General features: G+C 62.6%; 54 protein-coding genes, 1 tRNA gene and 4 pseudogenes (2 of these 59 running past the window's edge). 46 read left to right on the forward strand and 13 right to left on the reverse strand.

The window, feature by feature from the left end; all coding sequences use genetic code 11:
* Nucleotides 1-114, reverse strand: the 5' portion of a protein-coding gene (locus tag C1T17_RS04670; RefSeq protein WP_104952445.1) for a molybdopterin-dependent oxidoreductase. The gene continues 1,929 nt to the left of window position 1, outside the view; only the first 114 of its 2,043 coding nucleotides appear in the window; the start codon lies at nt 112-114; the stop codon falls past the left edge of the window.
* Nucleotides 115-664: 550 nt separating this feature from the next.
* Here C1T17_RS04670 and C1T17_RS04675 point away from each other — a divergent pair.
* The 3 genes from C1T17_RS04675 (at nt 665) to C1T17_RS04685 (ending at nt 3,720) form a co-directional block, all read left to right on the forward strand.
* Nucleotides 665-2,671, forward strand: coding sequence for a helix-turn-helix transcriptional regulator (locus C1T17_RS04675; protein WP_189338493.1), 2,007 nt, complete (start codon nt 665-667; stop codon nt 2,669-2,671).
* 75 nt (nt 2,672-2,746) lie between these two features.
* Nucleotides 2,747-3,124: a 2Fe-2S iron-sulfur cluster-binding protein gene (locus C1T17_RS04680; protein ID WP_104952447.1), complete on the forward strand. Its 378-nt coding sequence runs from the start codon at nt 2,747-2,749 to the stop codon at nt 3,122-3,124.
* A 29-nt stretch (nt 3,125-3,153) separates the two neighbouring features.
* Nucleotides 3,154-3,720: a cyclase family protein gene (locus C1T17_RS04685; protein ID WP_104952448.1), complete on the forward strand. Its 567-nt coding sequence runs from the start codon at nt 3,154-3,156 to the stop codon at nt 3,718-3,720.
* On the opposite strand, the gene C1T17_RS22085 is transcribed toward C1T17_RS04685, so the two are convergent.
* Nucleotides 3,694-4,566, reverse strand: coding sequence for an AraC family transcriptional regulator (locus C1T17_RS22085; RefSeq protein ID WP_411269229.1), 873 nt, complete (start codon nt 4,564-4,566; stop codon nt 3,694-3,696). The genes C1T17_RS04685 and C1T17_RS22085 overlap by 27 nt on opposite strands.
* 178 nt (nt 4,567-4,744) lie before the next feature.
* On the opposite strand from C1T17_RS22085, the gene C1T17_RS04695 reads away from it, so the two are divergent.
* The 3 genes from C1T17_RS04695 (at nt 4,745) to C1T17_RS04705 (ending at nt 9,652) form a co-directional block, all read left to right on the forward strand.
* On the forward strand, nt 4,745-5,947 hold the full coding sequence (locus tag C1T17_RS04695) for a metal-dependent hydrolase family protein (protein WP_223262903.1): 1,203 nt from the start codon (nt 4,745-4,747) through the stop codon (nt 5,945-5,947).
* A gap of 235 nt (nt 5,948-6,182) precedes the next feature.
* Entirely contained in the window at nt 6,183-7,166 is a 984-nt protein-coding gene (locus C1T17_RS04700) for an MBL fold metallo-hydrolase (RefSeq protein ID WP_189338495.1), read from the forward strand.
* 125 nt (nt 7,167-7,291) lie between these two features.
* On the forward strand, nt 7,292-9,652 hold the full coding sequence (locus tag C1T17_RS04705; RefSeq protein ID WP_104952452.1) for a TonB-dependent receptor: 2,361 nt from the start codon (nt 7,292-7,294) through the stop codon (nt 9,650-9,652).
* A gap of 188 nt (nt 9,653-9,840) precedes the next feature.
* Here C1T17_RS04705 and C1T17_RS04710 read toward each other — a convergent pair whose 3' ends face one another.
* Nucleotides 9,841-12,435 (reverse strand): LuxR C-terminal-related transcriptional regulator, encoded by a 2,595-nt coding sequence (locus tag C1T17_RS04710; protein ID WP_104952453.1) that lies wholly within the window; start codon nt 12,433-12,435, stop codon nt 9,841-9,843.
* Between the two features lie 25 nt (nt 12,436-12,460).
* Complete coding sequence (locus tag C1T17_RS04715; protein ID WP_223262800.1) at nt 12,461-12,940, reverse strand: Lrp/AsnC family transcriptional regulator; 480 nt, start codon at nt 12,938-12,940, stop codon at nt 12,461-12,463.
* Between the two features lie 161 nt (nt 12,941-13,101).
* Here C1T17_RS04715 and C1T17_RS04720 point away from each other — a divergent pair, with 161 nt between their 5' ends.
* The 11 genes from C1T17_RS04720 to C1T17_RS04765 all read left to right on the forward strand — a co-directional run bounded on the left by C1T17_RS04720 (nt 13,102) and on the right by C1T17_RS04765 (nt 25,005).
* Entirely contained in the window at nt 13,102-16,575 is a 3,474-nt protein-coding gene (locus C1T17_RS04720; protein WP_104952454.1) for an indolepyruvate ferredoxin oxidoreductase family protein, read from the forward strand.
* A 21-nt stretch (nt 16,576-16,596) separates the two neighbouring features.
* Nucleotides 16,597-17,724, forward strand: a complete 1,128-nt coding sequence (locus C1T17_RS04725) for an acyl-CoA dehydrogenase family protein (RefSeq protein WP_104952455.1) — start codon at nt 16,597-16,599, stop codon at nt 17,722-17,724.
* 41 nt (nt 17,725-17,765) lie between these two features.
* Nucleotides 17,766-18,836, forward strand: coding sequence for a Glu/Leu/Phe/Val family dehydrogenase (locus tag C1T17_RS04730; RefSeq protein ID WP_104952456.1), 1,071 nt, complete (start codon nt 17,766-17,768; stop codon nt 18,834-18,836).
* Nucleotides 18,833-19,717 (forward strand): branched-chain amino acid aminotransferase, encoded by an 885-nt coding sequence (locus tag C1T17_RS04735; protein WP_104952457.1) that lies wholly within the window; start codon nt 18,833-18,835, stop codon nt 19,715-19,717. The genes C1T17_RS04730 and C1T17_RS04735 overlap by 4 nt, the downstream gene beginning before the upstream one ends.
* Before the next feature lie 6 nt (nt 19,718-19,723).
* Nucleotides 19,724-20,911, forward strand: a complete 1,188-nt coding sequence (locus C1T17_RS04740; protein WP_104952458.1) for an acetyl-CoA C-acyltransferase — start codon at nt 19,724-19,726, stop codon at nt 20,909-20,911.
* Nucleotides 20,908-21,690, forward strand: coding sequence for an SDR family NAD(P)-dependent oxidoreductase (locus tag C1T17_RS04745; RefSeq protein ID WP_104952459.1), 783 nt, complete (start codon nt 20,908-20,910; stop codon nt 21,688-21,690). The genes C1T17_RS04740 and C1T17_RS04745 overlap by 4 nt, the downstream gene beginning before the upstream one ends.
* A gap of 201 nt (nt 21,691-21,891) precedes the next feature.
* Nucleotides 21,892-22,674, forward strand: coding sequence for a helix-turn-helix transcriptional regulator (locus tag C1T17_RS04750; protein ID WP_104952460.1), 783 nt, complete (start codon nt 21,892-21,894; stop codon nt 22,672-22,674).
* A 71-nt stretch (nt 22,675-22,745) separates the two neighbouring features.
* Nucleotides 22,746-23,351, forward strand: coding sequence for an acyl-homoserine-lactone synthase (locus tag C1T17_RS04755; RefSeq protein ID WP_104952461.1), 606 nt, complete (start codon nt 22,746-22,748; stop codon nt 23,349-23,351).
* The gene (locus tag C1T17_RS04760; protein WP_223262801.1) at nt 23,348-24,214 is read left to right on the forward strand and encodes a phytanoyl-CoA dioxygenase family protein; all 867 of its coding nucleotides are present in this window, start codon (nt 23,348-23,350) and stop codon (nt 24,212-24,214) included. Before C1T17_RS04755 ends, C1T17_RS04760 begins: the two co-directional genes overlap by 4 nt.
* 10 nt (nt 24,215-24,224) lie before the next feature.
* Nucleotides 24,225-24,410: a transcriptional regulator domain-containing protein gene (locus tag C1T17_RS21180; protein WP_189338496.1), complete on the forward strand. Its 186-nt coding sequence runs from the start codon at nt 24,225-24,227 to the stop codon at nt 24,408-24,410.
* 34 nt (nt 24,411-24,444) lie between these two features.
* The gene (locus tag C1T17_RS04765; RefSeq protein WP_189338497.1) at nt 24,445-25,005 is read left to right on the forward strand and encodes a DNA -binding domain-containing protein; all 561 of its coding nucleotides are present in this window, start codon (nt 24,445-24,447) and stop codon (nt 25,003-25,005) included.
* Here C1T17_RS04765 and C1T17_RS04770 read toward each other — a convergent pair.
* A complete protein-coding gene (locus C1T17_RS04770) occupies nt 24,947-25,195 on the reverse strand; it encodes a helix-turn-helix transcriptional regulator (protein ID WP_317617068.1) in 249 nt (82 codons plus the stop codon). The two genes, C1T17_RS04765 and C1T17_RS04770, sit on opposite strands and share 59 nt — an antisense overlap.
* Nucleotides 25,196-25,263: 68 nt before the next feature.
* Here C1T17_RS04770 and C1T17_RS04775 point away from each other — a divergent pair, with 68 nt between their 5' ends.
* Nucleotides 25,264-25,533 (forward strand): hypothetical protein, encoded by a 270-nt coding sequence (locus C1T17_RS04775; RefSeq protein ID WP_104952463.1) that lies wholly within the window; start codon nt 25,264-25,266, stop codon nt 25,531-25,533.
* A gap of 158 nt (nt 25,534-25,691) precedes the next feature.
* On the opposite strand, the gene ltrA is transcribed toward C1T17_RS04775, so the two are convergent.
* Nucleotides 25,692-27,557 carry a group II intron reverse transcriptase/maturase gene (gene ltrA / locus C1T17_RS04780; RefSeq protein WP_104952464.1) on the reverse strand — a complete coding sequence of 622 codons (1,866 nt, stop codon included), beginning with the start codon at nt 27,555-27,557 and terminating at the stop codon, nt 25,692-25,694.
* A 133-nt stretch (nt 27,558-27,690) separates the two neighbouring features.
* Complete coding sequence (locus C1T17_RS20950; protein ID WP_145958955.1) at nt 27,691-27,903, reverse strand: hypothetical protein; 213 nt, start codon at nt 27,901-27,903, stop codon at nt 27,691-27,693.
* A gap of 529 nt (nt 27,904-28,432) precedes the next feature.
* On the opposite strand from C1T17_RS20950, the gene C1T17_RS04785 reads away from it, so the two are divergent.
* From C1T17_RS04785 to C1T17_RS21555, 4 genes are all read left to right on the forward strand, one after another.
* Nucleotides 28,433-29,404 carry an ArdC family protein gene (locus C1T17_RS04785; protein WP_104952465.1) on the forward strand — a complete coding sequence of 324 codons (972 nt, stop codon included), beginning with the start codon at nt 28,433-28,435 and terminating at the stop codon, nt 29,402-29,404.
* Nucleotides 29,401-29,811: a DUF2958 domain-containing protein gene (locus C1T17_RS04790; RefSeq protein ID WP_104952466.1), complete on the forward strand. Its 411-nt coding sequence runs from the start codon at nt 29,401-29,403 to the stop codon at nt 29,809-29,811. The genes C1T17_RS04785 and C1T17_RS04790 overlap by 4 nt, the downstream gene beginning before the upstream one ends.
* Nucleotides 29,812-29,896: 85 nt before the next feature.
* Entirely contained in the window at nt 29,897-31,669 is a 1,773-nt protein-coding gene (locus C1T17_RS04795; RefSeq protein WP_104952467.1) for a ParB/RepB/Spo0J family partition protein, read from the forward strand.
* A gap of 214 nt (nt 31,670-31,883) precedes the next feature.
* Nucleotides 31,884-32,711 (forward strand): hypothetical protein, encoded by an 828-nt coding sequence (locus C1T17_RS21555; protein WP_223262965.1) that lies wholly within the window; start codon nt 31,884-31,886, stop codon nt 32,709-32,711.
* A 120-nt stretch (nt 32,712-32,831) separates the two neighbouring features.
* Here the strand turns inward: C1T17_RS21555 and C1T17_RS21560 are convergent.
* Nucleotides 32,832-33,137, reverse strand: a pseudogene (locus C1T17_RS21560) (thermonuclease family protein); the annotation flags it as partial.
* A 312-nt stretch (nt 33,138-33,449) separates the two neighbouring features.
* Between C1T17_RS21560 and C1T17_RS04805 the strand changes: the two are divergent.
* The 11 genes and pseudogenes from C1T17_RS04805 to C1T17_RS04855 all read left to right on the forward strand — a co-directional run bounded on the left by C1T17_RS04805 (nt 33,450) and on the right by C1T17_RS04855 (nt 41,870).
* Nucleotides 33,450-33,749, forward strand: a complete 300-nt coding sequence (locus C1T17_RS04805) for a DUF736 domain-containing protein (protein WP_104955000.1) — start codon at nt 33,450-33,452, stop codon at nt 33,747-33,749.
* 156 nt (nt 33,750-33,905) lie between these two features.
* The gene (locus C1T17_RS04810) at nt 33,906-34,139 is read left to right on the forward strand and encodes a helix-turn-helix domain-containing protein (protein ID WP_104952469.1); all 234 of its coding nucleotides are present in this window, start codon (nt 33,906-33,908) and stop codon (nt 34,137-34,139) included.
* Nucleotides 34,132-34,716, forward strand: coding sequence for a S26 family signal peptidase (locus tag C1T17_RS04815; protein ID WP_104952470.1), 585 nt, complete (start codon nt 34,132-34,134; stop codon nt 34,714-34,716). The genes C1T17_RS04810 and C1T17_RS04815 overlap by 8 nt, the downstream gene beginning before the upstream one ends.
* Nucleotides 34,704-35,312 (forward strand): lytic transglycosylase domain-containing protein, encoded by a 609-nt coding sequence (locus tag C1T17_RS04820; RefSeq protein WP_104952471.1) that lies wholly within the window; start codon nt 34,704-34,706, stop codon nt 35,310-35,312. Before C1T17_RS04815 ends, C1T17_RS04820 begins: the two co-directional genes overlap by 13 nt.
* Before the next feature lie 218 nt (nt 35,313-35,530).
* The gene (locus C1T17_RS04825; protein WP_223262802.1) at nt 35,531-35,887 is read left to right on the forward strand and encodes a hypothetical protein; all 357 of its coding nucleotides are present in this window, start codon (nt 35,531-35,533) and stop codon (nt 35,885-35,887) included.
* A gap of 273 nt (nt 35,888-36,160) precedes the next feature.
* Nucleotides 36,161-38,032 (forward strand): relaxase/mobilization nuclease RlxS, encoded by a 1,872-nt coding sequence (rlxS, locus tag C1T17_RS04830; RefSeq protein ID WP_223262803.1) that lies wholly within the window; start codon nt 36,161-36,163, stop codon nt 38,030-38,032.
* Nucleotides 37,984-38,712 (forward strand): annotated as a pseudogene (locus C1T17_RS04835) (type IV secretion system protein); the annotation flags it as partial. The gene rlxS and the pseudogene C1T17_RS04835, both read left to right, overlap by 49 nt.
* Before the next feature lie 27 nt (nt 38,713-38,739).
* Nucleotides 38,740-39,525 (forward strand): annotated as a pseudogene (gene trbF / locus C1T17_RS04840) (conjugal transfer protein TrbF); the annotation flags it as partial.
* The gene (gene trbG / locus C1T17_RS04845) at nt 39,522-40,448 is read left to right on the forward strand and encodes a P-type conjugative transfer protein TrbG (protein ID WP_189338498.1); all 927 of its coding nucleotides are present in this window, start codon (nt 39,522-39,524) and stop codon (nt 40,446-40,448) included. The pseudogene trbF and the gene trbG, both read left to right, overlap by 4 nt.
* Entirely contained in the window at nt 40,445-41,638 is a 1,194-nt protein-coding gene (locus C1T17_RS04850) for a TrbI/VirB10 family protein (protein WP_104952473.1), read from the forward strand. The genes trbG and C1T17_RS04850 overlap by 4 nt, the downstream gene beginning before the upstream one ends.
* A gap of 10 nt (nt 41,639-41,648) precedes the next feature.
* Nucleotides 41,649-41,870 (forward strand): DUF2274 domain-containing protein, encoded by a 222-nt coding sequence (locus tag C1T17_RS04855; RefSeq protein ID WP_104952474.1) that lies wholly within the window; start codon nt 41,649-41,651, stop codon nt 41,868-41,870.
* Nucleotides 41,871-42,227: 357 nt separating this feature from the next.
* On the opposite strand, the gene C1T17_RS04865 is transcribed toward C1T17_RS04855, so the two are convergent.
* Both C1T17_RS04865 and C1T17_RS04870 read right to left on the reverse strand, forming a co-directional pair.
* Nucleotides 42,228-42,314: transfer RNA gene (locus tag C1T17_RS04865), tRNA-Leu, on the reverse strand.
* A gap of 125 nt (nt 42,315-42,439) precedes the next feature.
* On the reverse strand, nt 42,440-43,276 hold the full coding sequence (locus C1T17_RS04870; RefSeq protein ID WP_104952476.1) for an MJ0042-type zinc finger domain-containing protein: 837 nt from the start codon (nt 43,274-43,276) through the stop codon (nt 42,440-42,442).
* 177 nt (nt 43,277-43,453) lie between these two features.
* Here C1T17_RS04870 and ftsE point away from each other — a divergent pair, with 177 nt between their 5' ends.
* The 4 genes from ftsE to C1T17_RS04890 are packed head-to-tail and all read left to right on the forward strand — an operon-like array spanning nt 43,454 to nt 46,313.
* Nucleotides 43,454-44,164, forward strand: coding sequence for a cell division ATP-binding protein FtsE (gene ftsE, locus C1T17_RS04875; RefSeq protein ID WP_104955003.1), 711 nt, complete (start codon nt 43,454-43,456; stop codon nt 44,162-44,164).
* Between the two features lie 2 nt (nt 44,165-44,166).
* Nucleotides 44,167-45,093, forward strand: coding sequence for a cell division protein FtsX (locus C1T17_RS04880; RefSeq protein ID WP_104955004.1), 927 nt, complete (start codon nt 44,167-44,169; stop codon nt 45,091-45,093).
* Complete coding sequence (locus C1T17_RS04885) at nt 45,090-45,620, forward strand: YdcF family protein (RefSeq protein ID WP_104952477.1); 531 nt, start codon at nt 45,090-45,092, stop codon at nt 45,618-45,620. Before C1T17_RS04880 ends, C1T17_RS04885 begins: the two co-directional genes overlap by 4 nt.
* Before the next feature lie 9 nt (nt 45,621-45,629).
* Nucleotides 45,630-46,313, forward strand: coding sequence for a lysophospholipid acyltransferase family protein (locus C1T17_RS04890; protein WP_104952478.1), 684 nt, complete (start codon nt 45,630-45,632; stop codon nt 46,311-46,313).
* A 7-nt stretch (nt 46,314-46,320) separates the two neighbouring features.
* On the opposite strand, the gene C1T17_RS04895 is transcribed toward C1T17_RS04890, so the two are convergent.
* Nucleotides 46,321-46,929, reverse strand: coding sequence for an ankyrin repeat domain-containing protein (locus tag C1T17_RS04895; protein ID WP_189338576.1), 609 nt, complete (start codon nt 46,927-46,929; stop codon nt 46,321-46,323).
* Between the two features lie 74 nt (nt 46,930-47,003).
* Between C1T17_RS04895 and C1T17_RS04900 the strand changes: the two genes are divergently transcribed.
* From C1T17_RS04900 to C1T17_RS04940, 9 genes and pseudogenes are all read left to right on the forward strand, one after another.
* Complete coding sequence (locus C1T17_RS04900) at nt 47,004-47,627, forward strand: SCO family protein (protein WP_104952480.1); 624 nt, start codon at nt 47,004-47,006, stop codon at nt 47,625-47,627.
* Entirely contained in the window at nt 47,615-48,049 is a 435-nt protein-coding gene (locus C1T17_RS04905) for a YcgN family cysteine cluster protein (RefSeq protein WP_104952481.1), read from the forward strand. Before C1T17_RS04900 ends, C1T17_RS04905 begins: the two co-directional genes overlap by 13 nt.
* A gap of 22 nt (nt 48,050-48,071) precedes the next feature.
* A complete protein-coding gene (locus tag C1T17_RS04910; protein WP_104955005.1) occupies nt 48,072-48,752 on the forward strand; it encodes a M48 family metallopeptidase in 681 nt (226 codons plus the stop codon).
* A 57-nt stretch (nt 48,753-48,809) separates the two neighbouring features.
* A pseudogene (locus C1T17_RS04915) lies at nt 48,810-49,268 on the forward strand (MaoC family dehydratase); the annotation flags it as partial.
* Nucleotides 49,265-50,101 (forward strand): HpcH/HpaI aldolase/citrate lyase family protein, encoded by an 837-nt coding sequence (locus C1T17_RS04920; RefSeq protein ID WP_104952483.1) that lies wholly within the window; start codon nt 49,265-49,267, stop codon nt 50,099-50,101. The pseudogene C1T17_RS04915 and the gene C1T17_RS04920, both read left to right, overlap by 4 nt.
* Before the next feature lie 311 nt (nt 50,102-50,412).
* On the forward strand, nt 50,413-51,585 hold the full coding sequence (locus C1T17_RS04925) for a hypothetical protein (RefSeq protein WP_104952484.1): 1,173 nt from the start codon (nt 50,413-50,415) through the stop codon (nt 51,583-51,585).
* Between the two features lie 46 nt (nt 51,586-51,631).
* Nucleotides 51,632-53,074 (forward strand): metalloprotease TldD, encoded by a 1,443-nt coding sequence (gene tldD, locus C1T17_RS04930; RefSeq protein WP_104952485.1) that lies wholly within the window; start codon nt 51,632-51,634, stop codon nt 53,072-53,074.
* Between the two features lie 215 nt (nt 53,075-53,289).
* Complete coding sequence (locus C1T17_RS04935; protein WP_104952486.1) at nt 53,290-53,628, forward strand: P-II family nitrogen regulator; 339 nt, start codon at nt 53,290-53,292, stop codon at nt 53,626-53,628.
* A 13-nt stretch (nt 53,629-53,641) separates the two neighbouring features.
* The gene (locus C1T17_RS04940) at nt 53,642-55,078 is read left to right on the forward strand and encodes an ammonium transporter (protein ID WP_104952487.1); all 1,437 of its coding nucleotides are present in this window, start codon (nt 53,642-53,644) and stop codon (nt 55,076-55,078) included.
* A 723-nt stretch (nt 55,079-55,801) separates the two neighbouring features.
* On the opposite strand, the gene C1T17_RS04945 is transcribed toward C1T17_RS04940, so the two are convergent.
* On the reverse strand, nt 55,802-56,092 hold the full coding sequence (locus C1T17_RS04945) for a hypothetical protein (RefSeq protein ID WP_104952488.1): 291 nt from the start codon (nt 56,090-56,092) through the stop codon (nt 55,802-55,804).
* Nucleotides 56,093-56,171: 79 nt separating this feature from the next.
* Nucleotides 56,172-56,198: the 3' portion of a heme exporter protein CcmB gene (locus C1T17_RS04950; protein ID WP_104952489.1), read on the reverse strand. The gene runs 621 nt beyond the window's last position; the window shows 27 of its 648 coding nt (coding positions 622-648); the start codon falls outside the window, past its right edge; the stop codon is at nt 56,172-56,174.

Raw genomic sequence — 56,198 nt, forward strand, 5'->3', positions numbered from 1 at the left:
TTTCACGATGCGGTTGTCCTCAATAGACAGGATCAAGCCGCAAAGGCCGGCGCAGAGCCGGCATATGGTGCGACGGGTCGTCGCGTCGGCTGAACTGAAGGCGGTATGTCCCATGAACAGATGCTACGCCACCAGCCATGTTGTCGTGAGGGCTTCGAACGGGTAGGATAATCTGCAGATGGGTAGTTCTCTCGCTCCTAGTCGCCCAAGCCAGATCGACCGGCCGCGACTGACAATGCGCGTTGTCGGTCATCAGGAACACCGCGACACCTTCATTCGAGCGCCGATTGGTTTCGGCAAAACCGTTCTGCTCAACCAGTGCCGCGCGCAACTCCTGCAATCCGGAAAGCCGGTACAGCAATGGTCATTAGAGCCACGGCATCGATCACCCGATGTCATGCGCGACCAACTGCGCAGGCTCCTTCCCGACGAGGCTTCCACGCGCAATGCAACCCTGCTCCTTGACGACTGGGACAATGTCGAGGGCTCAGGTGGAGCAGAGGCGCTCCAAACATATCTGGCCGGTTCCTCCGTGGACGTCCGTCTGATCATAGCGGCGCGCGGCGATTGCTCGCTTCGGCGCGCGCGTCTTGGCGAACCTGAAGGTCGCACCACAATAGACAGCCGCGAGCTTGCGTTCCTGCCCATCGAGCAGCGCAGGGTAATGGGCACCCCGCAGTTTTTCCAGCTGGCGGCACCAATCCTGCATCTCGCCCAGGGTTGGCCTGTGGCGATCCACCTTGCGCGGGCATACTTGCAGGAGGTGCGGTCTGGCGCGGACACGGAGATGTTTTGTCGGCTATCCGATTTTTTGCCTTATCTAGAGAGTCGGCTGCCGGTTCGCCGTGGCGATTTGGATGAGGTGCTCTCGGCCCTTGCCCTGCTGAAGCGATGGGACGCGCGCATCCTCCAGGCTTTGTTGCCTGACGGTAAGGTCGCGGCCCTCGCAGCGGTACTGTCCATGCTGCCGATCGACCAACTGCGAGGAAGCTTCACGACCCTCCTCACCCCAAATCCGCTTCTTCACAGGGCTTTACAGCAACGCTTTGAGCGCACCCCATGGCACAACCAGCGCACGCTACTGCGCCGTGCGGCAGCACTGTGTATCGAGCGCGGCCGCTCTTTAGAGGCAATCGAGCTCCTCCTGCGCGCGGACGACCGGGAAGCGGCGGCAGATCAACTGATGCACGCTGGCCCCATGCGCCTGCTCATGGTCTTTGGCGTTGCGCCGTTATTGGAAGTCCTGCGCGAAGTGCCTGCAAACCTGGTGGGCGAGGCTCCCCGACTGCAGCTTCTTTCGTCGATGATATCCACCAAGCAAGGCCGACAAAGGGAGGCACGGCTTGTAGTGAACGCAGTTGCACATCATCAAGATGGTCCTTCCGATTCAGCGCTGGCGCCTGAACTTGCGTTTATGCGGGCACAGATTGCCATAGCATCCCACCCATCCAGCCGGTTGAGTTCCGCTGACTTTGTCTCGCCTGCCGATGGGCTCGATCAGTCGCTGAGTGCCTGGAGCCACACTTGCCTTGCGGTGCTGCATCACCAGCGAGGGGACCTCTCCCAAGCCTCGGTCGAGCTCGATAAGACTTTTCAAGCCTACTCCGACCTCAATGCAGATTATGCACTCACCTATGCCCGCCTCCACGGCGCACATATAAATCTCGCGCGTGGGCGGATCAGGGAGGCAAGCGCCGGCTTTCGACTGGTCCGCATCGATGCCGAGGAGCGCTATGATTTCGACAGGCTCCTCTCGATTGCCGCCAAGATCGGCCGGATGGAAGCCGAAGCGCTCTACCGACCGAATGTGGTCCTGCTGTCCGATATACGCACCCTCCTCACCGGCTTGCATGACACAGATTCCTGGTTCGAACCTTACGCATCAGGATATGCGCTTGCCTGTGCAGCCGCCTTCGCCGAGAACGGGCTGGCGGGCGTGAATGAAATCATTGCCGAAGGCACCGCGAACTTCTCAGTAAGCGATGTTGCTCTCCTGGAACATTTCCTGCCGCTTCAAAAAGCTTACTATGCGCTGAGGTCTGGCCGTACCCTGGAAGCGCATCAGGCGTGGGAGAGAAGCGGCCTGCCGATGACGCCCGAGGAGAGCCTATTTTGGCGCGAGCGATCGCTCGGCGCCATCGTCGCGCACGGCCTGAATTTGGAATGGCCCATAGGCAGCACCAATCCGGTCATGTCAGAAGCCGTGGCAAGCGCCACGCGACATCAGCGGGGAATCGATGCCATTCGCTTGCATCTGGAGCGAGCCAGAATTTTCAGTTGCCAGGCTACAAGCGCACGGCAACTGGATGATGTTCGTAGCGGCGTCAGGGGCATAAGCCAATTCGGTGCATGGCAACTGGTGACAGACTATCGGGACATAATCGGGCCGTTTGTCGATGCGGGCTCGCCCGGCCTTTCCCGACCTGTACACCGAAAGCTGGTCGCGAAACTCGGACGAAGTCCGAGCCCAACGGATCTAAAAAAACTCAACGTTCAGCAGCTTCAGATACTCAGAGGACTCGCTGCGGGAGGTACCAACAAGGAACTCGCCCGCGCGAGCGATCTCAGCGCGGACGGCGTCAAATACCACCTCAAAGTCTTGTTCCGGCGATTCGGCGTGGCCGACCGGGCTGCCCTCTTGGAAGCAGCACGACAGCAGAAATGTTTTTAGGGTTGCCTCAAGCATAGAGCTCGTTGGCCGTCTTACCCGATGATATGGCAGGTTCGCCGGATCGGTCAGAGATAAATGCGCATAGAAGTACCTTCCAAACCCGAGGAAGGCGCGCAGTTCATGGGCAGCACGGCATCTAAAATCGCGATCACGGTCGATGACGCAGGCCAGGAGGCCCGTGTCGTCGCCGTTGCCGAAGATAGCTTGCTCAAGACCATGCAGGGCGGCGGTGTGGCGGTGGCGGCGGTCTGCGGCGGCTGCATGAATTGCGGCACATGCCATGTTCTTCTGCCGGTGTCCGTCCACGCGCTGTTCGAGGCGCCATGCGAAACCGAGACGGCACTCCTTGAAACCAGCGATCTCTATGATCCCGGCCGCTCGCGCCTTTCCTGTCAGATACCGTTCGACCACCGTCTCGATGGAGCGCGGATCATTCTGGCCGACGACAATTGATCCCAAGAGCCAAGCCATAGGAGTTTGACATGCTGCTCGACCTTTCCTTGCCAATAGACATTTCCGAAATCCCGAATGATGATCCGGGTCATGCCCTCGGTCATGTCGGCACGCATTTTGACGTCATGGAAGGACGCTTCCCCATCGACAGCTTCCGGACAAGCGGCATCCTCGTCGACATTTCGCGTATCCGTGACCGGGAGGTCGAGATCGCCGACCTGGATGGCTACGCCGTGCCGGAGGGCGCGATGGTCATTTTCCACACCGGCTTCATGGCTGAACTCGGCTATGGCTTGGGCGAGTACAATCGTCAAAGCGCTAACTTGTCGGACGCTCTCGTCAACTTTCTCCTTTTGGATCGGAAGGTGAAGCTTATCGGCGTTGATGCCGCCGGCATTCAGAAGCCAAAAAAACATCTCGCTGTCGACATGCTCTGCGCTTCCCACAATGTCTTCGTCGTCGAGAATCTCGCAAATATTCCCGAACTTCTGCGGGCCAATCCGAGTGCCCTGACCGTCTACACCATGCCGCTGAGCTATCGGGGGCTGACGGGCCTTCCGTGCCGAGTACTAGCTGAGTACGCTGACGCCGGGTGATGCGTTCAGACGAGACGGCAAGTCTTTTGCCGTCTCGTCCCGCACTCTCGTCGCGCCATTCGCCGTGTTTTGGAAATACCGGGCAGGCGTGGTCCCCGTACGCCGCTTGAACATGGATATGAATGCGCTGACGTTTTCATAGCCGAGGTCGATGGCAATGTTCGTCACCTGCTCGCCCGCAGCAAGCCTCTGTAATGCAAGCCCGACATGAAGCTGTTGCCTCCATTTGACGAACGTCATGCCGGTCTCCCGGAGGAAAGCACGGCTCAGCGTCCTTTTGCTTGCGCCGGTACGCTTGCCCCACTCTTCAACCGTCAGCCGTTGCGAAGGTTCGTCCAATAGCGATTCCGCGATGCGACGAACGCGGCGATCCATCGGCATCGGTAAGCGGAATGGTTCCTTCGGCGCCGCTTGCAGCTCATCGAGCAACACATTGGCGAGATGTATCAGGCGGGCGTCGTTCATGCTTGGCGCCGAGCCCTCCAGAAAGCGCAAAACCACCTCCCGTAGTAACGGCTGGAAAAACAAAATTCCGCACTGTGTCCCGATCTGCAAAGCAAGTTCTGGGGCGAGATAGAGACAGCCAACTTCAGCCGAACCTGCTGTGCGTGCCGAATGCGGGTATCCACCGGGGATCCAAATCGCACCGCCCGGTGGTACCGTCCATATGCCAGTTGCTGCCTCGACGGTTATGACACCCTTGAGCGCGCAGAGGAGTTGCGCCTTTGAATGTGAGTGCCTCTCCCCATGGCCCTCCAAGCTCGCAAGGTGGCCGAAAACATTCCTTTGATCGTCGTCAGGATAGCAGATTGCCTCTTCTCCGTGGCGGCATACGGGTCGTGGAATATAGCTGGCCGTCCGTGTTCATCGAACGCCTCCTCCCGGGTAGCTCGATTTTCCGGAGGGTAGTTGCCTTGCTTTCTTGGAGACTGCGGCGCGATCACACATCAATAAATTCGCTGCCGCGTGTCTATCGACAACCTTGGAAACATCCATGAATCCCAATCGCCTCCGTTTGAATGATGTGCTCGTATTCGATGGCCATGATTATCAAAAAGGCAAACGCTGGTCTGTCTCCATCGAGCGGGATCGAATCGTCGCAGTCGAGGAGGCGCACCCCGCTGAAGAGGGTGAGCAGGTTTTAGAACTCGGCGGGAAGTTTCTCATGCCAGGTCTGATCGACGCGCATTTTCACGCTAATAGTCCATCTCTGAATGTTGGCGTCGCCGATCGCCTGGCCGAGTCTCACCTTGCTCAACATGCGCGGAAATATCTCGAAGAAGAGCTTTTGCGAGGCTTCACGACGGTGCGGGATGCGGGTGGCGCCGACCCTGGTCTTGCACAGGCGGTACGGGAAGGCCTGATCGTGGGACCCGACCTCTACGTTTCCGGAAAGGCTCTCTCTCAAACGGGCGGTCATGGGGACATGCGCGAGGGCGTGCAGCTTTGCGGCTGCGCGGGTTACACGGGATCGCTCTCGTGCGTAGTTGACGGAGCCGACGAGGTGCGCCGTCACGTCCGCGAACTGCTTCGATCGGGCGTCGACCAGATCAAGATATTTGTCAGCGGAGGGGTTCTGTCACCAACCGACCCGATCTGGATGGAGCAGTTCATAGACGCCGAGATTCTCGCAGCCGTGGAAGAGGCGGAAAGACGTCGGACCTATGTGATGGCCCACGCGCACACCTCGTCGGCCATCCAGCGGTGCGTTCGGCTCGGCGTTCGGTCGATCGAGCATGGCTTGCTGATGGACGAGAAAACAGCGGACATCGTTGCCGGGAGCGAAAGTTATATCGTCGCAACTTTGCTCATCGTGTCGAGCCTGATCTCCGGGCGGCTGCCTCTTCCGCCTGGTGCACTCGAAAAGGCGAAGTCGGTCGCCGATGCGGCAGTCAAGGCGATCGAGTTCGGCGACCGTGCCGGCGTCCGCTTCGGATTTGGAACGGACCTTCTTGGGGAACTGCACGGCATGGAGTTGGAGGAACTCGTGCTGCGGTCATCGATCTCGGGAACTTTGGCCACCTTGCGTTCGGCAACGACAGTCAATGCCGAGATAATGGGGCTGAAGGGCGAGATCGGATGCATCATGCCAGGAGCCCGGGCGGACATTCTGATTTTGGACGCAAACCCGATCGACGACATCGGCGCGCTTGTGCACAACCCGGGAGCATACGCTCTCTTGATGAAGAACGGGGTGGCCGTCGTCGATCGGCTAACCGCCCAGTGACTGGGTGAACGGTCTCCCTCGATCCGTCGTGGCCCGATTTAAGCACCGCATCAGGCGGGTAGCTCAGGATTCTGACGGGTAGTCCGGGCCTTCCATGGCGACATTAAACTGCCTGAGTATCAATAGTGGGTGCCTTCCGATTCCACCGGAACCCGCCTTTGCCAATCGTAAGCCACTGGGACGTGAATGAGCGCGAGAGCATAACATGAGATTATCAAAGCTATTATGGGCATCCTTGGCGATCTTCTCGCTACAGTCCTCAACCTCCATGGCTGAGATCGGCCAACACTCCATACCCCCTAGGGTGAAGTTGACATTGCTTGGAACGGGTGGTGGCGCTGCCTTCATAAATCCCGAAAGGGCGCAGCCAGCCAATCTACTCACTGTCGATGGTCGACATTATCTCGTGGATGCCGGCGAGGGGGTGTCGCAACAGCTTGCGACGGCCGGGGTCCAACCATCTTCTGTCTCAGCCGTATTTCTCACTCATCTGCATTTCGATCATATTGCGGGGCTGGCGCCATTCCTTGGCTTCTTGTGGACTAGCGGGCATTCGGCAGGCGTGGATATCCTTGGCCCACACGGCACCAACGAATTCGTCAGCGCGGCGATTCAATATTTGCGCGAGCCATTAGATCTCTACGCCCGCCAATTGCCCCCAGCGCCGCCCATCGCGGCATTGGTCAAGGTGCAGGAATTCGGTGAACAAGGCCCTCAGCGCATATTTGCAGATGACAGGGTTTCGGTGTCGGCGGTCGAGAATACGCACTTTACGACAATCCCATGGAAGCGTCGGGACATGAGGGCGCGTTCATACGCTCTTCGCTTCGACGTAGGATCCAGATCAATCGTCTTTACGGGCGACACCGGTCCCAGCGACGCCGTTGCTCGATTAGCGAAAGGCGCGGACGTTTTGGTGGCTGAAGTGCTGGACATCGAAGGCGGGGCGGCCCTTCTTCGCCAACATTTCCAAGGCCGGCCCGACCAACTCGCAAAGACCATCGATCATGTCAGGAAAGAGCATCTTTCGCCTGAAGCCGTCGGCCAAATGGCGGCGCAGGCAGGCGTAAAAACGGTAGTTCTCACACACATCGGCTCCACTAAACCGGGTCAAACTGACTACAGTCGGTATACTGAAGGCGTGCGGAAATTCTTCCATGGAGAAGTGGTCGTGGGAAAGGATTTGGCTTCGCTAGACCTGACGGAACGTCCTGACTGACAGCGGCGATTAGTTGCTGCCTAGCTGGGCATCCCCCAACATAAGCGATCGCATCCCCCACCTCCGTGATTGCCTCACATTGAGGGGTTAGCGTCTGATGCACCTCTCGAAAAAGGGGGATTGCGATGGAGAGAGTTTCAAAAGCGGCCTTGTTGCTGACGTCGATCTTGTACTTGGCACCGGATGTGGCGACCGCCCAATCGACGCCTGTGGCCGAGCCAGCCGGCCCGGATCAGGGCACGGAAATCGTCGTTACGGCACAGGGTCGCGTGCAACGTCTGCAAGACGTGCCGGTGTCGGTCTCGGCCATTTCCGGTTCGGCATTGGCCCAAAGCAACATTACGACGTTGCAGGACCTGTCCAACAGATCCCCGAATTTCAAGATCTCGACGGGCAACGCGATATCGGATTTCATCACTATCCGCGGTGTTGGGTCTTCCCTCAATCTTGGCTTTGAGCAGTCCGTCGGAACATTCGTGGACGGCATATATCGCCGCCGCGCGCGTGCTGCACGGGCGGCATTCTTTGACATAGACCGAGTGGAGGTTCTCAAAGGACCTCAGACCACCTTCTTCGGCAACAGCACGATCGGCGGTGCTATCAATATCACGACGCGGCAGCCTGGCACTCAGTTCGGTGCGAACATGTCGGCATTCTATGCGCCGAACATCGGTGAATATAGCGTCGAGGCCGGGGTCGACCTCCCCCTCTCCGATAACCTTTCGGTTCGGATTGCAGGCAGGCAGTCCGGTCAACGAGGTTATGTCACCAACACTTTCCTGAAAACAAAGGGCCCGCGTCTGAACGACAAAGTCGGCCGAGTGTCCGCGCGTTGGGAGCCCAGTTCGAGCATTCAGGTCACGGCGAGAGTCGATGGTGGACGGAACCGCGACAACATTAACAGTTTTACCGAGCTGACAAACTGCCCTCCGAGCGCCGAATATGGTGCACCCAGGGGCCCATGTGCGCGATATCTCGCTCAGTCGGGCGCAGGTCCGGACGATACGCTCAATCGTTTGACAAGCGTCGGTCCGACCTACTTTGACTATGATTTTGTTGAAGCGGAACTCGCGACCAAAATCGATTTGGGCGACAATGCCCTCACGTTCCGCAGTGGATATTTCCAGCACCACTCTGAACTGCTGGCAGACAGTCCGCCTGCGGGACCGGCGGGCGGTAGCGTTGTCGGTACGCTCGGCAGCACCCCTGCCGTGGTCGGAGAACGGTTTCACGAATTCAGCCAGGAAGTCCGTCTGCAGTCCTCCGAAGCGAAGCCATTCTCCTATCTCATGGGAGCGTTCTATTCGCACGCTAGGTTGACCTCGCAACTCTATCAGGGATTGTTCTTCTCCGCCTTCGGCGCACTCGCCCCCGGCTTCTATTCAAGTTCCTCGAGGATCGGGCGCCAGTTCATCGGAAACGAAACATCCGATACACTTTCGGCGTTTGTATCCGGAACGTATCGCATATCCAACGCTCTGCGGGTCAATGGGGGGCTCCGATATACCTCAGTCCGCAAGCATGCTTTCCGGTCGGCCTCAGTGGGCACCATAGGAGAGCCTGTAGGCCCCGACAGTTTCGTGCCCGGCCCAGCAGGCGCTCAAGCCATATTGGGGTCTGCACTCGGCACTGAATTTGGCGACTTTCTTACCCCTAGGCGCCGTGACTCCAAGCTGATGCCGTCCGTAAGCGTTCAGTACGACATCGTCCCGGACTTCATGACCTATGTGTCCTATTCCAGCGGTTTCAAGGCCGGTGCTTTTTCGCTATCGTTGAGCGATAGAGCCACGCTTTCACCCGAGACGGTCGACAGCTTCGAGGCAGGGTTCAAATCCCAGATGCTTGGACGGCGGGTCACACTCAACGTCGCCCTCTTCCATAGCAAATACCACAACTTGCAGCAGACCACGTCGATCATTCTTCCGAGCGGTGCATTGCGGCAGGTAGCCGGCAACGTCGGCTCCGCAACATCAAAGGGAGTGGAAGCGAGCTTGAACCTCAAGCTTACTAACGAGTTGAGCCTGAATGGTGATCTTGCTTATCTCTCGGCGCATTACGACAGCTATGCGGTGGCGCCTTGCACCCAGTTGCAGGCTCTGCAAACGCCGGTAGGCTGCACTCAGAACCTATCGGGACGTCCTCAAGCCTTTGCTCCTGAGTGGAGCGGCAACGTCGGTGTGAAATATAGCAGACCCATATCAAATAACTTGCAGATATCCTTGGGAGCTTCCTCTTACTTTACATCGAGATTTTATCAGCAGCCCAACGATGACCCGGAGCTAGTCCAGCCAGGCTATGTCAAGGTTGATGCAAGAATAGCGCTTGCTCGCCAAGACAAGAGTTGGGAATTTGCTATCGTAGCCCGGAACCTCACCGATAAGCTCACCAGCGGCTTTCGCCAAGCTGTAGCGGGCAGTCCGGGAAGCACCATTGTCTTGGCAGACCCTCCAAGATCGATCGGTGCACAACTGAACATTCAATTCTGAGCCTCAACTCCGCCGCGGGCACCGCTCGGCGGCGAAAGCGAGGGGTCGATCGATGATGAGGCCGGGTCCCCGAACCTGGCCTCATTGACCTCGAAGTCAAACCTGAAAACGTGCTTCAATCTGGTCAATGTCGGGTCTGCAAGCGATTAGGGGTTGATCACTACATGCCACTCGCCCCGGCAGCATGCTCAAGCATTTAGAGACACTACCAGACTGACCGCCTCCTCACGCCCGTGGACCCCAAGCTTTCCAAAGATGTTCCGCAAGTGATATTTTACTGTCTCCGGTGACAAAGCGAGAGCGCGGGCAATCTCCTTATTGGAGCCGCGCACAACAGACTCGACGAGAATATCCCGCTCCCGATCTGTCAAAGCTGATATGGCTGGCAGGTCGGTTAGGCCTTCCAGTACCCTCCTTATCGTCGCCCCGAGGTCTGGATCGCCGATAGCTGCAAATGCAGGAATGAGCGCGATGCGGCTATTCACCATGGTATCGATGTACACTTGGGGCAAGGCATTCTGCCTCAGCGCCTGAGTCACATGCTCTACCATTGCTTGCCTATCCGGTGAAGCTTCAGCACGGAGGATGTGTATCGCCGAGGTGACGAGCGGCAGCGTCAGGGGCTGAAGGACGCCCAAGGCGCGATCGGCCAATTCCAAAGCCTTGGTGCGTTCTCCTCGCTGGTTCAACCAAGGGAGCACCGCACGAGCAAGGCGCTCGATCACCATGCCATTGACTGGCTTCGCATCTAGCGCAGCGTCCATCGCAGCTTCCAAGCCGGAGAGGATCTCTAAGTCCGGCATACGCTGAGCTCTAATCACTTGCTCGCAACGGATTGCATCGATTGCCATCCGGCAAGCTTGCAGTTTCGCGCTGCCCTGCAACAACCTTGGCAGTGCGTCATCCTCATTCGCGGCGCCACACTTCGCTTGGAGAGCGCAGTAATGGACGATCATGTCCGGCAGCGCGGTTTTTGGGTCAACATGGATCGCTTCGGTCAAGGCGGCAGCCTCGTCAGTGCGTCCCTGCTCGTAGTAGGTACGAGCGAGCATGATTCTGCAAAACTGCGCGAGTAGCGGTTCGGGTGCACCGAACTCGTCGAGCTTGAGATCGGTCGATCGCTCGAAATAGTCGCGCGCTTCGTCCAGGCGCCCCTCGAGAAAGGCGATCAGGCCGCGCTGGGGATTGATGGATGGCTGGCGGGCGGCCACGCCTATCGCCTCGCAAATCGCCTGATAGTCCTGTAATGACCGTGTCGCCAGCTCGCTGTGGCCGACCCGCACCGCCAGCAGTGTTTGGAAGGAGAGGATCAACGCGCGAGCGCGGGGATTGGCGGTGAAGAATTCCCCGAGTTCGAGAAGCGTCTCCGCCAGAGACTCGAGCACAGGTCCCGTCTCCATGGCCGAGCAAAAGCTTAATCCAGCATCAAGGAGGATATCGAAATACTGGTTCCAATGGCTCGCATCTACGCCAGGGGGCAGCTCCGGCAGAGGCCCCGAACGAATCTGGTCGGAAAGCGCAAATGCCTTCTCCGAATACCCGAGGACGCATGCGACCAGGAAGTCGATGACTTTGATGCCGGGAACATGGCGCTCGAGAGTATCAGGAATCCGCGACAGAATTGATGCCATGCGCGCGACGCCTACATCCATCAGACTCATCTCATTGCCGGCTCGCGCGAATATGCTGGATATGAGCGCAGCGTCTTCTGCCGCAACTGCATGTTCAATGGCGGAGGCCAGCTCTCGCTGCTGTTCGAAATACAGCGCGGCACGGCGATGAAGCGACCGTCGGCGGATCGTGCCTGCCTCGCCGGTGCGCACAGCGAGGAACTGGCGGAACAAGGGGTGAACGTGCAAAATGCGCTGCTCGTCGGACGTGGCCGCCATAATCGGATTGAGATGCTGCAGGGAGCGGATCATGGAGGCGCTATCAGTCCTTCCTAGAACCGCTTCTGCCACATGGGCGTCGATGCGCCCGATGACGGACATGTCGAGCAGGAAGCTGCGTTGGTCTTCATCGAGCGATGCCATCACCTGTTCGGAGAGATAGTCGAAAAGGCCTGCACTATCGCCGCTCGATCGCAGAAGGCCGGGCGCCGCTCCCGGCTGCAGCCCCTGCAAAGCCATGAGTCGTACGGCGAAGGGCCAACCTTCGGTATATGCTTCAATCTCGGCAATGTGCCCGTGCGACGTTTCCGGCAACAGCCCTGCTATTTCCTCGAGAGAGAAGCGCAGCGCGCCGGCGCCGATCGTCAGGGCTTCGCCCGCAACCTCGCGGCGAAGAAACCATGATCGCAGCGGTTGCCGCGATCCGATGATGATCGTGACGTCATTGCCGACACGGTCCAGAAGGCGCTCGATCGCACGCTCGCTCTCCGTAGATGCTGCACGTTCGAAATCGTCCAAGATAAGACAGGCCGCGCCGTTCCATCCGAGCAGGGCGGAGAAACGCTCGGCGTCGGTTGCCTGCTCCGGAAGCGCAATGATGCCCGCAGATTGCGCAGAATGGCTGAGGTTAGCCATCAACTGGGCAGGCGCGGCATCGTCCTCATCGCAAGTCAACCAGCTAACGTGTATCTGACTTCTCTGGAGCGCATGGGCGACTGAGGATAGCAGCGTCGTCTTCCCATAGCCGGCTGGACCACGAACCAAGACGATGCGGGGATGCCGACCCTCGAGGCCGGAATTGAGCCGGTCAAGCACCAGAAGGGAGCGATCGATGTCTCCTCCGCGAAGTGGCGGCGCGGTGAACTTGCGAGGCTGAGTATGTCCTTCAATCATGGCTTATGCCACCTTCAACCAGTACTCACATCATAGGGGCGGAGCGATTGACGATCGCCTTGAGAGCGAAGCTGCTCTGAATATGTGCCACGCCATGGATCCTCGTGATCGAGTCCAGCAGCATTCGATAATGCTCCAGATCGCGCACGACGACCCGGAGGAGATAGTCGGCGCCGCCGGACATGAGAAAGCCGCTCATCACCTCCGGCAATGCAGCGATATTCTCCTCGAACTCCTCCAGCGCTTCCCGCACCTGTCGTTCTAGCGTGACGGAAACGAACACGACCATCGTGCCCTTCAGGCGAGCTTCGTCCAGTTTCGCAGTGTAGCCTTGAATAAAGCCCGTTTCTTCGAGGCGCCGCACCCGCTTCAACGTCGGCGTAAGCGTCAGACCTATCCGATCGGCAAGATCGCTCCACGTGACGCGCCCGTCTTCCGACAGACTGCGAAGGATTTTCAGATCCAGCTTGTCCAGCCCTGTGGGATCTCTTCCGTCGTTCGCCACTCGCACTCCTTATGATTCTCGTGAATTCGCGGCAATGTAGCAAAAAGAACAATTATATGGAAGCTTTTGGGGTCCATTCTGCTCCTAATGGCCGATTTCCGTGGTTCCTTTGGCGACACTTGCCAGATGCGATCGGCTAGAAAGGATAAGAAAGGATTTCTATGAAGCCGGATCGCATCGTCAACCTCGACACTATCTATAATGCGGAGCGCGGGCCCGCTTTCATGACCGGGATCCAAGCGCTGGTCCGGCTGCCCTTGATGCAGAGGCGCCTCGATCGGGCGAATGGCGCAAATACCGCAGGGCTCGTCACCGGCTATCGCGGCTCGCCCCTCGGCGCCTATGACCAGCAGCTCTGGAAGGCGGAGAAATATCTTGATGCGCATGACATCGTCTTTCAGCCCGGGCTCAATGAAGATCTCGCGGCGACCGCCCTCTGGGGCGCGCAGATGCACCGTGCTTTCGGAGAGACCAAAGCCGACGGCGTGTTTGGCATCTGGTACGGCAAGGGCAATGGCGTCGACCGGACAGGCGACGTCTTTCGCAACGCCAATATGCTGGGCACGTCGCCGCTCGGCGGTGTTCTAGCCGTCGGCGGCGACGACCATGCCGCGCAATCCTCGATGTTCCCGCATCAGACGGACGGTATTTTCCAGTCCGTGCACATGCCCGTACTTCAACCCGCCAACGTGTCCGAGATCCTCACACTGGGCATGGCTGGCATCGCTTTGTCACGCTTCGCTGGCGTCTGGGTAGCGATGAAGACCATTGCGGAGGTCGTGGAGAGTGCAGCCTCCCTTGATCTTCCCGATCCTTATCCCACCTTCGTATCGCCTGCCGAATTCATACCTCCGCATGGTCTCAACTGGGACCCGGCTATCCAATGGCCGGCGCAGCGCACGGAATATGAGCGCCGCATGCTCGAGGAGCGCATACCCGCTGCCGTCGGCTGGGCCGTCGCGAACCGGATCGACACGCCGATCTTCGCAAGCAAGGCTCCACGCCTCTGCATCGTGACGGTGGGCAAGGCGCATCAGGACCTCATGCAGGCTCTCCAAAACCTGGGCATCGGCGAGGATGAAGCTGAGGCCCTCGGTCTGTCCATCTACAAGGTCGCGATGAGTTGGCCGCTGGCAACCGAGCCGCTTCTGGCATTCGCGGGCGACGTGGATGAGATCTTCGTGGTCGAGGAGAAAGCGCCGACGGTTGAAAACCAGATCAAGGCAGCGCTCTTCAACCGACCCGGCAAGCGTATCCGCGTAACCGGCAAAAACGATGCGGAAGGTAAATCGCTCTTTCCCATCGTGATGGAATTCTCCCCGCTGATGGTGGCGCAGGCACTCGTGGGCCGTATTGCTATCGACCCCATCGGCATCGCGGCGCGTCTTGAGGTGCTCCAGACTCGGACGGGGATGGGTGAAGTCATTCCCTTTCCAACGCGAAAGCCATTCTTCTGTTCAGGGTGCCCGCACAACAGCTCAACAAAAACACCAGAGGGATCGCGCGCGGGTGGCGGTATCGGCTGTCACGTCATGGCCCTGTCTGTGCCGAGTCTGAAGACGACGACCTTCAGCCAAATGGGGGGTGAGGGCTTGCAGTGGGTCGGTGCAGCGCCTTTTTCCGCGACGGAACACGTCTTCCAGAACCTCGGCGACGGCACCTACCAACATTCGGGCCTCCTCGCGATCCGAGCCGCGGTAGCGTCAAAGGCCAATATAACCTTCAAGATCCTCTATAACGACGCCGTTGCCATGACCGGCGGCCAGCCGGCCGAGGGCGTGATCGACCCAGCGCGCATCACCCACCAGCTTGCTGCCGAGGGGGTACGCGCGATCCGGGTTGTGAGCGACGATCCAACAAAATGGAAGATTTCCGGGGGGTTGGCGGACGGCGTCCACGTCCATCATCGCGATGCGCTCGACGCCGTGCAGCGGGAATTGCGCATCATTCCTGGCGTCACTGCCATCGTCTATGAGCAGACTTGTGCCGCGGAAAAGCGCCGGCGCCGCAAGCGCGGCGATTTCCCTGACCCCGACCGCCGGCTGTTCATCAATCCGCGGGTCTGCGAGGGCTGTGGCGATTGTTCGGTCCAATCGAACTGCATCTCAGTCGAACAGCTTCCTACGCCCTATGGGACCAAGCGACGGATCAACCAGTCGTCGTGCAACAAGGATTTCTCTTGCGTGAAGGGCTTCTGCCCAAGTTTTGTCGAGATCGAGGGCGGAGTGTTGCGCAAGCCCGACGGCGATCGTCTCAAGGTGATTGAGGCGGAGCAGTTTCCCCTCCTCCCTCTGCCAGATTTCGCGCCGCTCGCAGATGTCTACAACATCTACATCGCCGGGATCGGCGGCCTGGGAGTGCTGACCGTGGGTGCCCTCATCGGCACGGCAGCCTATCTCGATGGACAGGTGTCGACTGTCCTCGATTTCACCGGCCTTGCCCAGAAGAACGGGGCGGTCGTGAGCCAGGTGCGGCTCGCGCCATCCGGCCGACCCATTCATGCGGTCCGCATCGGGGCGGGCGAGATCGACCTGCTCTTGGGCACCGACAGCGTCGTGGCAGCGAACGCGGAGACCCAGATAAAGCTGGCGCCCGGCCGGTCTGCGATGGTCCTCAACATCGACGAAACGCCCACCGCGGACATCGTATTCGATCGGGACGCGGCGCTGCCGACTGCGCGCATGGTGGAAACGCTCATGGGCCGCACTGGCGGACGCGGCTTGCTCTTGCGCGCCACCAGCATCGCGGAAGGTCTCTTCGGCAATAATGTCGCCGCTAATACATTGCTCCTCGGCTACGCTTGGCAGAAGGGGCTGGTGCCGCTGTCTTCCGATGCCATTCGCGGCGCGATCAAGGCCAATGGGGCTGCAGTCACCCTGAATCTGCGCGCATTCGACTGGGGCCGCTTCGCGGCCGTCGAGCTTGCCGAGGTCGAGCGCATTGCCGGCCTAGGTTTGGATCTCGAGGAGCCTGAAACGCTCGATGCCCTGGTTCAGCGCCGTTTCGAAGATCTTGTGAGCTATCAGGATGCCGCCTATGCCTCGCGCTATCGGGCAGTGGTCGATGAGGTCCGGCAGGCGGCCCAGCAGCATGGGGCACCCGGCGACGCATTCGTTCAGGCGGTCGCCCGAAATGCTTACAAGCTGATGGCCTACAAGGATGAATATGAAGTAGCCAGGCTCTACGCCGACCCGGCGTTCCGCGCCGCCCTTGGAGCTCAATTCTCCGATACCAAGCGCCTGTCGGTCTATCTCGCACCGCCGCTGCTGTCCCATATCGACCCGCGGACCGGCCGACCCGCAAAGCGCAAATTCGGTCCATGGGTATTCCGGGCATTTGGCCTCCTGGCGCGAATGAAGTGGCTGCGCGGCAGCTGGGCCGACCCATTCGGCTACTCGCAGGAGCGCTGCGCCGAACGGGCTTTGGCCGACAATTATCTCGAATTGGCCTTGCAGCTTGCGAAAGAATTGACCCCCGAGCGTCTTGAGATCGCGATCGAACTGGCCCGCTATCCCGATGCGATACGCGGCTATGGTCCGGTCAAGGAAGCCGCGATGGCGGAGGCCGAGAAACGAAAGCAGCAACTGCTCGCGCGCTTCCAAGCCCACCGCACCGCCGTCCCGGCGGCTGCCTGACCCAAAGCCAGCGGATAACCCATGATTCTGACTGAAACCCAAACCGCAATTCGTGAAACTGTGCGTGCATTCGCGCGGCAAGAGGTCCGCCCGCACGCCGCCGACTATGAGACAGCCGGGGGGTACCCGCCAACGCTGTTCGAGGCGCTTGCCTCGCTTGGTCTCATGGGCATGACAGCTCCTGAGGTGGACGGCGGCGCAGGGGTCGACATGGTCAGCTATACGCTCGCTCTTATTGAGCTTGCGGCGGGCGATGGCGCCCTCTCGACCATCGTCAGCATCCAGAACAGTCTTATCATATCGGCATTGCTCAAGAACGGTAGCGAGGATCAGAAGGCGCGCTTTTTGCCAGGCCTTCTCGCCGGGCGCGCCATTGGTGCGTTCGCGCTCACCGAGGCCGACGCAGGCTCCAATGCTGCAGCCATTCGAACGCGCGCCGTTCGACGAGATGGCGGTTATGTACTTAACGGCAGCAAGCAGTTCATCACTTCCGGCCGTATCGCAAGGTTGGCGATAGTCTTTGCTGTCACCGATCCTGACGCCGGTCGGCGCGGGATCACCGCCTTTCTGGTGCCCACTGACAGAGCAGGCTACGGGGTGGACAAAGTCGAGTGCAAGCTCGGCCAGTCGGCATCGGACACCTGTTCGATCCGTTTCGACGACCTATTTCTCGAAGAAGAGTTACGGCTCGGTTCCGAGGGGGCGGGCTACGGCATCGCACTGGCCAATCTTGAGACGGGGCGCATCGGCATCGCGGCGCAGAGCATCGGTATGGCACAGGCGGCGCTCGAAATTGCCATCTCTTATGCGAAGGACCGCAAGAGCTTCGGCAAGCCCATCATCGAGCATCAGGCAGTCGGCTTCCGCCTGGCCGAGCTTGCGGCGCGGCTGGAGGCAGCCAGGCAGCTAGTCTTGTCGGCTGCGGCGCTGACGGATGCGGGAACGCCTGCGCTGGTCCAGGCTTCCATGGCGAAGCTCGTGGCCAGCGAAACCGCAGAGGCCGTCGTGTCAGGCGCTATCCAGACGCTCGGCGGGTATGGCTATCTCGAGGAATATGGCCTCGCCAAGATCTACCGGGATGTCCGGGTTTGCCAGATCTACGAAGGAACCTCCGACATCCAGAAGCTCGTGATCGCCCGCGCGCTGTGATCGCTCCCGCCCCCTTTCCATCCGCTTTCGGGGATACCAACATGAACATCGTTGAATTGGAATATGAAGGCCGCTCGCAGCGGGTCGTCCGCATTGATGACCACGCTTCCGGCGCGCGCGGTTATATTGTGGTGGATTCCACCACGCTCGGGCCTGCGATGGGCGGATGCCGGTTCTGGCACTATGAGAGCGATGACGCTGCACTCATTGACGCGCAGCGCCTTGCCCGCGGCATGTCGCTCAAAAATGCAATGGCGGACCTCCCGCTGGGCGGCGGGAAGTCCGTCCTCCAGATGCCGACAGGAGATTTCGATCGAACAGCGGTTCTGACCGCCTTCGGGCACGCCGTGAATGTTTTTGCAGGCGACTATCTCACAGCGGAGGATGTCGGTACCGGCGAGAACGACATGCGCGTGGTCCGATCCGCGTCGCCTTTCGTATTGGGATTGCCGGTCGACTCCGGGAAGGCTGGCGGAAACCCGTCACCGTGGACCGCCCTCGGCGTGTTTAACGCGATACGCGCCCTGGCAGAACGGTCAGGACGCGACCTGTCGACCTCGACCATTGCTGTCCAGGGCCTCGGACAAGTCGGGTTCGCGCTTTGCGAAATGCTCAAGGAGGCCGGGGCTTCGCTTATCGTCGCTGACGTCAATCAGACCCGCATGGAAATGGCAGAGGCCAGGGGATGGAAAATCAGCGAGGTGCGAGACATCCATCGCGCTTCCGCGGACGTTTTCGCGCCATGCGCGCTCGGCGGGGCACTTAATGCAACGACGATCGCCGAATTGGGCGCGCCAATAGTTGTCGGTGCTGCCAACAATCAGCTTGCAACTGCTGAAGATGCGCAGAGGCTTCTGGATCGGCATATCCTCTACGCGCCGGATTACGTCGTGAATGCAGGTGGCGTGATCAGTGTCGCCGCCGAATATTTTATTGAGGACGAGGCCGAAGTCCGCGCGCGAGTTGGCGCGATTAGCAGTCGTATCGTCGCAATCGTCGAGCAGGCTGAGACGGAGGGGGTCAGCCCAGCGCTCGTGGCCGACCGAATGGCCCTTGCTCGTATTGCTGAGGCAGAGACTGCTCCTGGCTATCGGACAGCGAGAGCGTCATGATCGAGCCGGATTTTTCGGACCGGGACGGGTTGATCTGGTTTGATGGAACCCTCATTCCTTGGCGGGATGCGCGCATCCACGTTCTGAGCCATGCCCTTCACTATGCCTCGTCGGTGTTTGAGGGGCAGCGCGCCTATAACGGCCACATCTTCAAATTGGCCGAGCATAGCCAGCGGCTTATCGAGTCAGCGCGCGCGCTCGGTTTCGACCTGCCTTGGAGCCGTGAAACAATCGACGAGGCATGTGTCCAGACGATGCAGTCGAACGGCTTAAATGACTGCTACATACGGCCGGTGGCCTGGCGAGGAGCCGAGCAGATTGGCATCGCTGCGCAGCGTACAAAGCCACATCTGGCAATCGCCTGCTGGAAATGGGGCGCCTATTTCGGAGAAGACAAGATCAATAGTGGCCTGCGGCTGGACATCGCCTCCTACCGTCGGCCAGCACCTTACACGGCGCCAGTAAAGGCCAAGGCGGCTGGACTTTATATGATCTGTACCGTGTCGAAGCATCAGGCCGATGACCGCGGTTATGACGATGCGCTAATGCTTGATTGGCGCGGTCAGGTGGCTGAAGCCACGGGCGCTAACATTTTCTTTCTCCGGCAGGGCGTCGTTCATACGCCGCTTCCTGATTGCTTCCTGGATGGAATTACTCGGCGCACGGTCATTGCGATTTTGCGCGATCAAGGGGTTGAGGTCGTTGAGCGCGCTATCTGGCCCGAAGAGCTGGCGCAGTTCGAACAATGCTTCGTGACCGGATCCGCAGCCGAAGTGACACCGGTGAGGGAGATCGGGCCATGGTCTTTTGAGGTCGGTGCCTTCGTACAGGATGTACGCAAAGCATACGCTGATCTTGTTCGGCATGGCCCAGGGAGGTGATTTGAAGTGGCACAAGATCCTATCGTCATCGCATCTTACGCACGCACGCCGATGGGCGCGATGCAGGGGGTGTTCAGCGAAGTGAAGGCGACCGAGCTTGGCGCCATCGCAGTGCGGGCGGCCGTGGAACGGTCCGGCGTCGACCCATCGCAAATAGAGCAGATCATCATGGGCTGCGTCCTCCCGGCAGGGCTTGGCCAAGCACCTGCGCGTCAGACGGCCATTCTGGGGGGACTCGCAGACCATGTCCAGGCAACCACCGTTAACAAGATGTGCGGATCGGGGATGCAGGCCGCCATCATGGCCCATGATGCGCTGGCGGCCGGAGCCGCCGGCATCATCGTTGCCGGCGGCATGGAGAGCATGACCGGAGCGCCCTATTTGCTGGCCAAGCATCGCGGCGGCGCGCGCATTGGCCACGATGTGGTGAAGGACTCGATGTTCCTCGATGGCTTGGAGGACGCGTATACTCCCGGCAAGCTGATGGGTGCCTTTGCCGAGGACAGTGCGCGCGACTATCAGTTCAGCCGCGAGGACCAGGACACTTTCGCCGTTCGCTCCCTCAAGCGAGCCAGGGAGGCACAGGCTAGCGGCGCCTTCGAGCGGGAGATAGTGCCGGTCGAGGTGGCGGGGCGCAATGGTAGCCTGATGGTCACCGAGGATGAGCAGCCCGGCAAGGCCGACGTTGCCAAGATTCCGAGGCTGAAGCCCGCCTTCGCGAAGGACGGCACGATCACGGCGGCCAATGCCTCGTCCATCTCGGACGGCGCCGCGGCGCTCGTGCTGACGCGCGAGAGCATTGCAGCAAAGCTTGGCGTCACGCCGGTCGCCCGCATCATCGGCCATTCCGCCCACGCCCACGCGCCCGCGCTGTTCACCACCGCACCGGTATTCGCAATGCGCAAACTTTTAGAGAAGATCGGCTGGAGCGTCGACGACGTCGACTTGTTCGAAGTCAACGAGGCCTTCGCGGTCGTGGCGCTGATCGCCCAAAAGGAACTGGGCATCGAAGAAGGGCGGCTCAACGTTAACGGCGGTGCTTGCGCGCTCGGCCATCCGATAGGGGCCAGCGGCGCGCGTATACTCGCGACACTGCTTGCGGCGCTCCAGAACCAACACAGGAAACGCGGCATCGCGAGCCTCTGTATCGGCGGCGGCGAGGCGACAGCCATGGCAGTGGAGCTCATCCAATGAAGTTGAATATTGACGTTGCCGCTGTCGTCACTGGCGGCGCCTCAGGTCTGGGCGAAGCGACAGCGCGGGCCTTGGCCGCCGAAAAAGTCATGGTCGCTATTTTCGATGTGAACGAAGAGCGTGGGACCGTCGTCGCGGAGGAATTAGGAGGCAGTTTCCATAAGGTCGACGTGACGTCCGATGATAGCGTGGCCGATGGCTTTGTCGCGGCCCGCGCTGCCAATGGACAAGAACGCATTCTCGTCAACTGCGCCGGCATAGTGATGGGTGCCAAGACCTTGTCACGGGACAGGACCAGCGATGCGATCCAGTCCTTCCCCATGGACAAGTTCGAGCGCGTGGTCGCGATCAATCTGATTGGCGCGTTCCGCTGCGTCACCCGGAGCGCGGCGGGCATGGCGACACTTGCCCCGACGGACGCGGGCGAGCGCGGTGTCATCATCAACACGGCGTCCGTGGCCGCGATAGACGGACAGATCGGCCAGGCCGCTTATAGCGCGTCCAAGGCCGGCATCATGGGGCTGACCTTGCCCGTTGCGCGTGATCTGTCCTCCGAGGGTATACGCATCAATGCCATCCTGCCCGGGATTATGGAGACACCCATGATGGCAGGCATGTCCCAAACCGTGCGGGACGCACTGGGGGCGTCGGTGCCATTTCCAAAACGTCTGGGAAGGCCGGACGAATTTGCCAGCCTTGTGCTGGAGATATGCAGGAACAGCTATCTCAACGGCGAAGCAATCCGCCTTGATGGGGCGATCCGGATGGCTCCGCGCTGAAGCGGGTGAACAATTCTGTGGCATTGCTTCTGCAACTCGGGTCGTAACGAAGCGGGCATTATTCTGCGGGAGACTGATCCACGATTTAAGGCCGTCGCCAACGTGAGGCGGCAGCAAGGAAATATCCCGTTGGAAAAGGGCCTGCAGACGAATTGTCGAGGCACGACTGCAGATACACCGAAGGGGGTAGGATGAAACGAGATGTCGCCAACCCATGCACTGTCTGTATCGCAATCTCATGTCGACTTCGTGCAATCTGTTATAGAATGCCTGCGATCCATATCGGGGACGGATACTCTTCAATCACTTGTGCAGATGCTTACGAGCGAGATGGGATTTCGTTATTACGCGCTGGTTGACCACAACGATATCGATCCATCGAATCCAGATCGGGTGGACATCAAGGACTATCCCGAGCCGATTGCTTATAAACTCTTCGGAAAGCGTCACTACCGCAGAGATCCTGTCATACGTGCCTGCCTGTTCGCAGGCAGTGCCTTCCTCTGGTCTGATTTGAGCAAGATCATTCAATTGGACCGCCGCGACCACGTCAGTCTTGAGCACGGCGCGCGCGAGGGCCTGATCGAGGGCATCACCGTCCCGTACACCCGCCTCGGGGAATGCATGGGCTCCTGCACGTTCGCGGGGACGAGATCATCAGAGCACGCCGGGAAGTATCTTGGAATCGCGCAAACCGTGGGGATCTTTGCTTTCCAAGCAGCGCGAAGACTACTTTCACCAAGCCGTCGTTTAGCTTTGACACCTCGGCTCCATCCACGTCCGCGCGACTGCGTCATATTGGTTGGGCGCGGGTGCTCCAACAAGGAGATTGCGCGTGCGCTTTCCTTGGCTCCGCGAACCGTCGATGGATATCTCACCGAAGCCCGGCAACAGTTCGGCGCACGCGACCGCACCGAACTAGTGGTTAGCGCGGTGCTTGCCGGAGAGATCGGTCTTCACGAATTGCGTCGTCAACCCGAGTAATCGCTCGGTCTATTTTGGCTGGCCTGCTCCTGCTTCCTTGGTGCGTGAGATCCACGACCAGGAGCCCTGGAATGATACACGTAATCGACACCCATATGGCGTCGGCCAACCGGCCGCTGCTGCAGTCCATGTTCGCCGACCGTAAGCGCCTGTTCGTCGACCTGTTCGGCTGGGACGTGCCGGTGGTCGACGGCAGGTACGAGATCGACCAGTTTGACAATTCCCACACCGTCTACCTGATCGTTGCGGACGACGATGGCGGGCACGCAGCGTCCATTCGGCTCTTCCCAAGCACTCAGCCGCACATGCTTGGCACGCTCTTTCCTCATCTCTGTCCGCTCGGCGTGCCCGTCGACGACGGCACTTGGGAAAGCAGCCGGCTGTGCCTGCCGCAGCGCCACGGTGCCGAGAGACGCCGGCTGCTGCGTAACATGCTGTTTACCGCCATGGTCGACGTTGCTATCGAGCGCGGCATCGAGCGCTACACCGGCGTCATCCCCGACCCGTTTCGCAAGGAAGTGCTCGCGATGGGCTGGCAGGCGGAGGCGCTCGGCCCGGCAGTGCGCATCCCCGGTGGTCCGATCGGCGCATTTCTTATCCACGTGGGAGCGGATACACCCGAGCGGCTGCGCTGGACCGGCGTTTATCCGCAGGCTGCCGACCAGGTGTCGGCGTGAGCGCCGCGGTCGATCGCCACGCCGCGATGCTGGCGCGCGACGGCTGGTGCGTGTTCGAACGCGCAGTGGGGCCCGCCGTCATCGCTGGAATCGAGACGGACCTCGACGAACGCTTTTCGGCGACGCCGCTGTGCCAGGGCGCTTTCTACGGCGAGCGCACCAAGCGTTTCGGCGCGCTGTTGACACGGTCGCCCGCGATCGAGTGCCTCGTCATGCACCCGCTGATCCTCGAACTGGTCGAGCAGATGCTGCTGCCGTGGTGCGAGCGGATCGCGCTCAATCTCACCCAGGCGATCGAGATCCACCCCGGCGCCCTACCGCAGCTTCCGCACCGCGATCAGGACATGTGGCAAGGTCCAAAGGGCGAGCTCGAATATCTCGTCAACGTGATGTGGCCGCTGACCACCTTCACGCGCGAAAATGGTGGCACGCGGTTGTGGACTGGCAGCCATTTCGAGCAAGACGTACCAGTCCTCCCAGAGGAGGACGCGCTGGTGCCCACGGTCGCGCCGGGCGATGCCCTCGTCTTTCTCGGCTCGACCCTCCACGGCGGTGGCGGCAACGCCAGTCACGTACTGCGGCGCGGGGTCGTGATCAGCTACTGCCTCGGCTGGCTGAAGCCGTTCGAGCTGCAATGGCTGGTCTATCCGCCGCAGGTTGCCCGGACCTTCCGGTCCGAACTGGCCGCGCTGGTAGGCTACGCCCAGCATCGCCCGAATCTTGGCAACGTCGAGGGCCAATGCCCGTCGATTCTGCTCGCCGACAGCGTTCCTGGCCATCTGCCGGCGATCGACGCGCTCCGTCCCGACCAGGAGGAAGCCGCCGCGCTGTTCGTCCGATCGCAGATGGGCGAGCTCGGCTGAGGCTGGCGGCGTGATTGTGCCGGACCCCGACGCGTATGATGCCCTCGCCCGGCGAGGTCACTCCGCGCTGGCGTGGGAGATTCTCCGTCGCGATCCTGCCTATCGCGCAGCCTATGATCGCCTGCCGGCTCTTCCAGCTACCGGCGCCTCCGCCGATCCCGCGTTCACTGCGGACTGGGGGCTGCACTTTCCCTGAAGACCCGCAGCTGAGCTGCGCCCTCGTCCGGCCGATGTGGTCGGCGATCGCGGACCCGTGCGTGATCGCCGTCCGGGTCGGCCCTGTCGAGCACGACGGTGCGCGCGTCTTCGATGCATCCGACCCCGCGGTTCGCGTGCTGCGCGGTTCTGTCCATGAGCATCTACTGGTCGATCGGGACGACATGGCCATTCGGCTCGACGTCATCGTTGGCACCGTACTGGCCGGGCAGGTCTCTCTGCGTTTCGACCTGCCGGACGATCACCATTTGGAGGCGCAGCTTGCCGCGATCCGCGCCTTCACATCGGCGGTTCCACCCGGCCGGCGACATCTACAGCTTGCTCGCCGGGTCCATGCGCTCCATGCAACGGATGCTCGCGATGATGGCGCCAGCCTGCGCGAGATCGCCGACTTGGTGCTCGGACCGGGCGAATGGCCTGGAGACGGTGAATATCGAAAATCCATGGTACGGCGGATGCTTGCCTCAGGTGATCAAATGCGTCGCGATGGGCCTCGCGCGATACTCAGCGGCAGACTCAGCCCGCCGGATCGGTCAACGCAGTCTCGTCAAAGAAATCGCGGGGATGCATGCTAAGCGCTTCGCTCAATCCCCATAGACTGTGCAACGTAATGTTCTGTTCGCCCCGCTCGATCGCCCCGACATATGCGCGGTCGACACCCATTTTCTCCGCCACCGCCTCTTGGCTGAGATGGACAGCTCGACGCCGCCGTAGGACGTTTGCCCCAACGAGTTTTTTGATGTCCATCCCGAGGTTAGAGGACATTCGCGTATTTTGATGCTACGCATTATAATACGCGGAAAGTCATGAACTCTGGTCGAGGAAGGCGCATTTTGGACAGCATCCGCAATTGTGCGCCGACTGGCGACGAGGTGGTTGATTATGATCGTCGTAATCTGGCGCTCTATGCCGCGTTGATCGAAGCCGCGGACGCCGGTCGCGGCTGGCAGGAAACCGTAGCCGACGTGATGCGGCTTGATCCCACTGATCTGGACGCCGAGGCTTGCTGGCGCTCGCATTTGGATCGTGCCCGCTGGATTGTCGGTGATGGAATGGCCGCTGCCTTGGAAGCCTTTGGCAAAGGGCGAACCCCGATAGTCTGAAGATTGGATCTGGCGCCTCGCGGCAGAGCCGCGACCGCGCTCTACGGCTCCAGCAGAACTGCTTGCGCCGCCGAGCCCCTGGCGGGTCTCGTAGGGTCGACGCGGAGCGCCTCTTCGAGGACGTTCCAGCGCCTCCCCCCGAACCGTGCTTGCACCTTTCAATGCACACGGCTCTCCATTCCGCTGGTCAACCGGCCGCCGTGGAGATGGACGTGGCATGAGCGACACAGAACGATAGTTCCGCGCCGCCGAGCCGATTGTTTCCACGCCGTCATCGGTCCGCGCCGCTTGTCCTTCAGCCTGTTGGGATGATGCGCTTCGAACGGACCATCAACATCGCCGCAGCTCTCGCATTCGCGTGCGCTGAGGCGTGTGATGATATCGTTCGTGCTCAGCGCAAGGCGTGAGCCGACCGTGGTGTTATCCACGACCGACCGTTGCCAAGGCCGAACGTTCAGGTGCTTCAACCTCCAGAGCATCTGGACCCGCAGTTCGCCCCGAACCATGGTTTTCACGCCATAGTCCGTCCCCAGTTTCAGATTTGCCATGGCCCGCGCCCGCGTTATGCGCTGCCGCGCCGCGATGGTCGCCAGCAGGCTCCTGAACATGACGAGTTCAAGGCCGTCGAGCGAGCTTTTCACGCCGTCTGCGATCGCATAATAATTGGCGAGGCCACGTAGCTCCGAGTTGTAGGCAATGACCATTTCCGCGACACTGGAGTCGAGGAACTGCGGACGTACCCGGCCATTCCTCAGATCGAGGTTGCCGAGTTTCTTGCGCCTGCAGAACCCATAGACCCGAGACCTCGGCACCCACAGCTTGATATTGCCCCGCGTTGGTCGGCGACGGACACGACGTGATCCGCCACCGACCTTCGACCGCCCTGCCATTGATCCGGCAGACCGCAACGTGAAGGCGCAAACGTGGAAGCCAAGGAACGGCGATCCCTTCGATGCATCACTGACCCGCGTCTTCTCCGGTGACACTTCAAGGTTGAGCCGATCACGAAGGAACGCTTCGATTTCAGCCCTGATCCTTGTTGCATCAGCCTTGCTGCCGATTACACCGACGAGAAAGTCGTCGGCGTAGCGACAATAGCGCAGGCGCCGGAAGTCCGGGTCCATTGGATCGACAGACGGACATGCCCGCCTTTCTTTCGTGACTGCCTTGATCCGCTTCAACAGGTTACGAACCTTGGCATCGTCCGCGCCACCGGCGCGGAGCGCATCGATCTCGGCACGATAATCAGCGATCTGGCGAGATAGACGCGTGTAGGCAGGATTTGCCCTGCGCGTTTTTCCCTGATCGAAGCCGACCCGCATTTCCTCCATGAACTCATCAAGCTCATGGAGATATATGTTGGCCAGCAAGGGCGAGATTACGCCGCCCTGAGGGGTGCCGCTATAGGTCCGCTCGAACGTCCAGTCGTCCATGACGCCCGCCTTCAACATCCGTTCGATCAGACCGATGAACCGAGGGTCATCGATGCGTTTCGAGAGAAGCCTAAGCAGGATGTCATGGTCGATGTTGTCGAAGAACCCGCGAACATCCACCTCGATCAGCCATTTCATGCCTGTCCAGGTATTACGGATCTCTTCGAGCGCCGTATGGCACGAGCGCCCCGTGCGGAACCCATGACTATGCTTTGAGAACACAGGATCATAGATTTGCGCGAGGACGATTCGAGCCGCTTCCTGAACAATGCGATCATCGACCGTAGGGATGCCCAATGGGCGCATTTTGCCATTGCCCTTGGGGATATAGACCCGTCTGACCGGTCGGGGGCGGTAAGTGCCATCGGCCACCTGCCGGGCGAGATTGGCTAACCTCTCAAGCGTCATGCCGTCGAAGCTTTGCCCGTCAACGCCCGGTGTCGCTGCACCCCGGTTCCGGGACACTTTGACATAGGCCCGTTCGTAGAGATGCGACGATCTCAACAAGCGGTGAAGACCATTGACCCGCTTTCCCGCCCGCGACAGGGCCGGAAGAGTCTCGAGCCTTCTCAGGATAATAGCGGCCTGCATCAGCAGTTCCTTTCCATCGATTGGTCGAGTTACGCAGAACTGCCGTCCTTCCCCCGCACCGGGCGGATTTCACGGTCGATCACTCGCCGCTTGTACCGCCGGTCCGTCCACCTCGCGGTGGCTGTCCCGGCCATTACACCGGGCATTCGAGTACTATGACGGCTCCGTCGCCATGCAGGTCCGATACGCTGGCCTGTTTAGGCGATCCCGTAGTTGCACGAGGAGGAGTCGCGATGCGTTTAGGTGCCCCGTTCGTTTCCTTGATCCCCTGACCGGGGCCGCGCCGTGCAGACTGGCGGCGATTCGCTAGGCCGCGCTCCTCGCCCTGCACGAAATGGCGTGTCATCCGCGTTCGCCATCGCTCACCTATTAACCGCTGGAAACTGGGATTCAGACAATCCAGTCTTCACCATGCGCACCTTGCCCGGAGGTCAGCCGCCCGACTGCGGAGTCAGGCTTCGATCCCTTCACCGACATGCTATGGTCCCGTTTCCCTTTCGGAATCTCAGCCGGCTCATCACCAGCACCGGTAAGTCGGTCAGGCAGAAACTGTGCCAGTAAGTTTCGTTCGGTAGAACACTCCTTTCTTCTCGCGCCACAACGGCGCACGGCCTTCGGTGACGATCGCTGGCGTGGCCGCGGACGCCGCGCCGACGCGCGGCGGTATTGTCTGTGCCTCTCCCGGTACGGCGGGTGCGGGCGGCGCTCCCGGCTAGGCCCGACGCGGGCGAAGCCAACCCCTTCGGGGTGCTCCACTGTGTTCCGCCCGTTGGTGTCTTCGCCCGCTCGAAGCCGGGCCTCTTGGTCGCGTCTCGCCGCCCACCCCCGCCTTCCGGGGAGGCTTGCTGCTTTTTGGGTGGCGATGGAGGACCGCGATGCGCAAAGCTGCCAGCCGCCGTGCCCGCCGAGAGGTTGCGGGCGACAATCATCAGACCGAGAAACGTGCCAACCTCAATGACGAGGTGACCGCCCGGATCGTCGCCGAGCTTGAGGCCGGGCGGTTTCCCTGGGTCCAGCCTTGGGGACGAACCGGCGGAACTGGTCCCGGCCTGCCGCGCAACGCCCGCACCGCCCGGACCTATTCGGGCGTCAATATCCTGATCCTGTGGGGCGCGGTCATCGAACATGGCTGGCCTTCGCAAAGCTGGCTGACCTTCCGGCAGGCGCAGGAGGCGGGCGGCTGCGTCCGCAAGGGCGAGCATGGCGTGACCGTGTTCTATGCCGACCGCTTCACCCCCGAAGCCGAGAAGGAACGCGCCCAGCGCGACGGCGACGAGGCCCGCGCCGTGCCCTTTCTGAAGCGGTTCACCGTGTTCAACGTCGGGCAGTGCGAGGGCTTGCGCGCCGGACTGGCGTCCGATCCCGCGCCGCTGCCCGAACGCGAGATCGTGCCCGTTGCCGAGGAAGTCATCGCGGCCTCAGGCGTCGATTTCCGCATCGGCGGGTCCAAGGCATTCTACGCGCCCGACCCCGATTTCGTGCAGGTGCCGCCGCAACCCGCCTTCTTCGATCAGATCAACTATTACCGGACCTGCCTGCACGAACTGACCCACGCGACCGGCCACCCCAAGCGGCTCGGGCGCGACTTGAAGAATGCGTTCGGCAGCAAGGATTATGCGCGCGAGGAACTGGTCGCCGAGATGGGATCGGCCTTCCTCTGTGCCGCGCTCGGCATCGTCCCCACCGTCCGCCATGCCGACTATATCGGCTCTTGGCTGGAGGTTCTGCGCGAGGACAATCGCGCGATCTTCCGCGCGGCGAGCGCCGCCACCAAAGCCGCCGACTGGCTGCTCGCCCGGCATCGGGAAGCCCAAGAGGCCCGCGTGCAAGGGAGGATCGCGGCATGATCCTCCTGACCCCCGATCTTCGCTTCGCGCTGCGCGTGAACGCCATCAACCACCGCGCCGCCCAGCGCGACGAGAAGCCCGAACCCGACCCGGTTCCTGTCCTGAAACTGTTCAATCCGGTGGGCGCAGCGACATGGCTGGCGACCGAATTGGATAGCGACGACGACACCCTGTTCGGCCTCGCAGACCTTGGCTTCGGATGCCCCGAACTCGGCTATTTCAGCCTGTCCGAGATCGCTTCGGTTCGTCTGCCGTTCGGCCTCGGCATCGAGCGCGATATCGGGTTCGAGACGCCGCACAGCCTAGCGGTTTGGGCCGCTGCCGCCCGCCGAACCGGATCGATCCTATCGGCTCAACAGCTACTCCGCAGCACCGGAGCCAACCAGCTTCCGCCCCGAGGCGGATGACGCAGGCGGCCGTTTGCCGCTCATCGTAAGCCGATCCGCCAAACCCGGAAAGAGCGACGGACCGGCACTCACAAGGAGTGAAGTCATGAAACTCGAATTCATCGACATTGGCAACATCGACGACAGCGCCGTGAACATGCGCCACGGCAAGAAGGCTCCCGATGTGTCCGACATCCTGCCGACCGTGCGCAAGCGCGGCATCATCGTCCCCGTCATCCTGCGCCCCGGCGTCGCCGAAGGCCGGTTCGAACTGGTCGCGGGGCGCAGGCGCGTCCATGCCGCCCGGCTCGCGCGGGCCGACGAGTGCGCGGATCCCGAGCTTGGCCGGGTGCCGTCCGCGATCATGGAGGCGGGCGACGATGCTGCCGCGCTCGAAGCCTCGCTGATCGAGAACTTGGCGCGGCTCGACCCCGACGAGGTGACACAGTGGGAAACCTTCACCCGGCTGGTCAAGGAAGGCCGCGAGGTGGACGACATCGCCGCCACCTTCGGCCTTCCCGACCTGACCATCCGCCGCGTGCTGGCGCTCGGCAACCTGCTGCCGCGCATCCGCCAACTTTACCGCGAAGAGAAGATCGACCGCACCACCGTCCGCCACCTGACCCTTGCCAGCAAGAGCCAGCAAAAGGCGTGGCTGGCGCTCTACGACGACCCCGACAACTACACGCCGACCGGCCATCAATTGAAGGCGTGGCTGTTCGGTGGGCAGTCGATCGCGGCGAAGGTCGCGCTGTTCGACCTCGCCACCTATGCGGGCGCGACCGTCGCCGACCTGTTCGGCGACGACCGCTATTTCGCGGACCCCGAGGCGTTCTGGACCGCGCAGAATGAAGCCATCGAGGCACGGCGGACGGCCTATCTGGAGGACGGCTGGAGCGATGTCGTGATCGTCCCGGCGTCCGAGCATTTCCATTCGTGGGAATATGAGAAGGCCCCCAAGCGCAAGGGCGGGCGTGTCTATGTCGATGTCCGCTCGACCGGCGAGGTGACCTTCCACGAAGGCTATCTGACCCGCAAGGAAGCCCGGCGCGCTGCCAGCGGGGACACCCCGGAGGGGCCAAAGCCGCAGCGCCCGGAACTGACATCGACCTTGCAGACCTATGTCGATCTGCACCGTCACGCCGCCGTCCGCGCCGCCCTGCTGGCCCGACCCGAGGTGGCGCTCCGCTTGATGGTCGCCCACGCCGTGGTCGGCTCGCACCTGTGGCGGGTGTCCCCCGAGCCGCAGACCACGCGCAACGACGAGGTGCGCGAAAGCCTCGAGGCCGCGCGCGGCGAGACGGTGTTCGACGAGCGCCGCCGCGCCGTGCTCGCGCTGCTCGGCTTCTCGTCAGAGGAGCCGACCGTCACCGGGGGAAACGGCGACGACTATGGCGTCGCAGGCGTGTTCCTGCGCCTCGTCGAGCTTCCCGATCCCGCCGTCATGGAGGTGATCGCGGTCGTCATCGGCGAAACGCTGGCGGCGGGCAGCGCCGCCGTTGCGGCGGTCGGCACCGAGATCGGCATCGACATGGCCGATTGGTGGCAGGCGGACGAGGCGCTGTTCGGCCTGATCCGCGACCGCGAGGTGCTGGGCCGGATGGTCGCCGAGGTGGCGGGAGAGACGGTCGCCAGCGCCAATGCGGGCGAGAAGTCCAAGACCTTGAAGCGGATCATCGCCGACCATCTGGCGGGCAATGACGGACGCCCCAAAGTCGAGCGCTGGGTGCCGCGCTGGATGCAATTCCCGTCGAGCGCCTATACCACGCGCGGCGGCGTCGGCACCGTCGCGGCCCACGCCAAGGTCGATGCCGCGCGCGATGTCGCGACCGCGCCGGACCCCGAGGAACAGCACGAGCCGTTCGCCGAAGCGGCGTGATTGATTGCGGGCGGGGGAAACCCCGCCCGCTATTCGGACCCCCAAAATTCGGCCGCGCGCCTCCGCCGTTCCGGCGTCGGCGCGCGGATTTTTGTGTGTCTCTCTAGGAGTTCGCCAAATCGATGCCGTCTGGCTATGATCCCGGCCGGGGGGGGCATGGGCGATTTGGGCGGAGTTCAAGGAAAAGCCGTTCGAGACCTATTTTCTCGCGGAGATGGCCCGCCGGACCAGCGTCCTCTTCTCACCCGATCAAACAGACGAAGGCATCCTCGGCTTCGACGGCGCATTCTTCGTGCCCGACCCCGACTTTCGATTCCTCTTCCCCTTCATCCGGTCCCGCCGCTGGCCCCATTTTGCCGGCATGTCCGCGTCGGAGATCGACCATTTCGGCCAAGCGCTCGACGCGCGCCTGCCGCCGTTCAACCTCAATCTCTTCGTGCAATATAAGCGGCCCGAATGGATGCGACGGTCTAGCGCAACCGAATGGGCGAGCTGGAACGCGGCCTATTACCGCTACACGATCGACCCCAAGCAGCAGGGCCTGCTCGAGAAGATTCTCGCCACCGCCGCCGGCCGCGCTGCCGTCGTTTATGCCTCCCCCGCTTTCTGGGCGAATAGCGACCTGTTCGCGCTGGCAGGGTCCAATAGCATCATCGCGAGCAGCAACATCGCGAGCGCCGACATGCTGACCGGCCACGACCGCTTCACCTATACGGTCCCCGGCGGCCACGGGATCGCCCATTCCGAGCCGGAAAATATCGAAGGCCCGTCCCTCGACGCCATATTCGCTGGCGCCGCCGACAACGAGCGGCTGCCCTTCAGCAAACATGTGAAGGCAACCGCCAACCTGATTGAGCGCGGCCTCGACGAGGGTTCGACCGACTACGCCCTCTGGCAGTCGGCGCGCGAGGCGATCCTCGGCGGCGACTTCGCCGATGCTTTTCCGCGCGCCCGCGGCACCTGGATCGACGCCGTGGTCTCGATGATGGCCTTCTCGCAGGCATCCGAAATCCGCATCGCGGCGGTCGGCACCAACGAATAAAAGGAGGGTGTCAGCGCAGCCGCGCACACCAGCCGGGCTTCGGCCGACCGCGCGGCCACCAGCCGCAACGCCCATCCGAACCAGTTCTGAGCCGAGGTCGCGGCCATCGGGCATGACGGTCGCGACAGTGCGGTTATAGCTGCGGCCGATCCGACGAAAAGTCACGTCGCGGCCCGTGAGCAAGGACGTCGCCTGATCTTTCGCGCGCAATCCGAGCTCAACCTCGCCAGCGCATCGGGCCTGTTCGCGATGTGTTTCGGGGGCATCGATCCCCGCGATCCTGATCCGCTCCCCGCTTTCCAGCCGGAACGTGTCGCCGTCCGTGACCCAGGCGACTCGCCCCGAACCGTCATGCTTTGCTGCACTGGCGGATTGGGCAGGCGTTGACGCGCTAACCAGCGCGAGGATCGCAAAGACACGAGACATGGTCGCGATTATCGCGGTTCTAAATGCCGCTTGCCGAGCAACGACCACTCATTCAGACCTCCCGCACGCCGACTGCCGCCCTGAGCGGACCTCTCATCCGGCGGGTCTGGCGGGGTCCGCCGGTCCCGCAACGACGTCGCCGACCTTCTTCCCCGGCTCGGTAACCCTCGCCTTCCTCGCGAGGCAAGAAGCCCGGCTTTGGCCGTCCTCCGCTTCGCTTCGGCCTTGCGGTGCGGGACCGTGCTCCGCCCGCCTGATCGACCGCCTGTCGAGGCCGCATCGGGCGGCATCGCATCAATGAAGGAGGTTATCATGGCACAGATCGGCAGCTTCACTCGCGGCGAAAACGGCATCTACACCGGCGAAATCCGGACCCTGACGCTTCGCGTCAAGGCGACCATCCGGCCCTGCGAGCGCGACAACGACAAGTCTCCCGACCACCGGGTCAGCGCGAACGGCGTCGAGTTCGGTGCGGCCTGGACCAAGGCGGCGCGCGAGACCGGCGTGGAATATCTGAGCCTCAAGCTCGACGATCCCTCGTTCCCGGCGCCGATCTACGCGACGCTCAGCCAGGGCGACAACGGCGAGCACAAGCTCATCTGGTCCCGCTGAACGCTCCGGCCCCGCGCGCCGAGCGCGGGGCCGAGAATCTCGGGTGTGTCGAAAATGGCCTGCCCGATTCCGACACTCCCCGTTCGATGCCGCGCCCGCCATTCCCGGGGCCGTGGATGGCACACCGCCGTCCGAAACGAGCACCGGACAGCCAAGATGGATAGTGACGACGACATCTCGCGCGCGAACCGCGCCAAACGCGGCTCCCCCTATCTCAATACCGATCAGGCGGCGGCCTATCTGAAGATCTCGGGCCGCTTGCTGCGCCGCTTGCGGCGCGCTGGCAAGGGGCCGGTTTTCCGCCTCCACAGCCGCTTCGTACAATATCATATCGACGACCTCGACGCCTGGTCCGAGGCGCAGGCAGTCGGGGGGAAGCGCCATGACTAGGCGCTCGGATCGCAGCGCCGAACTGCCGCTTCTCGCATGGGGCGACCAGCTCCGCGCCGATCGCGCGAAGCGCCGTCGGCTTGGTCATCGCATCGCGATCATCGGAGCCGGTATCGCGATTCTCGGGCTGACCATTGCTTTTCCGCCATCGCCGCGCCTCATTTGGAATGCCAGCGCCAGTGCCCCGGTCGGACTCTATGCCGTGACGCCGGGCAGCGAAGTCGACCCTGGCGACATGGTGATCGCAAGGCTGCCCGATCCGTGGCGCAAATTGGCGGCCAGCCGCCGCTATCTCCCGGCTAATGTGCAGCTCGTGAAGCGTGTCGCGGCCGGGCCGGGCGATGAGATTTGCGCGCTCGGACAGGAGATTTTCATCAACGGCCAATGGGCCGCCGAGCGGACCGCGGCCGATCCGCGCGGGCGTCCGATGCCCTGGTGGAGCGGCTGCAAGCGGCTACGCGGACACCAGTTCTTCCTGCTGACGGCGCGCAGCCCGGCATCGTTCGACGGGCGCTATTTCGGGCTCAGTGAGAATAGCCAGATCATCGGCAAGGCGCGTCCGCTATGGACGCGCTGAAGCGGCTGGCAACGGCCGCGCTGATGCTGGTCGCGGCGCCTGCGCACGCCGACGAGGTAGGGCGCTGGACGATCTATATCGACGAGGCATCGGCCCGCTTCGGCATACCGACCAGCTGGATCGAGCGGGTCATGCGCGCCGAAAGCAACGGCCTGACCATGCTCAATGGTCGGCCGATCCGCAGCCGCGCGGGCGCGATGGGCGTCATGCAGCTGATGCCGGCGACCTGGGCCGCGATGCGCGCGCGGCTGGCGCTCGGCTCGAACCCGGACGATCCGCGCGACAATATCCTGGCCGGCACCTTCTATCTGCGGCTGATGTACGACCGGTTTGGCTATCCTGGGCTGTTCGGCGCCTATAATGCCGGTCCGGGTGCTTATGCAGAATGGCTCGCCGGAAAGCGCCGCTTGCCCGGCGAGACAGTTGCCTATCTCGGCACGGTCGGCGGTGTGCAGCGACCGCGCCAGCCTGTCGAAGTCCCAGCTCCACCGCCGAGCCTGTTCGTGGTGCGGCGGGACAGTTCCGGCCAGACCAGAGTCCCCGCATCTGCCAGCCAGCAGGTGTCGTTGTTCGCGGTTCGCAAGGACGTGCCATGATCGCGGGCGGTGGTAGGGCTCGTCTCGACAGGCCCAGCATGACGGCCGCCAGAGCGGCTCTCAAGGCCCGTGGGTGCCCCCCAATTTGCTGCGCAAATCGGTTCCCCCCACGTCCGCTTCGCGGCGCTGCGCTTCGCTCCGCGGCCCTGACAGCCGCTCCGCCACCCGTCTTCTCCACGCTGTTCTCGATGATGGGAACGCAAGCGATGGAGATCATCATGACCATGTTTCAACCCATATCGGTGGCGGCGGATCGCGTGATGGCGGCGCTGGTTTCGGGGCTGGAGATCGAGTTCGGGCACGGTACCGGCGAGGCCTTGGCGCATCGGTTTCTGGAGGCTGAGGAGAGCGACTTCCTCTGGGATGCACGAGAAATGGAGCGCTGGATCGGCGCTTTCGAGAGCATCGATGATGACGAAATCGATCTCGATCGGGTGCGGATTTTTGGGCGACTGGATGGCAAATGGTTCATCGCGGTGATGATCGTCGATGGCGACGGAAACCCTCACGGACTGACGGGCAAGCGCGAATTCGGGCGGCGGCACCAGGCATTAGCGGCGTTCGCGGATGCCTGATCGCCACATCATTTCAGGCCGAGTCACGGTGCCCGATCGGCATCGTGGCCCGGCCTTCTTTTTGATCCGAGCAGAGGGATCGGGAGAGGAAGAAGGAAAAAGGCGAAAGCAAGAGAAAGGCAATGCCTCGGGGGCATTGCTAAGTGTTTGTCTGCACATCGTTTTTTCACGAGACATGCCGCGCTGCGCACGAGACATGCTCGTGAAGATTGGCGGAAATCCGCCATTTTTGTTCGGCAATCGCGAGATTCACAGGCCTGCAGGGGCTCAGCGATGAGCGACGACGAGGATTTCACCCCTCGGCTCGGCCGGCAGCGACAGCGGAGCGGCAAGAAGGCCCGGCGCTACCTTGGTCGCATCGTCGGCGCCGCGATCCGATCGGCCGAGAAGGGCGCGATCAGAAGTCGGCGGTTCGACGGCAGTCGGATCGGCCGCGGCGCCAGCATGGGGCGGCTGCTTTCCAGCCGCGATCGATTCGGCGGCTTGCGCACGCGGCGCGCAGTCGTGAAGACCCGGCTCGTGCGCATCGGCGCGAAGGGCATGCCAGCGGCGCGCGCTCACCTGCGCTATATCCAGCGCGACGGCGTCACGCGCGAAGGTGCGCCGGGTGAACTTTATTCGGCCGAGCAGGACACGGCCGATGGCCAGGCCTTTCTCCAGCGCTGCGATGGCGACCGCCACCAGTTCCGCTTCATCGTCTCGGCCGAGGACGGGTCGGAATATCCCGACCTCAAGCCGTTCACCCGCCGGCTGATGGCCCAGATGGAAATCGATCTCGGGACAAGGCTCGACTGGGTCGCGGTCGACCATTTCAACACGGCCCATCCGCACACCCACATCATGCTGCGCGGCGTCGAGGAAACCGGGCAGAATCTGGTCATCGCCCGCGAATATATCGCGCATGGCATCCGCGAGCGTGCGGCCGAACTGGTGACGCTCGATCTCGGGCCGCGAACGGATCAGGAAATCGAGTCAAGGCTTCGTCACGATATCGGTGAGGAGCGGATGACGGCGATCGACCGCCGCCTGATCCGGTCGATGGACGCCGATCGCCTGGTCACATCGGCAGACCGCGATCCCTTCCAGCAATCGCTCCGGGCGGGCCGGTTGCAGAAGCTCGCCAGCATAAGCCTCGCCGACGATGTCGGCGGTGGTCGCTGGCGCCTCGCCGACGATCTGGAAGGGACGCTGCGAACGCTTGGCGAGCGAGGCGACATCATCCGGACCATGCAGCGCGAACTGACCGCCCGGAATCTTCAGCGGCCGTGGATCGGGCGAAGCCTGTTCGGAGCGGGGGAAACCGATCCCGAGCCGGTCGTCGGCCGCGTGATCGCGCGCGGTCTCGCCGACGAGCTCCGTGACCGTCACTATCTGCTGGTCGACGGTGTCGATGGTCATGCCCATTATGTCGATATCGGGTGGGGCGACGCGGTAGCGCCGATCCCGGAGGGCGCGATTGTCCGCGTGTCGGCGCGAAGCATGGAGGTCAGGGACGCCGATCGCGTCGTCGCCGACGTGGCGGTAGCGAATGGCGGGCGATATTCGGCCGACCTGCATCTGCGGCATGACCCCTCGGCCACGCAGGCCTTCGCCGAAACCCATGTGCGGCGGCTTGAGGCGATGCGGCGGGCGGGCGCCGGCGTTGAGCGCGAGCCCGACGGAAGCTGGAAGATTCCCCCCGACCATATCGATCGTGCCGCCGCTTATGAGGCACGCCGTCATCGGGACCAGCCGGTCGAGGTGGAGACTCTGTCGACGCGACCACTGGACCAGCTGCGTGGAGCCGATGCGGCGACTTGGGTCGATCGGGAGTTGGCATCGCAATCTCCGCTGCCGATCCGTGACGCCGGCTTCGGGCGCGAGGTCCGCGCGGCCATGGCAGGCCGGCGGCAATGGCTGGTCGAGCAGCAGCTCGCGGATGTTGACGGCGACCGTACCCGGTTGCGGGCGAATGCGATCATGATGCTCCAAAGGCGGGAATTGTTGCGGGAGGGCGAAACGCTTTCGAGCGAGATCGGAAAGCCGTTCGTCGAGGCTCGCGTCGGCGAGCGGATCGAGGGGACCATCACGCGGCGGATCGAACTCGCCAGTGGCCGGTTGCCGAACGCGTACTCGGCAATGTGGTCTCGTCCGGCATCAAGGTGATGGTGCTCGCCGTGATCGTCGGCATCGGCTCGAACTTCTTCACCGAGTTCACGAGCGCCTTGCAGGGCCAGGAGCCCGACATCGCGCAAGCCATGAGCCTTACGCTCGCCAGCCTGACCATCTTTGGCCTCGGCATCTTCGGCCCCGGCATCGCGTCGGGCCTGATCTCGGGCGCCCCGCAACTGGGCGCGGGCGCAGCGCTTGGCACAACTGTCGGCGCCGCCGGAATCACCATGCTCGCAGGCGGTGCGGCGGTCGGAGGCGCACGCGCCCTCGGCGGCGCTGTGCTCGGCGCAGTTCGCGCGGGCACTTCGATGGGATCGGCCGCCTCGACTGGCTATGGGCTTGGCAAGGAAACCGCCGCGGCGCCGACAGTGGGCGCGGGTCTGGGCGGTGTGGCGCGCGCCGCGGGCAACGCCGCGCGAGATCGCGTTTCCAATGCCTTCGGTCTCCGCGAAGCTGCCACGCAAGGTCGCGCTGCCGCATGGAACGCGCTCAATCGCACTGGCGGCGATCCGGCTCCATCGGCCGCAGCCGACGACGGGGCACCCGGCTGGGCTCGCGCCATGCGCAACCAGCAGGCCGCCCGTCACCACCGTAAGATCGCGCTCCACACCCTCCAGCAAGGCGATCGCGGCGGCGCCTCCGCCACCCCCGACATCAAGGAAAGGGACGACTGATGATCTTCAAGCGCGCCGTCCAGCGCTATGGACGAACCCCGGAGCCCGAGACGCCCTATCAGCGGGCTGGCCAGGTCTGGGATGAACGCATCGGCTCCGCGCGCGTCCAGGCACGAAACTGGAGGCTGATGGCGTTCGGTTGTCTGGCGCTAACCGGCGGCCTGTCCGCGGGTGTCGTCTGGCAATCGATGCAAAGCCGGGTGACCCCCTATGTCGTCGAAGTCGATCGGCTCGGCGAGGCGCGCGCGATCACCGAGGCCGAAGCCGGCTATCACCCGACCCGATCCCCAGATCGCGTGGCACCTGTCGCACTTCATCGCGCATGTTCGGAGCCGGTCGCTCGATCCGGTCCTGACGCGGCAGAACTGGCTCGAGGCCTATGACTTCACCACCAAGCGGGGCGCCCAGTTCCTCGGGGACTACGCGCGCGGCGCCGATCCCTTCGCCAATATCGGCGAAAAGACGGTCTCGGTGCAGGTCACCAGCGTGGTGCGGGCGTCCGACCGATCGTTCCAGGTCAAATGGACCGAGACCGCGTATGAGCGGGGCGCCGAAGCGGGGACGTCCCATTGGACCGCGATTCTGACGGTCGCGATGAAGCCGCCGAGCGATGCCGACAAGCTCCGCCGGAATCCGCTCGGCGTCTATGTCGATGCGGTCGACTGGAGCCGCGAGCTCGATCCGCCACAGCCGCCGCGCCCATCCGCGCCGGCGACCTCCGCGCCGCCGGTGCCAGCCGCCCTGCCGCTCGGATCGCCGCTCGATCCCAACCTCGCTGCGCCCGCGCAGCCCAGCACGGAGACCCGTACATGAAGATGATCCTTACCGCAGTGGCGTTGGCCCTTTGCGTCACGTCCGCAGCCGCCCAGAATGCCGGGGCGCCACTACCGGCAGCGCCCGCCGCCGACAAGCAATCGGCTTCGAAACCGCCCGTCCGTCATCCGCTGGTCAGAAAGCGAGTCAGTCCGGCGGTGGCTCGAGTGGCAAACGCCAATCGCGCAGCGACGCAGCAACCGACCGCGCAGGCTTTTGTGAACGCCGTACAGGTCTATCCCTTCTCTGACGGCACGATCTACCAAGTCTACACCGCGCCCGGCGCCGTCACCGACATCGCCCTCCAACCGGGAGAAAATCTCGTAGCGGTCGCTGCCGGCGACACGGTCCGCTGGGTCATCGGCGACACCACGAGCGGGGCCGGTGCGGACAAGCGGAAGCATATATTGGTGAAGCCGTTCGCCTCGGGGCTTGCGACGAACATCATCATCACAACCGATCGGCGCAGCTATCACCTTCAGCTCACGGCCACATCGCGGACCGCGATGGCCGCCTTGTCCTGGATCTATCCGGCCGATCAACTGATTGCGCTTAGACGTGCTGCCGAGCAGGCGGCCGCAGCAGCACCGATCTCGGAAGGGCTCGCGGTCGACAATCTGCATTTCAATTACACGGTGAGCGGTGACCGGGCGGCATGGCGACCGCTCCGCGCGTTCGACGACGGGCGGCAGACCTTCATCGAGTTTCCTGCCAGCCTTGCAGTTGGCGATGCGCCTCCGCTCTTCATCGTCGGCCCGACCGGCGAGGCCGAGCTGGTCAATTATCGCGTCCGGGGCCGCTACTATATCGTCGATCGGATATTCGATGTGGCGGAACTCCGGCTCGGCACGAAGAAGCAGCAGATCGTTCGCATCACCCGCGTCGCCGAAGGTCGTCAGGCCCGGAAGGGCAAGCGCGCATGACCGAGGCTGTTATTGCGCCCACCCGGAAAGTGGATCCGGAGACGCTGGCGATCCGAGCAAGACCGGCGCGCGCCATCCGCTTTCGCCGGGGCGTCATCGTCGCTATTGCCGCGCTGGGTTCGGTCAGCCTGATGGCGGTGGCCTGGGTCGCCCTCAAGCCGCGCGTGTTCGGCTCGATAGCAGAGCGACAGGAACTGTCCGAACCGAGCAATCGGCCCTCGACGGACTCGCTGAACGGTTTGCCGTCGACCTACGGCGATGTTCCCAAACTCGGCCCGCCGCTACCGGGGGATCTCGGTCGGCCAATTCTCGAGCACCAGCGTCAGATCGCTGCGGAGACCGGTTCGAGCGTGGATGTCGCCGGCCAAGCGGCGGCGCAGGAGCGCGAACGCCGGCTGGCAGGACTAAAAGCTGCGCGAGAGTCCGGTGTCCTGGTGCAAGGGTACACGACATCGCCGCCCACGCCGGCGGCCGAAGCCACGGCGATCCCAGCCCCGGCATCGACAGGAACTGACAGCCCGGCACTCGATCCGGATCGTGATCCCAACGCGCAGGGACGAAAGGCCCAATTCGTCGGCACGCTCGATAAAAGCGGCGACGTCAATCCGCATGTGCTGGCCGCCGCACCTTCGCCGTATCTCCTGTCCGCGGGCTGCGTGATCTCGGCGAGCCTGATCACGGGGCTTCGGTCCGACTTGCCCGGCCTTGTGACCGCGCAGGTGACCAGCCCGGTGTTCGACAGTCCCACTGGGCGTATTCTGCTGATTCCCCCAGGATCGCGGCTGATCGGCAGCTACGACAGCGTCGTGGCCTTCGGTCAGAAGCGCGCGCTGGTCATCTGGCAGCGCATCATGTTGCCCGATGGCAGCTCGCTGCGGATCGACAATGTGCCCGCGACGGATGCGTCGGGCTATGCCGGCCTTCAGGACAAGGTTGATTTCCACACTTGGGCGCTGCTCAAGGGCGTCGCGCTTGCGACGCTGCTGGGCATCGGGTCGGAGATAACCGTCGGTGGCGAGAGCGATCTGGTCCAGGTCATCCGGGAGTCGACGCAGCAAAATGTGTCGCGGGCGGGCGATCAGCTGACCTCGCGAAACCTCAATATCCAGCCGACGATCACGATCCGACCAGGCGCAACCGTCAGGCTTGTCGTCCACAAGGATCTCATCCTTGCTCCGTGGCGCGAATAGGAGTCATCCGATGCCCGAATTGAAGCTGGCGAAGCTCCCGGATCGGACGCCAATCAAACTCGCTATCGCCGTCACGCCTGACCTTCACCAGATGCTACAACAATATGCCGCCCTTTATGCCGAGGCTTACGGCCGGGAGGAGGCTATTACCGACCTTGTGCCCGCGATGCTGACGGCATTCCTCGAAGGTGATCGAGGGTTTTTGAAGGCGCGCAAGGCTGCCGAAGATTAGGGCTCGATGACGAAGGAGGATTACCTCTGGACGCCGAGGGAGTTAGCAAAGTTCCTGGGCTATTCCGAAAGCACCATCTGTCGGATGGTATCGCAATGCCCCGAAAAGCTACCGCCGCGCGTCGCGACGCTGGCGCGACCTAGGTGGCTACCTGAGGTCGCTCGGGAGTGGGCAAGGGTCAGCAGCGATTTGCCGATAGGCCGCGGAGGGCGCCCACGCATAATCCGGTAAGTTATCAGGCCCGGATCCGCCCTTTCATTCATCTCGCTTTTGGAACGCTTCACAGCATGCTCAGGGAATGGCAGTGTGCCAAACTGTGCCAAATCCCCGAAATTATCCTTTGTTTTCAAAGGATATTGGTGCGGTCGAGAAGACTCGAACTTCCACGGCCTTTCGGCCACAACGACCTCAACGTTGCGCGTCTACCAATTCCGCCACGACCGCACTGTTCATGATAGAGCCGGACGGACCGGCAACTGGCAGGCGCAGGCCATTAGCAAAGGCGTCGGGACCATGCAAGTCGCGAAAATCTTTTATTGCCTGCGATCCAGAAACGGTGCCCGAAACCGTCAATGTCCGCTGTCGACGAAGCCCAGCGACAGGTTCTCCGCGTTCTTGGGAATATCGAGGCGGCTCTCGTTGATCGACGCTTCTTCGCCGGGTTTGAGCTTGGGCTTGTCGGCCTTTGTCGTCCAACTGAACACCAGCCTGCCTTGCTTGTCCCGCAATTCCACCAGCACCGGCGGCACGGCTTGCAAATTCTCGCCGCTGTTGACGATCCGCGCACTGAACGCGAAATATTCTTCGCCAGTGGGAAGCTTGCGACGCTCGGCAGGCTTGGCGAGGTAGAAGAGCAGGTCCGGCTCCTCATTGTCCGCCGCCAGCCCCAGGCTCACGGCCCAGTTCGGTGTTCCAAACACGTAGAGCGCTGCCCCGGCCGCGCTCACCAGCAGGAAGAACAGGATCGCGACAGTCATCCAGATCTTGGCAGGATTACGCCGCGGCCGGAAAGGCGGCTCGGGCGCGAAGCTGTCGAACACAGTGCGTTCAGCAGCCGTCGCTTCGGTCTCCGTTGTCGACGTGATCGGCTTGCCCGCAGGCGGTGGCGCATAAATGTCCTCCTCCGCCACAGATTCAGTTGTGGCAGGAGCGAGAGAAGCGTCTTCAACGGGGGGCGATGCCATGGCGCCGCTATCTTCAGGCGCCGTTTCCACAGCCGGGGGCAAGGTCGGCTGCTCGGCCGCCGACGGCGTACTTTCCGGAGCCGTTTCGCGGGGCGGCAGCGCTGCCGGTTCCTGGAACCAGCTATGTTTGCAGGAGGCGCATCGCACCTGGCGACCGCTGGCCCCGATGGCGCTGTCGGGCACGATATAGCGCGTGGCGCATTTGGGGCAATTAAGGATCATTACGCTTCATAAGCATCCTAGGGAGTCGAGAGCAAGCGGCGAACGCAAACCAGCGAATCGCCGTGCAAAAACGCATCGATGTTCCGATGCGTGCAGCCCCACTTTACGGCTCTTCCATGCTGTGCGATGGCTGGGCGAACCCGTGTGAGGACGCCGGGCAATCGCAGCGGGATCAGCATGTCCAGCATCGTTCAGTTCGAAAATGTAGGCCTGCGCTATGGCTTGGGCAGCGAGACGCTGAGCGACGTCAGCTTTTCGCTGCACGCCGGGGGCTTCTATTTCCTGACCGGTGCGTCGGGCGCGGGCAAGACGTCGCTGCTTAAATTGCTCTATCTCGCGCAACGGCCGAGCCGCGGCGTGATCCGCCTGTTCAACGAAGACGTTGTGACGTTGCCGCGCAAACGCCTTCCCGGCTTCCGCCGCCGCATCGGCGTGGTGTTTCAGGATTTTCGGCTAGTCCCGCATCTTTCCACCTATGACAATATTGCACTTCCGCTCCGTGTCGCGGGTTTGGAGGAAAGCGAAGTGAGTGCGCCGGTCGCCGAGATGCTGGCCTGGGTGGGGCTCAGCGATCGTGCCGACGCGCGCCCCGCCACATTGTCGGGCGGGGAGCAGCAGCGGGTTGCGATTGCGCGCGCCGTAATTGGCCGCCCCGAAATCCTGATCGCCGACGAACCGACCGGCAACGTCGATCCCGACATGGCGCAGCGTCTGCTCAGCCTGTTCGAGGCGCTGAACAAGCTTGGCACGACCATGGTCGTCGCCACTCATGATCTGCCGTTGATCGGGAAGGTGCCGGGCGCGCAGATGATGCGCCTCGATCGTGGACGGCTTGCCGATCCCACCGGGTCGTTGCGTTATCCTCCCAACCGGCCGCCTGCGTCATGAAAATGCGCATCCGGGGGCAGGGGGCGCGGGATCGAAAAGCGCGCAAGGACAGCGGGACGGCGGCGCGCAATCGCCTGCTGCCCGAGGGACGGGTCGCGGGGCCGATGCCGTGGGTGATCGCAATCATGATGTTCCTGACGGTGCTGATGGCGGCCGCCGCCTTGAGCCTGTTTCAGGCGTCCCGCTCGCTGGGGCAGGATCTGTCGGGCCGCGTCACGATCCAGATCGTCGAGGCCGACGCGTCGGCGCGACGCGATCGCGTTGCGCGGCTGACGAACACGTTGCGCCGCCTGCCCGGCGTCACCGACGTACAGCCTGTCGCCGATCAGGCGCTGGCGGATCAGCTACGGCCATGGCTGGGCGACGATATGTCGGCTATCGACTTGCCGATCCCCGCTCTGGTCGACGCCCGACTGCAAACCAGCGATCCCCGCGCGTTTGACGCCCTGCGCCGGACAGTGGCGCAGGTGGACAGGTCTGCGCGCGTCGAGCCTCATGCGGCTTTTCTGGCGCCGCTGTCTGGCCTTATGACTTCGGTGGCGTGGCTCGCTACCGCGCTGGTGCTCCTGATGGCGCTTGCGACGGCGGCGGTGGTCGTGCTGGCGGCGCGGGGGGCGCATGACAGCCACCGGAGCACGATCGACGTGCTGCATCTGATGGGCGCGACCGACGTTCAGATCGCACGCCTGTTTCAGCGGCGGATCGCGCTCGACGCGCTGTTCGGCGGCGCTCTGGGCTTCACTAGTGCGGTCGCGGTGATCCTCGTCATTGCACAGCGGCTGGCGGCCACCGGTTCGGACCTTCTGCAAAGCATTTCGCTCCCGTTGCCCTACTGGCTGCTCCTGCTGGTGCTTCCCGCCGCAGGCGTCGCGCTGGCGATGCTGACGGCGCGCTGGACGGTGCTCGCCGCGCTGGAGCGGCAATTATGATCGTCCGCTCTGCCTCGCTGATGCTGATAGCCTGGATATTGGGCTTCGCATGGTTCGGCGCATTCCTGCCGCAGCCGCTCGACGGGCGTACGACCGATGCGATTGTCGTGCTGACCGGCGGGGCAGGGCGTCTCGACCGCGGACTGGCGCTGCTGAAGGACGGGGCGGCCAAGCGGATGCTGATCTCCGGGGTGGACCGTTCGGTGCGCCCGGTGGAACTTGCCAATCGCTATAATGTCCCGATGCCGCTGTTCGATTGCTGTGTGACATTGGGCCGGGAGGCCATCGACACGCGGTCCAACGCATTGGAAACGGGGCGCTGGCTCAATCGCCGGAACTTTCGGACGGTGCGTCTCATCACGACTGACTGGCACATGCGCCGCGCCGCGCTCGAACTGCGGCAGGCGCTGCCGGGCGATGTCATACTGGTCTATGACGCGGTGCCCAGCCGCCCGAGCCTGGCGATGCTGTTCAAGGAATATAATAAGTATCTGCTCCGCCGCGTCGTCGCGTTCCTCGGCATATAAGGCTTCGTCATGATTATGATCCGCTCGCTGGCCTTCATGGCCGTGTTCTATGGCCTTTCGCTATTCTGGGTGCTTTGGACGATCGCCGCGGCCCCGTTCGGCACGCGCCATGTGCAGATTGCCGCGACCCGCTGGAGCCGCTTCCATCGCAGGTGCGCCCGCGTCCTTCTCGGCCAGAAAGTCGAAGTGGTCGGTACGCTGCCCTCCGAACCCATGCTCTACGTGCTCAAGCATGAGTCGATGTTCGAGGCGATCGACCTTCTATGCCTGTTCGACGCGCCGATGGTGGCCGCGAAGAAGGAACTGATTGAAATCCCCTTATGGGGTCACGCGGCGCGGCTCTACGGCCTGATTCCGGTGGAGCGCACCGCAGGTCCGGCGGCGATGCGGGCCTTGCGGAAGGCGGCGCTGGATGGGTTGGCCACGGGGCGACCGATCTGCCTGTTCCCCGAAGGCACGCGCGTGCCCCATGGGACATCGCCCGAGTTGCGCGCCGGTTTTGCGGGGCTTTACATGCTGCTGAAGGTGCCGGTGGTGCCGATAGCCGTGAACAGCGGACGCGTATCGCCCCGCCGCACCTGGCTGAAGCGCCCCGGCACCATCACCTATCTGGTCGGCGAAACGATCCCCGCCGGGCTGCCCCGCGCCGAAGCGGAGGCGCGCGCCCATGCGGCGATCAATGCGCTGAACTAAAGGCCGATCAGAACGTTGGTCCCTGCACCGCGCTGTTGGCGGGCTTTGCGGGCTTTGCGGCTGCCAGAGCTTCGGTCAGGCCCGTCGCACGTCCTTCGCGCTCCGCATAATCGCGCGCGGACATGCCCGCAATTGCGTCGCGCTTGTCCGGGTTCGCGCCCTGCGCCACCAGCAGTCGCGTCATGGCGAGGTCGCGCAACTGCACAGCCCGGATCAGCGGCGTTTCGCCATTGTCATTGGCCTTGTCGACAGACGCGCGATTGGCGAGCAACAGGCTGACGCCATCCGCCCAGCGCAACTGCGTCGCCAGCATCAGCGGCGTGTCGCCCGCATTGTTGGCAAGGTCGGGCTTCCCGCCCTTCGCCAGAATGAAGTTGAGCCACGTCAGGTCGCGGCGCGCCACTACGATATGGAGCGCCGTTTCGCCATTCTTCAGGTCACGCGTATTGACGACGGTGCCGCCCGGCTTCTCGATCAGCTTCGTCGCCTTGTCGCCGTCGCGGTCCTTGACGGCTTTCAAAAAATTGAAGCTGTCGGAAAATTGCGCCTGCGCCACGCTCGGCATCATCATCGCCGCAATAGGCATGCCAATGACCATGCTGCGCACCGCCATCATAAGCGCCGCGCGTACCAACTGCCGTTTCATCGTCTTGACCCCGTTTCCAATTGCTAAATGCAACCTAGCAGGGCATGGCTGGCTACGCCATGAACAAAGCGTCATTCTTCCTCGCCACCCTTGCTTTTGCAGGGCTTTCCGCCTGTTCGCCCAATGGCGGCGGGTCCAATTCCGTACAGGAAGCGCCTCTGGCCGGCGCCCGGATCGGCGCGCCTTTCACGCTCACGGATCAGGATGGAAAGAGCGTGAGCTGGGACAGCTTCAAGGGCAAATACCGGATCGTCTATTTCGGCTACACTTTCTGCCCGGACGTATGCCCGGTCGATTTGCAGAAGATCATGCAGGCCTTCACCCGGTTCGAAAAGCAGAAGCCCGCGCTGTCGGCCAAGGTGCAGCCGATCTTCATCAGCGTCGATCCCGAGCGTGACACAGTGCCGGTCATCAAGAATTACGTGACTGCCTTCCATCCCCGGCTGATCGGCCTCACCGGCAGGCCGGAGCAGATCGCGAAAGTCGCCAAGGACTTCGCTGTCATCTATTCCAAGGAGAGCGAGGGCGAAAATTACCTCGTCAGCCACAGCCGCACGCCGTATTTGTTCGGGCCGCAGGGCAATCCGATCGCACTTATCCCCGTGGGCGAAAATGCGGAAGCGACGCCCGACGCCATTCTCGCGACACTCGACCAATGGGTGAAGTAGCCTTCTGGGAAAAGCCGCTCGCCGCGCTGGACCGGGCGGAGTGGGAGGCCTTATGCGACGGCTGTGGTAAATGCTGCCTGCACAAGGTCGAGGATGAGGACACCGGCAACATCTATCCCACCAACGTCGCGTGCCGCCTGCTCGATCGCGACTCCGGCTCGTGCACGCATTATCGCGGTCGGCGCGTCTTCGTGCCCGATTGCGTGCGGCTGACGGCGAAGCTCGTCGATCAGATCTCGTGGCTCCCGCGCACCTGCGCTTACCGGCTGCGCGGCGAGGGAAAGCCGTTGCCGGACTGGCACTATCTGATTAGCGGCGACCGGGAAGCCGTACACCGCGCGCGCGAATCCGTGCGTGGCTGGACGGTGGCGGAAGTGGAGGCGGGCGATCTGGAAAACCATATTGTCGATCGCGACATCTAAGACGGCCGATGACAGTGCGATCATGGTGGACGGCGAGCGCATTGCCGTTCGCGTGTGCCGGTCGGCACGCGCGCGCAGCTATCGCCTGACGCTGGACACGAAGCGCGGGGGGCTGCGCCTGTCGATGCCCGCGCGGGCCAGTGTGCGCAAGGCGCTCGGCTGGGCGCAGGGGCATGAAGCATGGGTCCGCGATCAGATGGCCCGCGCACCCCAAGCGATTGCTCTACGCAGCGGCGCGACCTTTCAACTGGAGGGCCGCGACACGCTCATCGTCTGGGACGCCGCTGCGCCGCGCCGCGTAATGCGTGTAGGCGACAGCGTGATCGTCGGCGGACCGGAGGATGCAGTGGGTCCACGCGTCCTGCGCTGGCTGAAGGCAGAGGCTAAGCGCGTGCTCGAGTTGGAGACGCGGGAGATCGCAGACAGGCACGGGCTGGCCGTGGCCAGCGTCGGGCTCGGCGATCCGAAGTCACGCTGGGGCAGTTGCGCGTCGTCGGGCGTCATCCGCTATAGCTGGCGGCTGATATTGTGCCCGCCGCACGTTCGCCGCGCGACCGTGGCGCACGAAGTCGCACATCTGCTGCACATGGATCACAGCCCCGCCTTCCACGCGGCACATGCGCGCCTGCTCGGAGATGACCCCAGACCGGCGCGCGCATGGCTGAAGATGCACGGTGGCGCACTGCATCACGTCGGACTGTGATCGCCGGGGGGTGACAGCCACCGGCCGCTATGCAATGGGGCCGACAACAGGGAGAGCGCAGCGATGGCAGGCCGATATTTCGACGAATGGCAGATTGGGGACCGGATCGTGCATGAGATCCGCCGCACCGTCACCGAAACCGACAACCTGCTGTTCTCGACGATGACACACAATCCTCAGCCGCTGCACCTCGACCTGGAGGCTGCGAAGGCGAGCGAATTCGGTCAGATCCTCGTCAATGGCACCTTCACCTTCGCGCTGATGGTCGGCTTGTCGGTCGGCGACACTACCTTGGGCACACTCGTCGCCAATCTTGGCTACGACAAGCTGGTTATGCCCAAGCCCGTCTTCATCGGCGACACGATGCGCGCCGAAACCGAGGTCGTGGAGCTTAAGGACAGCAAGTCCCGCCCCGGCGCTGGCATCGTCACTTTCCGCCACGAACTCGTCAATCAGCGCCAAGAGATTGTCTGCCAATGCCTGCGGACCGCGCTTCTCCAGAGGAAAGCCGCATGAAGCTGCGCTCGCTCCTGTTCGTACCCGGCGATCGGCCTGAGCGGATGGCGAAGGCGCTCGGGTTAGGCGCCGACGCGCTGATCCTCGATCTGGAAGATTCCGTCGCGCTCCCGGCGAAGGACACGGCGCGAGCAGCGACGGCGGCATTCCTCCGGACGGCAGACCGCACGGCGCGGTTATTCGTGCGAATCAATCCCATCGATGGCGACTTGGCCGCGCGCGATCTGGACGCGATCCTCGATGCCCGCCCCGACGCGATCGTCCTTCCAAAGGCAGAGGGCGCCGCCAGCGTGCAGGCGCTCGCGGTCAGGTCCGGCGACATTCCGATCATGCCCATCGCAACGGAAACCCCGGCGGCCATATTCCAGCTCGGCAGCTTTGCATCCGTGCACGACAAGCTGGTCGGTCTCACCTGGGGCGCGGAGGATCTGCCCGCCGCCATCGGCGCGACCACATCGCGACATGAGGACGGCAGCTACACGCCACCCTATGAGATCGCCCGCGCCCTGACGCTGTTCGCGGCGCACGCTGCGGGCGTGGCCGCCATCGAAACCGTCTATCCTGCCTTCCGCGATCTGGACGGTCTTGCCGCCTATGCCGCGCGCGCCCGCCGCGACGGCTTCACTGGTATGATGGCGATCCACCCTTCGCAGGTCGCCGTCATCAACGCCGCGTTTCAGCCCACCGAGGCGGAGATCGCCCACGCCCGCGCCGTCATCGCAGCGTTCGAGAACAGCGCATCGTCCGGCGCGCTTCAGCTTGACGGCAAAATGATCGACGCTCCCCATCTGGCGCAGGCGCGTGCAATCCTGGCGAAATCATCCGCAACCTGAGCGACATGCCGTCGACAACGCATTACGGATAATTGCTTACGTAATGCACGCCATTCCCCTGACGCCACCGATGGCTTAGGTATTTCGCCAGGATCGGGCCGTCGTACGGCCGGTCTTGGCAGATCGGGCGATCGTCAGCGCACCAATCGTCTGTCCCTTATTCTGGCTGAAACTTCCTGAAGGGGGATCGCGCGTTGCAGCAGGGCGATGGGGGAAGCGAGTATATTCGCCTGGGACCTGCCAATGCAGTGCCATCTCGCCCGCCTCTTTTTCTCTCGTTATGGCGCAATCAGAGCGTAAGAGGTGCCGCCGTGTTCGCGTTCAGCGGCGCGGCCTTCGCCGCTGGCAACCTGCTCCTCGCACTCAAACTCTCCACGACCGACTATGGCAGTTTCGCTCTTGTCGTGGCGGTTCTCGTGCTCAGTTCCAGCATAGCCCCGCTCGGCCTGGACCAGTTGATGCTCCGGCGGCACATTCCGCTGAACCGCCGCGCCCTGATGCCGCTGCTCGCTTCGGCGACGGCGATCGCGGTGATCGCGGCGGCGTTTACGCTCTACGCCTATAAGCTGGAGATAATCGAAATCGTCGCGCTCGCACTTGCGACCGTAACGGCGGCGGTCCTGCGGACGGTGGCGGGAAGCCTGCGCCGTCATGGCTACGCGATGACTGCGAACATGGTCGATACGTCGAGCGACTGGATCATCCTGCTCCTCAGCCTGCTCGCCGTGGTCGGCGTGATCTCCACCGGCACGGCGGCCACGGTCGGCTATCTGATCGGCCTGATGCTGGTGACGCTCGCGGGCGCGGCGTTGCTGCGGCATCTGGAACGCAACGTGAAGTTCCGTGTCGAACGCATAGACTTCAGGGAAGCCGGCTCTCTGCTCGGCATCGCCGCAGCCGGAGCCGCGCTCGTGCAACTGGAGCGGCTGCTCATCCCGCTGCTCCTGACGCTGGCCGATCTCGCGACGTTTGCCGTGCTCGCCGCAGTGGCCATCGCCCCGTTCCGCGTAATGGGCGCGGGCATCGTCACTTCGCTTGCCCAGCAGATCCGGCGTGCCCACAGTCCGGAGGCGCGGCGCAAGGCACTGCTCCATGAAACCCAGATTTTCGTTGGGCTGTCCGCGCTCGCCTGCCTGTTTGTCCTAGTCGTCGGGCCATGGGCGGCGGATGTCCTGACTGGCGGCAAATATCAGGTGAGCCTGCTGCTCGCCGCCGCCGCCTGCATCAACGGCGTGGGCAAGGTGCTACAGGCGCTGCCGCGCGCCGTCATCGTCGGAGGCGGAACGCCGCGTGACCTGCATGGTGCGAATATGTCGATCTGGCTCTGCGTCCTCGGCACCGTAGTGGGGTCCGTCATTGGCTATCCGGCAGGGTTAGCGGGTCTGGTGGCGGGCGCGGCGATCGGCAACATCGTCGCGACTCTGCCGCTCGCCATCATCGCGCGCCGGATGCTGAGACCCGTCGATCAACCGGGCCTCGCCTGAACGATTTTGGCTTGGTCCGCCTGCGCGGCGACCCTATATCCCGCTCATGACCGATATCACCTCCCAATTCACGGACGCTCGTGGCTTCCTTTATCGCGACGGCTTGCTCGATCCCGACGGCGCGCGTCGCCTCACTGCGCAGGCGCTCGACAAATGCGACGACGGCGAACTCTACCTGCAATATCGCGCGTCCGAGAGCTTCGGCTTTGACGATGGCCGCCTCAAGACCGCTGACTATTCCACTGACGCGGGCTTTGGCCTGCGCGGCGTTTCTGGGGAGATGACCGGCTTTGCCCACGCCAACGACATCAGCGAAGCGGCGATACGCCGCGCCGCCGAGACTCTGACATTGCTCGATCCGACCACTGGAACGCCCGCCGCGCCGCCGCAGCGGACCAACCGCCACCTCTATACCGACGCCAACCCAATGGAGATCGTGCCCTTCGCCGAGAAGGTCGCGCTCTGCGCAGAGATCGACGCCGCTGCCCGCGCCCGCGATCCGCGCGTCGCGCAAGTGTCCGTCAGCCTCGCCGGAAGCTGGTCCGTCGTCGAAGTCGTCCGCGCCGACGGTTTCGTCGCCACCGATATCCGCCCGCTGGTGCGCCTCAACGTTTCGATCATCCTTGAAGAAAATGGCCGCCGCGAATCCGGGGTCTATGGCATGGGTGGCCGCTATCTCTACGATCAGGTGATGGCGCCGGAAATCTGGAACCGCGCCATCGACGAGGCGCTAGCGCAGGCACGCGTCAACCTGTCCTCCGTCGCTGCGCCCGCAGGCGAGATGACTGTCCTCCTCGGCCCCGGCTGGCCCGGCATCGTTCTGCACGAAGCAATCGGCCATGGCCTGGAAGGCGACTTCAACCGCAAGGGCACGTCCGCCTTCAGCGGCCGGATCGGCCAGCGCGTCGCTGCGCCAGGCGTCACGGTCGTCGACGACGGCAGCCTCGCCAATCGCCGCGGGTCGCTCAGCATCGACGACGAAGGCACGCCAACGCAGGAAAACGTCTTGATCGAGGACGGTATATTGCGCGGATACATGCAGGATCGCCTGAACGCCCGGCTGATGGGCGTAGCGCCGACGGGCAATGGCCGCCGCGAAAGCTATGCGCACGGCCCCATGCCCCGCATGACCAACACCTTCATGCGCGGCGGCGACGACGATCCCGCCGAATTGCTCAGCCGCGTGCAGAACGGCATATTCGCCAAGAGCTTCGGCGGCGGACAGGTGGATATCGTCTCCGGCAAGTTCGTCTTCTCCTGCACCGAAGCCTATCGCATCGTGAACGGCAAGATCGGCGATCCGATCAAGGGCGCGACGCTGATCGGCGACGGCCCGACCGCGCTCACCAAAGTCACTGGCATCGGCAATGACATGGCGCTCGACGAGGGTATCGGCATGTGTGGCAAGGGCGGACAGAGCGTGCCCGCAGGCGTAGGCCAACCCACATTGCTGATGGAAGGCCTGACGGTCGGCGGCACCGCAGCCTAACTAGTCGGTATTATTCCAAGCGCATGGAACTATCGTCTTCAAAGCGTGTTTCCGTGCCCATTTTTTATGCAATGCATAATGGCTGCCCAAATTTGTAGCAGCCCGGTAACGGAAACGGCCGCATCCCCGTCAGGCAATCATGCGTTAACCATTGTTTAACAAACTGGCACGCTGCTTGCTTACCTTTCTGTCGCACACCAGAATAAGGGGGCGACATGAAACTTGTCATGGCTATCATAAAGCCGTTCAAGCTCGATGACGTAAGGGAGGCTCTGTCGGCCTTGGGCGTCGCGGGCATGACGGTCAGCGAAGTAAAGGGCTTTGGCCGTCAAAAGGGCCAGACCGAAATCTACCGCGGCGCGGAATATTCGACCAACATGGTTCCGAAGATCAAGATCGAGGTGGTCTGCGACGATGACCTCGCGCCTCGCGTAGTGGAAGCCGCACAGCAGGCCGCCAACAGCGGCGCGATCGGCGATGGCAAGATTTTCGTGCTCGACGTAGGTCAGGCCGTGCGGATTCGTACCGGCGAGACCGGCGAAACCGCGCTGTAAGAAAGGGGGAATAATGACTGTTTCCAGAAAACTTTGCAGTGCGGTGGGAGCGATTGGCGCTTCCCTCTTCACTGCCGTGCCTGCCTTTGCGCAGGCTGCCGCCGGGCCGATCAAGGCACCGACGATCGAACAGATGGCGACCATGGTCAACAAGGGCGACACCGCCTGGATGCTGATCTCGGCAGCGCTGGTGTTGATGATGTCGATCCCCGGCCTCGCACTTTTCTACGGCGGCCTCGTCCGCACGAAAAACATGCTCAGCGTGCTGATGCAGGTGTTCATGATCGTCTCGGTTGCGGGTCTGGTGTGGACCTGCTGGGGCTACTCGATCGCCTTCACCAGCGGCGGCGACAACCACTTCTTCGGTGGCCTGTCCAAGGCGTTCCTGATGGGCGTCGATGGCACTACCTTCGGCGCGACCTTCAGCAACAACGTCTACATCCCCGAACTCGTGTTCGTGGTGTTCCAGATGACGTTCGCGATGATTACGCCCGCGCTGATCGTCGGCGCCTTTGCGGAGCGCGTGAAGTTCTCCGCGCTGATCGTGTTCGTGGTCCTGTGGCTCACCGCCATCTACTTCCCGATGGCGCATATGGTCTGGTACTGGGCCGGTCCTGACTTCCTCATCGACGCACCGACTGACGCTGGTCTGCTGTGGAGCTGGGGCGCTCTCGACTTCGCTGGCGGCACCGTGGTGCACATCAACGCCGGTATCGCGGGCCTCGTCGGCTGCCTCATCATCGGCAAGCGCATCGGCTATCCCAAGGAACCGATGGCACCGCACTCGCTGACGATGACCATGATCGGCGCAAGCCTGCTGTGGGTCGGCTGGTTCGGTTTCAACGCTGGTTCCAACCTGGAAGCCAATGGCGTCACCGGCGTAGCCTTCATCAACACGATGGTCGCAACCTGTGCGGCGGCAGTAAGCTGGGCCCTGGTTGAGCAGTTCCATCACGGCAAGCCTTCGCTACTTGGCGCAGTTACCGGCGCAGTTGCCGGTCTGGTCGCCATCACCCCGGCGGCTGGCTACGGCGCACCGATGACTTCCATCGTGCTCGGCTTCGTGGTGTCCCCGATCTGCTACTTCTTCGTGGCAAGCATCAAGGGCAAGCTTGGCTATGACGACAGCCTCGACGTGTTCGGCGTCCACTGCATCGGCGGCATCGTCGGCGCGATCGCCACGGGCATCGTCGCTTCGCCGGCACTCGGTGGGCAGGGCGTGTTCGACTACACGGTGTTCCCCGCCGGCTTCGACGCGAGCAGCTACTCGATCGCCTCGCAAGTGGTGATCCAGATCAAGGCCGTGCTCTTCACCCTGGTGTTCTCAGGGGTCGGCAGCGCCATCCTGTTCATCCTCATCGACAAGACCATCGGTCTTCGTCCGACGGCAGACGCCGAGCAGGAAGGTCTCGACCTCTCCAGCCATGGCGAACGCGCTTACAACTATTGATGACTTCGGCAGGGCGGGCCGCGACGAACGGCCCGCCCGCCACACGATGTTCCTCCTGCGAACAAACACTGGGCCGGTGCGAAAGCATCGGCCTTTTTTTATATGGGCTTCAGGGGGAGGCTGGGGCCTGAAGGCGCTTCATTCGACCTGATATCTGCTGCGGCAATCCGATCAGGCCAGCAGAGCATGGGCGAGACCTGGCCGTCTCACACATGCGAGCCACCATCTGCAATGCGGAATTATCTTGACATAACGAACCATATAGGTTATACGCCACAGCACTTCCAACGCACCTGATCGAGGCGAAGGCAAGTGAAGGTTCTTGCTTGGCGGCTTGGCTGTCATGCAGGAGCGGTCGGCGCGGAACCATCCAGCATAAGAAGACGGATATCCGCATACTGCCGGCTTTCTGGTACCGTGGACTGTAGGGGCGTCGCGTCAGCGGCCAACCAGTAATTGCCTCCAAATGCCCGAAAGGGAGCAGCAGACCCGCCGGATCGCCAAAACATAAAGCCTCGACGCTTTATACTGAAACTATAGGCTACCAAGTCGTCGAGCCTGGGTGACCGAGGCAAGGACGCGCCGACCGTAATCCTTCTTCCATCAGCAGGGCCAGTGCGCCTGCCGGAGCAAATCCAACATATTTTATCTGAGCTAGTCAGCGGCTCCGGTCTTATCGCTAACGCGCTTAAGGCGGATCACGTCGCGCCGACACCGCCCTCGCTAGAATATGCCGACCGCGCTCTGTGCCCAAACGATGGCCACCGCCGCCATCAGCGCCCCGCCGATCACGACTCGCTGTGTGTTGTCCCGCGTCATGCCCGCTGCGATCTCATAGATCACTTCGGCTCCGATCAGCAGTCCGCCCGCCATGATAAAGTCGGCCACATCCCACGCCACTTCGCGGGTGAACTGCATGGCTATCAGCGGCAGCAGCAGAAGCGCAGCGATCGCCGCCCACCGCGCCGTCCGCCATCCACTTGTGCCGTCAGTGTGCCTTGCCCACATTCTCATCGCGCAACCTCGTCACGGACGTGGGGCAAATCTTTCACGACTAGCCGGATTTCGCAAGAGGCTGCGGCCCCGCGCGGCCCTACTCCCGCCCGGCGCGCATCGCCGC

This window comes from Sphingobium sp. SCG-1, from assembly GCF_002953135.1.
In the GTDB taxonomy this organism is placed as follows: domain Bacteria; phylum Pseudomonadota; class Alphaproteobacteria; order Sphingomonadales; family Sphingomonadaceae; genus Sphingobium.

What these genes read in the sequence shown, in the direction of transcription:
- C1T17_RS04820 (WP_104952471.1), top strand. Translation starts at nt 34,704, where the DNA reads ATGGACGCGCTGAAGCGGCTGGCAACGGCCGCGCTGATGCTGGTCGCG.
- C1T17_RS04685 (WP_104952448.1), top strand. Translation starts at nt 3,154, where the DNA reads ATGCTGCTCGACCTTTCCTTGCCAATAGACATTTCCGAAATCCCGAAT.
- C1T17_RS04770 (WP_317617068.1), bottom strand. Translation starts at nt 25,195, where the DNA reads ATGTCCTCTAACCTCGGGATGGACATCAAAAAACTCGTTGGGGCAAAC.
- C1T17_RS04940 (WP_104952487.1), top strand. Translation starts at nt 53,642, where the DNA reads ATGACTGTTTCCAGAAAACTTTGCAGTGCGGTGGGAGCGATTGGCGCT.
- C1T17_RS04905 (WP_104952481.1), top strand. Translation starts at nt 47,615, where the DNA reads ATGGGTGAAGTAGCCTTCTGGGAAAAGCCGCTCGCCGCGCTGGACCGG.
- C1T17_RS04675 (WP_189338493.1), top strand. Translation starts at nt 665, where the DNA reads ATGGGCACCCCGCAGTTTTTCCAGCTGGCGGCACCAATCCTGCATCTC.
- C1T17_RS04815 (WP_104952470.1), top strand. Translation starts at nt 34,132, where the DNA reads ATGACTAGGCGCTCGGATCGCAGCGCCGAACTGCCGCTTCTCGCATGG.
- C1T17_RS04890 (WP_104952478.1), top strand. Translation starts at nt 45,630, where the DNA reads ATGATTATGATCCGCTCGCTGGCCTTCATGGCCGTGTTCTATGGCCTT.
- C1T17_RS04810 (WP_104952469.1), top strand. Translation starts at nt 33,906, where the DNA reads ATGGATAGTGACGACGACATCTCGCGCGCGAACCGCGCCAAACGCGGC.
- C1T17_RS04870 (WP_104952476.1), bottom strand. Translation starts at nt 43,276, where the DNA reads ATGATCCTTAATTGCCCCAAATGCGCCACGCGCTATATCGTGCCCGAC.
- rlxS (WP_223262803.1), top strand. Translation starts at nt 36,161, where the DNA reads ATGAGCGACGACGAGGATTTCACCCCTCGGCTCGGCCGGCAGCGACAG.
- C1T17_RS04895 (WP_189338576.1), bottom strand. Translation starts at nt 46,929, where the DNA reads ATGATGGCGGTGCGCAGCATGGTCATTGGCATGCCTATTGCGGCGATG.
- C1T17_RS04825 (WP_223262802.1), top strand. Translation starts at nt 35,531, where the DNA reads ATGACCATGTTTCAACCCATATCGGTGGCGGCGGATCGCGTGATGGCG.
- C1T17_RS04750 (WP_104952460.1), top strand. Translation starts at nt 21,892, where the DNA reads ATGTCGCCAACCCATGCACTGTCTGTATCGCAATCTCATGTCGACTTC.
- C1T17_RS04720 (WP_104952454.1), top strand. Translation starts at nt 13,102, where the DNA reads ATGAAGCCGGATCGCATCGTCAACCTCGACACTATCTATAATGCGGAG.
- C1T17_RS04885 (WP_104952477.1), top strand. Translation starts at nt 45,090, where the DNA reads ATGATCGTCCGCTCTGCCTCGCTGATGCTGATAGCCTGGATATTGGGC.
- C1T17_RS04745 (WP_104952459.1), top strand. Translation starts at nt 20,908, where the DNA reads ATGAAGTTGAATATTGACGTTGCCGCTGTCGTCACTGGCGGCGCCTCA.
- C1T17_RS20950 (WP_145958955.1), bottom strand. Translation starts at nt 27,903, where the DNA reads ATGACACGCCATTTCGTGCAGGGCGAGGAGCGCGGCCTAGCGAATCGC.
- C1T17_RS04805 (WP_104955000.1), top strand. Translation starts at nt 33,450, where the DNA reads ATGGCACAGATCGGCAGCTTCACTCGCGGCGAAAACGGCATCTACACC.
- C1T17_RS04705 (WP_104952452.1), top strand. Translation starts at nt 7,292, where the DNA reads ATGGAGAGAGTTTCAAAAGCGGCCTTGTTGCTGACGTCGATCTTGTAC.
- C1T17_RS04945 (WP_104952488.1), bottom strand. Translation starts at nt 56,092, where the DNA reads ATGAGAATGTGGGCAAGGCACACTGACGGCACAAGTGGATGGCGGACG.
- C1T17_RS04920 (WP_104952483.1), top strand. Translation starts at nt 49,265, where the DNA reads ATGAAGCTGCGCTCGCTCCTGTTCGTACCCGGCGATCGGCCTGAGCGG.
- ltrA (WP_104952464.1), bottom strand. Translation starts at nt 27,557, where the DNA reads ATGCAGGCCGCTATTATCCTGAGAAGGCTCGAGACTCTTCCGGCCCTG.
- trbG (WP_189338498.1), top strand. Translation starts at nt 39,522, where the DNA reads ATGAAGATGATCCTTACCGCAGTGGCGTTGGCCCTTTGCGTCACGTCC.
- C1T17_RS04680 (WP_104952447.1), top strand. Translation starts at nt 2,747, where the DNA reads ATGCGCATAGAAGTACCTTCCAAACCCGAGGAAGGCGCGCAGTTCATG.
- C1T17_RS04880 (WP_104955004.1), top strand. Translation starts at nt 44,167, where the DNA reads ATGCGCATCCGGGGGCAGGGGGCGCGGGATCGAAAAGCGCGCAAGGAC.
- C1T17_RS04855 (WP_104952474.1), top strand. Translation starts at nt 41,649, where the DNA reads ATGCCCGAATTGAAGCTGGCGAAGCTCCCGGATCGGACGCCAATCAAA.
- C1T17_RS04735 (WP_104952457.1), top strand. Translation starts at nt 18,833, where the DNA reads ATGATCGAGCCGGATTTTTCGGACCGGGACGGGTTGATCTGGTTTGAT.
- ftsE (WP_104955003.1), top strand. Translation starts at nt 43,454, where the DNA reads ATGTCCAGCATCGTTCAGTTCGAAAATGTAGGCCTGCGCTATGGCTTG.
- C1T17_RS04790 (WP_104952466.1), top strand. Translation starts at nt 29,401, where the DNA reads ATGATCCTCCTGACCCCCGATCTTCGCTTCGCGCTGCGCGTGAACGCC.
- C1T17_RS04850 (WP_104952473.1), top strand. Translation starts at nt 40,445, where the DNA reads ATGACCGAGGCTGTTATTGCGCCCACCCGGAAAGTGGATCCGGAGACG.
- C1T17_RS21555 (WP_223262965.1), top strand. Translation starts at nt 31,884, where the DNA reads ATGGCCCGCCGGACCAGCGTCCTCTTCTCACCCGATCAAACAGACGAA.
- C1T17_RS04730 (WP_104952456.1), top strand. Translation starts at nt 17,766, where the DNA reads ATGAACATCGTTGAATTGGAATATGAAGGCCGCTCGCAGCGGGTCGTC.
- C1T17_RS04755 (WP_104952461.1), top strand. Translation starts at nt 22,746, where the DNA reads ATGATACACGTAATCGACACCCATATGGCGTCGGCCAACCGGCCGCTG.
- C1T17_RS04935 (WP_104952486.1), top strand. Translation starts at nt 53,290, where the DNA reads ATGAAACTTGTCATGGCTATCATAAAGCCGTTCAAGCTCGATGACGTA.
- C1T17_RS04785 (WP_104952465.1), top strand. Translation starts at nt 28,433, where the DNA reads ATGCGCAAAGCTGCCAGCCGCCGTGCCCGCCGAGAGGTTGCGGGCGAC.
- C1T17_RS04900 (WP_104952480.1), top strand. Translation starts at nt 47,004, where the DNA reads ATGGCTGGCTACGCCATGAACAAAGCGTCATTCTTCCTCGCCACCCTT.
- C1T17_RS04710 (WP_104952453.1), bottom strand. Translation starts at nt 12,435, where the DNA reads ATGATTGAAGGACATACTCAGCCTCGCAAGTTCACCGCGCCGCCACTT.
- C1T17_RS04725 (WP_104952455.1), top strand. Translation starts at nt 16,597, where the DNA reads ATGATTCTGACTGAAACCCAAACCGCAATTCGTGAAACTGTGCGTGCA.
- tldD (WP_104952485.1), top strand. Translation starts at nt 51,632, where the DNA reads ATGACCGATATCACCTCCCAATTCACGGACGCTCGTGGCTTCCTTTAT.
- C1T17_RS04910 (WP_104955005.1), top strand. Translation starts at nt 48,072, where the DNA reads ATGGTGGACGGCGAGCGCATTGCCGTTCGCGTGTGCCGGTCGGCACGC.
- C1T17_RS04765 (WP_189338497.1), top strand. Translation starts at nt 24,445, where the DNA reads ATGTGGTCGGCGATCGCGGACCCGTGCGTGATCGCCGTCCGGGTCGGC.
- C1T17_RS04795 (WP_104952467.1), top strand. Translation starts at nt 29,897, where the DNA reads ATGAAACTCGAATTCATCGACATTGGCAACATCGACGACAGCGCCGTG.